Source organism: Streptomyces sp. NPDC006294, assembly GCF_042870895.1.
Taxonomy (GTDB): Bacteria; Actinomycetota; Actinomycetes; order Streptomycetales; family Streptomycetaceae; genus Streptomyces.
Window position 1 is genome coordinate 280,365 of sequence record NZ_JBIAHV010000006.1, and the last position, 57,671, is coordinate 338,035.

At 71.6% G+C, this 57,671-nt stretch carries 46 protein-coding genes and 4 pseudogenes (2 of these 50 cut by a window edge); 32 read left to right on the forward strand and 18 right to left on the reverse strand.

Annotated features, from left to right (window positions below):
* Both ACFYOP_RS12985 and ACFYOP_RS12990 read right to left on the reverse strand, forming a co-directional pair.
* On the reverse strand, positions 1–494 hold the 5' portion of the coding sequence (locus tag ACFYOP_RS12985) for a hypothetical protein (RefSeq protein ID WP_356896253.1). It extends 37 nt beyond the left edge of the window; the window shows 494 of its 531 coding nt (coding positions 1–494); it begins with the start codon at positions 492–494; its stop codon lies off the left edge, out of view.
* A 58-nt stretch (positions 495–552) separates the two neighbouring features.
* Entirely contained in the window at positions 553–1,047 is a 495-nt protein-coding gene (locus ACFYOP_RS12990) for a flavodoxin domain-containing protein (RefSeq protein ID WP_388451444.1), read from the reverse strand.
* A gap of 339 nt (positions 1,048–1,386) precedes the next feature.
* Here ACFYOP_RS12990 and ACFYOP_RS12995 point away from each other — a divergent pair, with 339 nt between their 5' ends.
* The 5 genes and pseudogenes from ACFYOP_RS12995 (at position 1,387) to ACFYOP_RS13015 (ending at position 3,919) form a co-directional block, all read left to right on the forward strand.
* The gene (locus ACFYOP_RS12995; RefSeq protein WP_356896257.1) at positions 1,387–2,238 is read left to right on the forward strand and encodes a universal stress protein; all 852 of its coding nucleotides are present in this window, start codon (positions 1,387–1,389) and stop codon (positions 2,236–2,238) included.
* Between the two features lie 338 nt (positions 2,239–2,576).
* Complete coding sequence (locus ACFYOP_RS13000; RefSeq protein WP_356896259.1) at positions 2,577–2,837, forward strand: SHOCT domain-containing protein; 261 nt, start codon at positions 2,577–2,579, stop codon at positions 2,835–2,837.
* Between the two features lie 110 nt (positions 2,838–2,947).
* A pseudogene (locus ACFYOP_RS13005) lies at positions 2,948–3,124 on the forward strand (universal stress protein); the annotation flags it as partial.
* A 126-nt stretch (positions 3,125–3,250) separates the two neighbouring features.
* Positions 3,251–3,532 (forward strand): annotated as a pseudogene (locus ACFYOP_RS13010) (YfcC family protein); the annotation flags it as partial.
* 192 nt (positions 3,533–3,724) lie between these two features.
* Positions 3,725–3,919 carry a hypothetical protein gene (locus ACFYOP_RS13015; RefSeq protein ID WP_356899611.1) on the forward strand — a complete coding sequence of 65 codons (195 nt, stop codon included), beginning with the start codon at positions 3,725–3,727 and terminating at the stop codon, positions 3,917–3,919.
* Positions 3,920–4,346: 427 nt separating this feature from the next.
* On the opposite strand, the gene ACFYOP_RS13020 is transcribed toward ACFYOP_RS13015, so the two are convergent.
* From ACFYOP_RS13020 to ACFYOP_RS13035, 4 genes are all read right to left on the reverse strand, one after another.
* Complete coding sequence (locus ACFYOP_RS13020) at positions 4,347–5,279, reverse strand: universal stress protein (RefSeq protein WP_356899612.1); 933 nt, start codon at positions 5,277–5,279, stop codon at positions 4,347–4,349.
* Positions 5,280–5,465: 186 nt separating this feature from the next.
* Positions 5,466–6,065: a sigma 54 modulation/S30EA ribosomal C-terminal domain-containing protein gene (locus ACFYOP_RS13025; RefSeq protein WP_356899613.1), complete on the reverse strand. Its 600-nt coding sequence runs from the start codon at positions 6,063–6,065 to the stop codon at positions 5,466–5,468.
* Positions 6,066–7,012: 947 nt separating this feature from the next.
* A complete protein-coding gene (locus ACFYOP_RS13030; protein WP_356899614.1) occupies positions 7,013–7,696 on the reverse strand; it encodes a CBS domain-containing protein in 684 nt (227 codons plus the stop codon).
* Positions 7,697–7,910: 214 nt separating this feature from the next.
* Positions 7,911–8,921 (reverse strand): zinc-dependent alcohol dehydrogenase, encoded by a 1,011-nt coding sequence (locus ACFYOP_RS13035; RefSeq protein WP_356899615.1) that lies wholly within the window; start codon positions 8,919–8,921, stop codon positions 7,911–7,913.
* A 233-nt stretch (positions 8,922–9,154) separates the two neighbouring features.
* Here ACFYOP_RS13035 and gap point away from each other — a divergent pair, with 233 nt between their 5' ends.
* The 4 genes from gap (at position 9,155) to ACFYOP_RS13055 (ending at position 15,379) form a co-directional block, all read left to right on the forward strand.
* Positions 9,155–10,183, forward strand: coding sequence for a type I glyceraldehyde-3-phosphate dehydrogenase (gap, locus tag ACFYOP_RS13040; protein WP_356899616.1), 1,029 nt, complete (start codon positions 9,155–9,157; stop codon positions 10,181–10,183).
* 35 nt (positions 10,184–10,218) lie between these two features.
* Entirely contained in the window at positions 10,219–10,779 is a 561-nt protein-coding gene (locus tag ACFYOP_RS13045; protein WP_356899617.1) for a hypothetical protein, read from the forward strand.
* Between the two features lie 140 nt (positions 10,780–10,919).
* A complete protein-coding gene (adhE, locus tag ACFYOP_RS13050) occupies positions 10,920–13,583 on the forward strand; it encodes a bifunctional acetaldehyde-CoA/alcohol dehydrogenase (protein WP_356899618.1) in 2,664 nt (887 codons plus the stop codon).
* A 68-nt stretch (positions 13,584–13,651) separates the two neighbouring features.
* Entirely contained in the window at positions 13,652–15,379 is a 1,728-nt protein-coding gene (locus ACFYOP_RS13055) for a GAF domain-containing protein (RefSeq protein ID WP_388451448.1), read from the forward strand.
* A 250-nt stretch (positions 15,380–15,629) separates the two neighbouring features.
* Here ACFYOP_RS13055 and ACFYOP_RS13060 read toward each other — a convergent pair whose 3' ends face one another.
* Complete coding sequence (locus ACFYOP_RS13060; RefSeq protein WP_388451399.1) at positions 15,630–16,094, reverse strand: pyridoxamine 5'-phosphate oxidase family protein; 465 nt, start codon at positions 16,092–16,094, stop codon at positions 15,630–15,632.
* A 153-nt stretch (positions 16,095–16,247) separates the two neighbouring features.
* Positions 16,248–16,568 carry an STAS domain-containing protein gene (locus ACFYOP_RS13065; protein WP_356899249.1) on the reverse strand — a complete coding sequence of 107 codons (321 nt, stop codon included), beginning with the start codon at positions 16,566–16,568 and terminating at the stop codon, positions 16,248–16,250.
* A 182-nt stretch (positions 16,569–16,750) separates the two neighbouring features.
* On the opposite strand from ACFYOP_RS13065, the gene ACFYOP_RS13070 reads away from it, so the two are divergent.
* From ACFYOP_RS13070 to ACFYOP_RS13090, 5 genes are all read left to right on the forward strand, one after another.
* Entirely contained in the window at positions 16,751–17,476 is a 726-nt protein-coding gene (locus tag ACFYOP_RS13070) for a response regulator transcription factor (RefSeq protein WP_356899250.1), read from the forward strand.
* Positions 17,477–17,996: 520 nt separating this feature from the next.
* Positions 17,997–20,264: a formate C-acetyltransferase gene (gene pflB / locus ACFYOP_RS13075; protein ID WP_356899251.1), complete on the forward strand. Its 2,268-nt coding sequence runs from the start codon at positions 17,997–17,999 to the stop codon at positions 20,262–20,264.
* A complete protein-coding gene (gene pflA, locus ACFYOP_RS13080) occupies positions 20,261–20,989 on the forward strand; it encodes a pyruvate formate-lyase-activating protein (protein ID WP_356899252.1) in 729 nt (242 codons plus the stop codon). Before pflB ends, pflA begins: the two co-directional genes overlap by 4 nt.
* 66 nt (positions 20,990–21,055) lie before the next feature.
* Positions 21,056–21,229, forward strand: coding sequence for a respiratory nitrate reductase subunit gamma (locus ACFYOP_RS13085; RefSeq protein WP_356899253.1), 174 nt, complete (start codon positions 21,056–21,058; stop codon positions 21,227–21,229).
* 327 nt (positions 21,230–21,556) lie between these two features.
* Positions 21,557–22,444, forward strand: coding sequence for a universal stress protein (locus ACFYOP_RS13090; RefSeq protein WP_356899254.1), 888 nt, complete (start codon positions 21,557–21,559; stop codon positions 22,442–22,444).
* Here ACFYOP_RS13090 and ACFYOP_RS13095 read toward each other — a convergent pair.
* Both ACFYOP_RS13095 and ACFYOP_RS13100 read right to left on the reverse strand, forming a co-directional pair.
* Entirely contained in the window at positions 22,438–23,634 is a 1,197-nt protein-coding gene (locus ACFYOP_RS13095; protein WP_356899255.1) for a cation:proton antiporter, read from the reverse strand. The genes ACFYOP_RS13090 and ACFYOP_RS13095 overlap by 7 nt on opposite strands.
* 3 nt (positions 23,635–23,637) lie before the next feature.
* Positions 23,638–24,144 carry a cation:proton antiporter regulatory subunit gene (locus tag ACFYOP_RS13100; RefSeq protein WP_356899256.1) on the reverse strand — a complete coding sequence of 169 codons (507 nt, stop codon included), beginning with the start codon at positions 24,142–24,144 and terminating at the stop codon, positions 23,638–23,640.
* A 262-nt stretch (positions 24,145–24,406) separates the two neighbouring features.
* On the opposite strand from ACFYOP_RS13100, the gene ACFYOP_RS13105 reads away from it, so the two are divergent.
* The 5 genes from ACFYOP_RS13105 (at position 24,407) to ACFYOP_RS13125 (ending at position 32,529) form a co-directional block, all read left to right on the forward strand.
* On the forward strand, positions 24,407–24,634 hold the full coding sequence (locus ACFYOP_RS13105; protein WP_388451453.1) for a hypothetical protein: 228 nt from the start codon (positions 24,407–24,409) through the stop codon (positions 24,632–24,634).
* Between the two features lie 2 nt (positions 24,635–24,636).
* Positions 24,637–27,375: an HAD-IC family P-type ATPase gene (locus tag ACFYOP_RS13110; RefSeq protein WP_356899257.1), complete on the forward strand. Its 2,739-nt coding sequence runs from the start codon at positions 24,637–24,639 to the stop codon at positions 27,373–27,375.
* Between the two features lie 52 nt (positions 27,376–27,427).
* A complete protein-coding gene (locus tag ACFYOP_RS13115; protein ID WP_356899258.1) occupies positions 27,428–28,366 on the forward strand; it encodes an oxygenase MpaB family protein in 939 nt (312 codons plus the stop codon).
* Complete coding sequence (locus tag ACFYOP_RS13120; RefSeq protein WP_356899259.1) at positions 28,348–30,594, forward strand: tetratricopeptide repeat protein; 2,247 nt, start codon at positions 28,348–28,350, stop codon at positions 30,592–30,594. Before ACFYOP_RS13115 ends, ACFYOP_RS13120 begins: the two co-directional genes overlap by 19 nt.
* 399 nt (positions 30,595–30,993) lie before the next feature.
* Entirely contained in the window at positions 30,994–32,529 is a 1,536-nt protein-coding gene (locus ACFYOP_RS13125) for an NAD(P)/FAD-dependent oxidoreductase (protein ID WP_356899260.1), read from the forward strand.
* A gap of 101 nt (positions 32,530–32,630) precedes the next feature.
* Here the strand turns inward: ACFYOP_RS13125 and ACFYOP_RS13130 are convergent, their stop codons facing one another.
* Positions 32,631–34,463: a serine hydrolase gene (locus ACFYOP_RS13130; protein WP_356899261.1), complete on the reverse strand. Its 1,833-nt coding sequence runs from the start codon at positions 34,461–34,463 to the stop codon at positions 32,631–32,633.
* A 160-nt stretch (positions 34,464–34,623) separates the two neighbouring features.
* Between ACFYOP_RS13130 and ACFYOP_RS13135 the strand changes: the two genes are divergently transcribed.
* The 3 genes and pseudogenes from ACFYOP_RS13135 to ACFYOP_RS13145 form a co-directional block, all read left to right on the forward strand.
* Positions 34,624–35,733 (forward strand): nitronate monooxygenase family protein, encoded by a 1,110-nt coding sequence (locus ACFYOP_RS13135; RefSeq protein ID WP_356899262.1) that lies wholly within the window; start codon positions 34,624–34,626, stop codon positions 35,731–35,733.
* On the forward strand, positions 35,730–37,301 hold the full coding sequence (locus tag ACFYOP_RS13140) for an acyl-CoA synthetase (protein ID WP_356899263.1): 1,572 nt from the start codon (positions 35,730–35,732) through the stop codon (positions 37,299–37,301). The genes ACFYOP_RS13135 and ACFYOP_RS13140 overlap by 4 nt, the downstream gene beginning before the upstream one ends.
* Positions 37,301–37,436 (forward strand): annotated as a pseudogene (locus ACFYOP_RS13145) (ionic transporter y4hA); the annotation flags it as partial. The gene ACFYOP_RS13140 and the pseudogene ACFYOP_RS13145, both read left to right, overlap by 1 nt.
* Before the next feature lie 43 nt (positions 37,437–37,479).
* Here ACFYOP_RS13145 and ACFYOP_RS13150 read toward each other — a convergent pair.
* Positions 37,480–39,917, reverse strand: a pseudogene (locus ACFYOP_RS13150) (penicillin acylase family protein).
* A 72-nt stretch (positions 39,918–39,989) separates the two neighbouring features.
* Between ACFYOP_RS13150 and ACFYOP_RS13155 the strand changes: the two are divergent.
* Positions 39,990–41,498 carry an acyl-CoA synthetase gene (locus ACFYOP_RS13155; protein ID WP_356899264.1) on the forward strand — a complete coding sequence of 503 codons (1,509 nt, stop codon included), beginning with the start codon at positions 39,990–39,992 and terminating at the stop codon, positions 41,496–41,498.
* A gap of 38 nt (positions 41,499–41,536) precedes the next feature.
* Here the strand turns inward: ACFYOP_RS13155 and ACFYOP_RS13160 are convergent, their stop codons facing one another.
* Positions 41,537–41,926 (reverse strand): VOC family protein, encoded by a 390-nt coding sequence (locus ACFYOP_RS13160; protein ID WP_356899265.1) that lies wholly within the window; start codon positions 41,924–41,926, stop codon positions 41,537–41,539.
* A 194-nt stretch (positions 41,927–42,120) separates the two neighbouring features.
* Between ACFYOP_RS13160 and ACFYOP_RS13165 the strand changes: the two genes are divergently transcribed.
* Positions 42,121–42,882 carry a GNAT family N-acetyltransferase gene (locus ACFYOP_RS13165; protein WP_356899266.1) on the forward strand — a complete coding sequence of 254 codons (762 nt, stop codon included), beginning with the start codon at positions 42,121–42,123 and terminating at the stop codon, positions 42,880–42,882.
* Between the two features lie 12 nt (positions 42,883–42,894).
* Here the strand turns inward: ACFYOP_RS13165 and paaK are convergent, their stop codons facing one another.
* The gene (gene paaK / locus ACFYOP_RS13170; RefSeq protein ID WP_356899267.1) at positions 42,895–44,181 is read right to left on the reverse strand and encodes a phenylacetate--CoA ligase PaaK; all 1,287 of its coding nucleotides are present in this window, start codon (positions 44,179–44,181) and stop codon (positions 42,895–42,897) included.
* Between the two features lie 339 nt (positions 44,182–44,520).
* Here paaK and ACFYOP_RS13175 point away from each other — a divergent pair, with 339 nt between their 5' ends.
* The gene (locus ACFYOP_RS13175; RefSeq protein WP_356899268.1) at positions 44,521–44,973 is read left to right on the forward strand and encodes an SRPBCC family protein; all 453 of its coding nucleotides are present in this window, start codon (positions 44,521–44,523) and stop codon (positions 44,971–44,973) included.
* 284 nt (positions 44,974–45,257) lie between these two features.
* The gene (locus tag ACFYOP_RS13180) at positions 45,258–45,695 is read left to right on the forward strand and encodes a hypothetical protein (RefSeq protein ID WP_356899269.1); all 438 of its coding nucleotides are present in this window, start codon (positions 45,258–45,260) and stop codon (positions 45,693–45,695) included.
* 276 nt (positions 45,696–45,971) lie between these two features.
* On the opposite strand, the gene ACFYOP_RS13185 is transcribed toward ACFYOP_RS13180, so the two are convergent.
* On the reverse strand, positions 45,972–47,672 hold the full coding sequence (locus ACFYOP_RS13185; protein WP_356899270.1) for an acyl-CoA synthetase: 1,701 nt from the start codon (positions 47,670–47,672) through the stop codon (positions 45,972–45,974).
* A 157-nt stretch (positions 47,673–47,829) separates the two neighbouring features.
* Here ACFYOP_RS13185 and ACFYOP_RS13190 point away from each other — a divergent pair, with 157 nt between their 5' ends.
* From ACFYOP_RS13190 to ACFYOP_RS13210, 5 genes are all read left to right on the forward strand, one after another.
* Positions 47,830–48,651 (forward strand): crotonase/enoyl-CoA hydratase family protein, encoded by an 822-nt coding sequence (locus tag ACFYOP_RS13190; protein ID WP_356899271.1) that lies wholly within the window; start codon positions 47,830–47,832, stop codon positions 48,649–48,651.
* Between the two features lie 10 nt (positions 48,652–48,661).
* Positions 48,662–49,618, forward strand: coding sequence for an OB-fold domain-containing protein (locus ACFYOP_RS13195; RefSeq protein ID WP_356899272.1), 957 nt, complete (start codon positions 48,662–48,664; stop codon positions 49,616–49,618).
* A complete protein-coding gene (locus tag ACFYOP_RS13200; RefSeq protein WP_356899273.1) occupies positions 49,615–50,715 on the forward strand; it encodes a thiolase domain-containing protein in 1,101 nt (366 codons plus the stop codon). Before ACFYOP_RS13195 ends, ACFYOP_RS13200 begins: the two co-directional genes overlap by 4 nt.
* Positions 50,705–51,871, forward strand: a complete 1,167-nt coding sequence (locus ACFYOP_RS13205) for a thiolase domain-containing protein (protein WP_356899274.1) — start codon at positions 50,705–50,707, stop codon at positions 51,869–51,871. Before ACFYOP_RS13200 ends, ACFYOP_RS13205 begins: the two co-directional genes overlap by 11 nt.
* 137 nt (positions 51,872–52,008) lie before the next feature.
* Positions 52,009–52,281: a DUF397 domain-containing protein gene (locus ACFYOP_RS13210; protein WP_388451461.1), complete on the forward strand. Its 273-nt coding sequence runs from the start codon at positions 52,009–52,011 to the stop codon at positions 52,279–52,281.
* A 55-nt stretch (positions 52,282–52,336) separates the two neighbouring features.
* Here ACFYOP_RS13210 and ACFYOP_RS13215 read toward each other — a convergent pair whose 3' ends face one another.
* Complete coding sequence (locus ACFYOP_RS13215) at positions 52,337–52,726, reverse strand: hypothetical protein (RefSeq protein ID WP_356899275.1); 390 nt, start codon at positions 52,724–52,726, stop codon at positions 52,337–52,339.
* 263 nt (positions 52,727–52,989) lie between these two features.
* On the opposite strand from ACFYOP_RS13215, the gene ACFYOP_RS13220 reads away from it, so the two are divergent.
* On the forward strand, positions 52,990–53,490 hold the full coding sequence (locus ACFYOP_RS13220; RefSeq protein ID WP_356899276.1) for a hypothetical protein: 501 nt from the start codon (positions 52,990–52,992) through the stop codon (positions 53,488–53,490).
* A 145-nt stretch (positions 53,491–53,635) separates the two neighbouring features.
* Here ACFYOP_RS13220 and ACFYOP_RS13225 read toward each other — a convergent pair whose 3' ends face one another.
* Complete coding sequence (locus ACFYOP_RS13225; RefSeq protein ID WP_356899277.1) at positions 53,636–55,834, reverse strand: terpene synthase family protein; 2,199 nt, start codon at positions 55,832–55,834, stop codon at positions 53,636–53,638.
* Positions 55,835–55,997: 163 nt separating this feature from the next.
* A protein-coding gene (locus tag ACFYOP_RS13230; RefSeq protein ID WP_388451463.1) for an N-acetylmuramoyl-L-alanine amidase crosses the window boundary here: on the reverse strand, positions 55,998–57,671 show its 3' portion. Its footprint extends 249 nt past the window's final position; the window shows 1,674 of its 1,923 coding nt (coding positions 250–1,923); the start codon falls outside the window, past its right edge; the stop codon is at positions 55,998–56,000.

The following is a 57,671-nucleotide window of genomic DNA, read 5'->3' on the forward strand; positions in this document are numbered from 1 at the left end:
CACTCGCGTTCCCAGTCGGCCGCGCGACGCCGGCTGCAGGTTTTGCGCACCGCCACTGCGGCGAGCCCTCCGGCGCTCGCGGTCAGGGTGACGCCGAACAGGCCGGCGGTCACAGCGCCGTTCCAGATGGCGCGGTCGTTCAGCGGGGCCGGCGCGACCCGTCCTTCCCGGTTCAGCCAGATCTCCGTGCGCTCCCCGCGGACGGTGCCCGGCGGCACCCGGATCGTGCCTTTGACCTCTTCGCCGTCCGCGCCTGTCCACCGAGCCTGTACGGGCAGTGTCACCGGGCGCGAGGCCTCGTCGGTCCGAGGCACGGGTTCGGGAGTGTCCGTCAGTACTTCCGCGCGTGCCGGCCGGAGGGAGGCCTCCTGTGCAGCGGCGACGGTCCGGCCGTGGTCGTAGGAGTACCAGCCGGCGGCCGTACCGACGGCCGGTGAGCCTGTCAGGACCAGGCCTGCCACGACCAGGAGTGCCCGCGCTTCGAGATCATCCACTCGCCGGCGCATGGGATGCGCGCGCCAGCTGCGGTTCCAGACTGCCGGGAGCATCGTTTCATGATCCTTCCGGGTCCTTGACCTCGGTCGCCACGCCGCGTGCCCACTTCGCGATGCGGTCCAGGTCGCGGAAATCGCCCCCGCGGCCCTCGTCGAGGATGGCCTTGGCCATGCGGCCCTTCGCCCCTGCCTCGAGCCGTCCGCCGAAAGTGACGTGGTCGCGCGCATGGGTGCGTCGCTGTGCCCGACGGGCGCCGGTAACAGCGGGAATGTCGCGCTCCGACGCCGAGGCGTCCAGCGGGCCGCTGCTGAACAGCCAGACCGGACGTTCGCGGAGGGCTCCGGCGTGCTGCCGGGCGAAGCGCCGGGCGTCCCGGTGCCAGCGGCCCATGTAGAGAGCGCCGCCGATGACCACCGCGTCGTAGGGGTGGACGTCCGTCACCTCCGACGGAGGCAGGACCTCCGTCTCCAGTCCCTCGTTCCGCAGAACGGAAGCGATGATGTCGGCGATCTCGGCGGTCGAACCGTTCTTCGTCCCATAGGTGATCAGCACACTGCGAGGCACTGTCCCCACCGCCCTTCTGGAATACGCCGGGAGGTGCGCTGAGTGCGTTGCCCGTCCGACGTGCGAGTGGTTCCGCTTCTGAGCGTGCGCCCTCGGCCCGGAGCGTTGAAGGGACTCTGAGGCAGAGGTCGGGGGCCGAACGGCCCTGTTCCCGCTCACGCAGGCGGCTGGGCGCCGTCGGCGCCCGGCCTTCGGGCCGGTCCTGGAACCCGAGGGGGCCGTACGTCCCTCCGCGCTGCCCCATCAGCCTCTCCTTCTGGCGCGAGTCCGGTGCGACGGTTGCCATGGGTAAGGATTCGGGGCACCGGCAAGAAGCGGGTGAAGACCATGTGGTTGCCCTTGGTTGTGGGAGTGGACGGTTCGGACTCCAGCATGCTCGCGCTCGACTGGGCCGCGCAGGAGGCAGCCCGACTCGCTCTGCCCCTGAAGATCCTGCATGCGACCGCGGAGGACGACTGCGCGACGAACCCGTTCGGGCAGGACACCGCCCGGCATGTGGTCGACGGGGCTGAGACACGGGCTCACGTGCGTGCCCCGGACGTCGAGGTGGCCACGGAAATCGTGCACGAAGACCCGGTGACGGCTCTGCTGAACGCCGACTGCAACGCCTCCGCACTCGTCACCGGGGCGCGCGGCCGTGGTGAGCTGAAGGACCTCCGGCTGGGGTCCGTCAGCCTGGTCGTAGCCGCTCGCGCACAGTGCCCCGTCGTAGTCGTCCGGGACGAGAACGGGCCGACCGCAGCACGGTATGAACAGATCATGATCGGCGTCCCGGACGCCACGTCCGGTTCGGCGGCCGTCCACTTCGCGTTCGAGATCGCGGCAGCACGCGGCCGCCCCCTCGATGCGGTGATGGCCTGGCACCGTCCCGCACGAACGTCCATCGGCAGGATGCTCGATCTCCCAAGCGGCGATGACGAGGACAGGCGCCGGGCGGAGGCCCTGCTCGACGAGGCCCTGACCGGATCCGCCGGCGAGTTCCCGTCAGTGGATGTCCACCGCGTCGTGGTCGAGGGGCCGGCGCGCGACGTGCTCCTCAAGCGCTCGGAGACCGCGGACCTGCTGGTCGTGGGAGCCCAGCGCAGGATCAATCGCGTCGGACTGCACCTCGGCAGGGTGAATTACGCGCTCCTGCACTATGCCGCCTGCCCTGTCGCAGTCGTACCGCAGTGGCGCTGATCTCCCGAGCGAACGTGGAGGCGTCCCGTGACGTACCAGCCTGTTCCCGGCACGTCGCCGACGATCAGCCCACGCCCACCTGACCCCCGAGGTGGTGCCCTGCGCGCTCTTCGCCCTCTCCGGCGGCGCCGTTCCTCCCCTTGACCATGCTCCAGATCAAAGCCTCGCCGACGCAGGGATCCCCTGTGGCAGCCGATGGAGGCCAACGGCCCCTCGTTCAGAGCCGTTCGGCCCCAGCCACGGGCATCCCGGCGAGGCACGATGCAAGTGAGGACAACAACTTCCGCCGGTGACGGACTTCCGTGTCGGCGGCCGACCGGCGAAGCAGGTGAGTGACGATGATGTTCTGGTACGACCATGACGTCAGTGGGTGGGCGTGGTTCGCCATGTCGGCGAGCATGATCCTTTTCTGGGTGTTGATCATCACCGCAGCGGTCATGCTGTTCCGTGCCCTGAACCGACCGCACGAGCATGTTCACACCCTCATGCCCACGCCGGAGCAGGTCCTCGAGACCCGACTGGCTCGTGGGGAGATCGACGAAGACGAGTACAGGCGTCTCCTGAATGTGCTGCACGTCAGTCCGCCCGGCGGACCATGACCCTTTGAGGCACAGGGGCGCCGTCCGTATCGAAAGCCGATCGATACGGACGGCGCCCCTGTGCCTTCTCCCCGAGTCGATCACCATGACGGTACGGCCGCGTCGTCAGGGTCGAGCCGAGTCCACCACTTTCCCTCGACCGGTCGACGCATCGCGGGGCGGGTCTGGTCGTCATCGGCCGCCGCGAGCGGCGATCACCGGTCAACGCCCATCCGGGTGCCGTCACGCACGCCGTGCTGCACCACTGTCTGTCACCTGTGGCCGTGGTGCCGCACGAAGACGCGTGAACGGCAGGTTCCCGGGTGTCCGTGTACGCGGTCCCCCGACGGCTGACCAGTGGGGCCGAAGGGCCCTGCGGACCGATGAACGGGCGGAACTCGCCGCCCTGTTCATCGTCGCGGCGGTCTTCGTCGGCCTTCTTCGTCCCTTCCTCGTCCGGGCACGCGGCCCTTGCGATGCCCATCCTCGCTCCCCTGGCCGACTTCACCGGGGTGAGCCGGGCCCTGGTGGTGACCGCGTACCAGTCGGCTTCCGGATGGGTGAGCCTCGTGACGCCCACGTCGGCCGTCGTCATGGGCGGCCTGGCCCTGGCCAAGGTCCGCTGCGACCAGTACCTGCGCTCCATGACCCCACTGGCGGGCGCCCTGTTGGTGGCCGTCGCCGGGTTCCTGGCAGTCGGTGCGGCCATGCACTGAGTCCGGTCGCGCTCAGTGGCCGACGGGCCGAGTAACTCGGTTCCGCCGGCCCGTTGCTGTGCCTGGAGCGACTCGGGCCTCATGGCGGTGCCGGACGGGACCAACAGGCCCGTGGGAGGGGCGCCGTTGACCAGCGACAGTGGGGATCGGCGGGGCAGGGTGCCCATGAGCCGCTCAAGGAAGGGGGGCCACGTGCCCGGATTGCTTGCCATCGGAGCCATCACGTCGATCGGTCTCGGTGCGATTCTGGTGTTTGCCGTCGACTGGCAGTGGGACGGAGCCGACCGGCCACTGGTAGGACTGATCATGATGGCGGTCGGGATGCTCGCTCTGGTCGCTGCCACGAGCATGTACGGCAACACGTCCCGCTCCGGCACGCGGTCGTGAGCCCAGCCGTCGTACGCGGGGCTGACGGTACCCGGAGACGGCATCCGCATCGACGCGGTCGCTGTCGCCGCTGCGAAGCTCGGTGAACCAGACGAAGGGAGCCGATCGCCGGGCTCGTCCGTCGGAGTCCCACAAGCGGCCGGCGGCCCGTCGACACTCCACGCCCACGTCCGCCGCAGGCGACGTGGGCGCTGGAGGAGTTGAGGGTGTGTCAAGAGGGGACCGGGCCGTCGCGACGGCACGGCGACGTGGGCTTTGTCGAGTGGGCCGCGCGTGAAGGCGGGGGCCGTTCCCTGGAGCAGCCGGCGTAATGCCCCGACGTCCGTTGCACGGAGCTGCCGGGGCCAGGCGCGAGCGCTTCGCATGGAAGCGGTCGCGCCTGGCCCCGGCGATCACGCGGTTCACGGCGGCCGTGCCGACCGTACGGTCAGAGGTGAGGGATAACCGCCACCGGGGCCGCGGCGTGGTGGAGCACCGCGTGCGTGACCGGGCCGATGTGCGTGCCGATCGCCGCGCGTCGTATACGCCGCCCGACGACCAGCAGCGAGGCGTCCTTGGAGGCGTCCACGAGGTGGTCCGCCGCCCGGCCGACGACGCACTGCTCCGTGACCTCGACACCCGGGAACTTGCCACGCCACGGCCGCAGCGCGTCCGTGAGCGCACTCGCTTCGCGAAGCCCCCTTGCGACACTGTGGCCGGGATCGGCGGCTGCCGGGTCGTATCCGAAGACGACGGGGGCGGTCCAGCCGTGGACGACCCGCAGTGTGGCCGATCGCGCAGCGGCGGCTTCGAAGGCGTACGCGATCAACTCGTCGCACGGCCGGGAGAGATCGAGGCCGACCACCACATCGAAGTACCCCCCCTTGCCGGCCACGCTGTCACCGGATCCGGATCGCTGCCCGTCCTCGGCCCGCTCGCCGGCCCGTACGACGACGACCGGGCGCTCGGCATGCGCGATGACGGGCATGGACACCGACCCGGCCATGAAACCACCGAGGGGACGGAGCCCTCGCGATCCCAGGACCAGGACCTCCGCCTTCTCGGCCGCGGAGAGCAACACCTGGGCGGGACGCCCGAAGACCTGCTCGACGCCGACGTTCAGTTCGGGATGGTCCTTCCGAAGCCGATCGGCCACTTCACGAGGGACGCGCTCTGCCCAGTGCCGGGTGACGGTCGTTCCGCCGGGGGTGGTGTCCGTGCCCAGGAACGGGGCGTGGGTGAAGGCCGGCGACCAGTCCTGCCAGGCGTGGAGGATGCGCAGGGGCAGTCCGCGCAGGCCGGCCTCGCGGGCGGCCCACTCCGCTGCGGCGAGCGACTCGGCCGAGCCGTCCACAGCGGCGATGACGGTACGTCGTGACATGGCTTTCTCCGAATGCTGGGTGGGGACGTCTGCTTGAGGGGCGGTGGAGGCACGGGAGCCGAGGGCGGGACCGGCGGTCCGCACGCGGTACTGGACGGCGGCGAACGGGCCGGTCCCAGCGAGCCGTCCGAGCGGCCGGGAATCCCGGGAGAGCCGGAAGCGGCCGGTATGGTCCCGGGGCGGGTCCTATCGGGCCGGGGTGATCAGTCCGTAGTGGCCGTCGTAGCGGTGGTAGAGCACGCTGCCCCGGCCAGTGCCGGTGTCGTGGAAGAAGACGAAGGGCAGGCCGGTCAGGTGCAGCCGCTGCACGGCCTCGTCAACACCGCTCGTGGGGACGGGAACCGTGCTGACGCTCAGTAGTCCCTCGATCTCACGTTCGGGACCCACGGACCCGAGGGAAGCCATGCGATGCCGACCGGTGCGAGGGTCCCGGTAGACGACGCTGTCGTACCCGGAGTCCAGGTCGGTGAAGACCCAGAAGTCGTAGTCCAGGGCTTCGAGGTCGATCAGGGCGTCCTCGGGCGTCTGCCGGGCCAGGCTGAACGACTTGTGTCGTACGATGCGGCGTTCCTCGGCCGGCATGTGATGGCGGTGGGGGCGGTGTTCGTGACCCGGGCTGTCCCACCACGCCCGGTCGTCCGGGCCGCTGCCGCGCAGTCCGCGCGTCTTGTACCGCGCGGCCCGGGCGAGCCGCGCCGTCAGACGCTCCCGCAGGAGGTCGACGGCCTCGACCATGGTGCTCGCGGCCACGTGGGCCCGTACCGGCCGGCCGTTGACGTCCACCACGGCCTGAGCCGTAGCCGGACGGACCGCCGAAGCACTGACGGCTTGCGTGAGCTTCACTCGGGCCGACAGCACCGGTTCGCTCACATGGTGATCGCCGCCAGCACCTTCTCCCGGGCATAGGCGTCCGCGCCCTTCGGCACCTGTCCTCGGTTCCGTACCTGGACGTCCAGTTCACTGCTGGTCTTCGGACCGCTCATGGGAACTCCTCCTTGATCGCTCCCAGCCTGTCCGCCGCCGGCCCGTCCCGGGCAGAGCCGACAGGGCCCGGGCCCAGCTGCCGCCCGTACCCGTATCACGCACGTACGCGGGGACTTCCGGACGTCTGCGAAGGCCGTTCGGCCCACAGCCACGAGCTGTGCCCGGAAATGACGGAGGACCGCGGCCTGTTCGCTCGGAATTCCGAAGAGAGGCACAGGGGTGACCCAACCGGCCTTCTCGCCGTCCTGCCGCCTGTGTCACGGTGCCGTGAGGCGGGCACCCCCACGACCGTGGAGTGCGTGCGTCGAAGAGCCGACAGACGGCGCCGGGGCCGCGGCGAGGCGTCTTTCGGTACGACCGCGCGGGGGCCCGCGCTCCGTGACGCCGCACCCCTTGGCAAGACGGAGCAGGCATGCGCAAGGACGAGGGTCCGGATGGCGTACCCCTCACCGGCGAAGAACTCGACGCTCTCGACGCGGACTGGCGGGCGGCCGACCACCTGTCGGTCCGCGGCAGCTCGGGCACCGGGGTACGCCCGGCGATGCCGGCCGCGATGGACCCGGCTGTCGACCGCATCGGGCACATCCGACAGAAGCACGGGCGGCGGGCAGACCGACCGGCCGCGCGGCCCGTGAGCGTCCTGCGGGACGGTCAGGTCCCGTACCAGCAGGCCGCCGTCGGCGTGCCGGGTGGTGTCCAGCCTCAAGAGCCTCGAGTCGTCCGCGTCCACCTGCCGCCGGCGTCTGCTCTCAGTCGGCGGCAGGCTCCAGCGCTGCCTCACTCTGCGGAGCGATGTCGGTTCCACGGCCGTCTGCCAGCCGGTTCACCACACCGACCACCCCGTCCACCCGCCACGCTGCTCGGATCAGGTCCGACGTATCCGCGTCGGGCCGGGACCGGCCCGCCAGGGTGACCACACCGTCGCGGACCTCGACATGCGTGTGGTCGGCGCCGTGCGCCGGCACGTGGACCGAGAGCGCGTCGCTGACGTCCGTCCGGATCTCCTCGTCGGTGCGCAGGAAGACGCGCAGGAGGTCGCGGCGCGTGGTGATGCCGATGAGGCGGTCCTCCTCGTCCACCACAGGCAGCCGATCGATGTGACGGCGTTCCATGATGCGCGCCGCGTCGACCACGCGCTGTTCGGGATGCACGGTGACCGCCGGACTGGTCATGAGCTCGCCGGCCGTCACGGCGGGGAGCCGCTCGGGGCGGGCGTGGGCCATCCGCCTCACCTCCCGCAGGACCCGGTGCCGGGCGGACCGGGGCCGGCCGCGAGCGGCCTGCCGCTCGGTGAGGTCGGTCTGGGACACAACGCCCACGACCTTGTCGTCGTGGTCCACCACCGGCAGGCCGCTGATCCGGTGGGAGGTGAGCAGCCGGGCCAACTCCACGAAGGGGGTGCCCGGCTGCGCCGACACCACCTCGCTGGTCATCACTTCTCCCACCGTCCGGTTCCTGACCACGGTTCTCATCTCCAGTCGTTGGCGCTGGTGTTACGGCGGTCCCCCATGGCGACCGTTCGGGCTGCGTTTCCCGAGTCGAGACGAAGGGCGGGGTTCGAGCCTCCCCGCCGGTGACGCCCTGCGGCCGAGTTCTCCGGTACAGCCGCTTCGGTGAGGCAGAACGCCGACGGGAAGCCCGAAGGGCTCACATCTCGAAGACGATGCGTGCCTTGACCTGCCCCCTGAGCACCTCGTCGACGCACTCGTTGACGGACGACAGCGGGCGGGTCTCGTAGACCACACGGGTGCGTCCGGCGGCGTGCAGCTGGAACACCTCGGCCAGGTCCTGGCGGGTACCGACGATCGAGCCGATGACGGATGTCCCGCCGAGCACGGTCGAGAAGACCGGTACCTGGACGATGCCGTCCGCGGGAAGGGCCACCATGACCAGCTTGCCGCCACGCCGCAGACCGGCCATGGCCGTCGCGAAGGTCTCCTCGTTCACCGCCAGCGCCAGGGCCGCATGCGCTCCTCCGTACCGCTGGAGCACCGTGGCCGGGTCCTCCTTGCGGGCGTTGATGAGGATGTCCGCGCCCAGCTCGGCGGCGAGCCGGAGCTTCTCGTCGGAGATGTCGATCGCGGCCACCGTCGCACCGGCGATCTTGGCGTATTGCACGGCCAGGTGCCCCAGCCCGCCGACACCGGAAATCGCCACGAGGTCCGCCGGTCCGACCCCCGCCACCTTCAGGGCCTTGTACGTGGTGACTCCCGCGCATGTCAGCGGTGCCGCCTCGCGCGGGTCGACGCCGTCAGGGACGGGCTGCGCGAAGTCCGCGTGGGCAAGCATCTTCTCGGCGTACCCGCCGTCGATGCCGTAACCCGTGTTGACCTGCTTCTCGCACAGCGTCTCCCAGCCGGAGAGGCAGTGCTCACAGCGCCCACAGGCCCAGCCCAGCCACGGGACCGCGACGCGCTGCCCGACCGAAGGACGAGTGACCCCGTCCCCGAGTTCCTCGACGATACCGACCGCCTCGTGTCCGGGAACGAAGGGAGGCGTGGGCTTGACTGGCCAGTCACCGTGCGCCGCGTGGATGTCCGTGTGGCACAGCCCGGACGCCTCGACACGAATGCGCACCTGGCCGGGGCCCGGCGCAGGGTCGGGGCGCTCCTCGATCAACAGCGGATGTCCCAGCGCTGTCACCACTGCTGCCTTCATGACCGCTCCTCGCGTTCGTCGTTGAGACCAGCGTGGAGCGAGCGGGCGGTGGGGGACAGAACCGGTCGGGACCCGTACCGCGGGCCGTTGGGCCCGTGACCGGCGGTCCGCCCGGCGCCCGGGCGGAGAGGGCCCTATGGCCCCGTGGCACCACCGTTCGACCCTGTCCGGAGCCCTCGCGGGACCGCACCCTGACACCACGTACATCGGCACCCATCAGAAGGGCGGCGGACATGACCGTACGCATTGCAGTCAATGGCTTCGGGCGCATAGGGCGCAACTACCTGCGCTGCGTCATGGAACGCGCACAGGCCGACAGCGACACCCGGGTGGAAGTGGTGGCCGTCAACGATCTCGCCTCCCCGGGAGTACTCGCCCACCTGCTCACCTACGACTCGACCTACGGCCGGTTGCGCCGCAGCGTCGAGCACGACGACGAGTCCATCACGGTCGACGGACACCGCATCGCCGTCACGTCCGAGCGTGACCCGGCCGACCTGCCCTGGGGGGCCCTCGCTGTCGACGTGGTCATCGAGGCCACCGGCCGCTTCCGCACCAGGGAGGACGCCGGCCGGCATCTGAAGGCGGGAGCACGCAAGGTACTGCTCTCGGTGCCGGGCAAGGGCGTCGACGCCACCGTCGTCATGGGTGTCAACGAACACACCTACGACTCGCGGCTCGACCACGTCGTCTCCAACGCGTCCTGCACCACCAACTGCGTGGCCCCGATGGTGAAGGTCCTCAACGAGCGCTTCGGGATCGTGAAAGGGCTGATGACCACCATCCACGGCTACACCAACGACCAGGTCGTGCTCGACGGCCCCCACAAGGATCTGCGCCGGGGCCGAACGGCCGCGGTGAACATCATCCCGACCAGTACCGGCGCCGCACGGGCCGTGGGGCTGGTTCTCCCCGAACTCGCGGGCACCCTGGACGGCATCGCCGTGAGGGTGCCGGTCGAGGACGGCTCCCTGACCGACCTCAGCCTCGTGCTGGAGCGGCCGGTGTCGGTCCAGGACGTCAACTACGCGTTCCGGGAAGCCGCGGAAGGACAGCTGCAGGGCATCCTGCGGGTGAGCGACGCCCCGATCGTCTCGCGTGACATCGTCGGCGACCCCGCCTCGTGCATCGTGGACGCCCCACTGACACAGGCGCACGGAAACCTGGTCAAGGTGTTCGGCTGGTACGACAACGAGTGGGGTTACACCAACCGTCTCGTCGACCTGAGCCAATACGTCGCCGCCCTGCTCGAGCCCCGATGAACCACGAGAACCCGGCAGGTGAGGAGGGGGAGACGGTGAGTACCAAGAGGGTGAGACTGTGGCGGTGGCGACGCAACGCGCTGCGCCGCCCCTCCCACGTGATCGAGGGCTGGATCATTCTGGCTCTGGTGGTGGCAGGGCTCGTCGGCGCACCCCTCGCGGGCGCGGTGGCAGGCAAGGCCGTGCTGGAGGCACGGTCGCAGCAACGGGTCGAGCACCGCCTCACCGATGCCGTGCTGGTGGAGAACGCCGCCCCGGTGGCCAGAGGCAGCACCCGCGCCAGGGCCACCGTGCGGTGGACCGGCCCGCAAGGCGCCGTGCACACCGGCCGGCTGCAGGTCCGGGGCGGCATGGAGCGCGGAGCGCATGTCTCGGTGTGGACCGACAAGGACGGGGCGATGACCTCCGCACCGCTCAGCCCGGCCGCCGCGCGGCTCAATGCCGCGGTGGCCGCGCTCGTCGTCACGGTGAGCGTCGGTTTCGCCGCGCTCGCCGTCCACCGGCTCGTCCGACGGGAGTTCGATCGACGCCGCAGCGCGCAGTGGGCTCTGGAGTGGGCACGAGTGGCCCAGGAGTGGGATCACCGGAATGTCTGAACTTCAGGAGCGGAGACCATCGGATGCTCGGCCGGGACCTTCGGGACCTTCGTCACGAGCCGCCGCGGCGCAAGGCTGCAGGAGACAGCGCGGGCGGCCGTCCCGGCGGCCGCCGCTCCACCCGTATCGAGGGAGTTCTCATGGCTCAGGTGACCATTGACCGGCGGGACGCCGCTTCCGGCGGCGAAGCTCCGTCCGACACGCGCGTCGCCGTGAACCTGCTCGTCGACAACGCCACGAAGGCGCTCGCCGACTTCGATTCCTTCACGCAGGAGCAGATCGACCACATCGTCGCCAAGGCCTCCGTCGCCGCCCTGGACGATCACACCACCCTGGCGCGGCTGGCGGTGGAGGAGACCGGTCGGGGCGTCTTCGAGGACAAGGCGGCGAAGAACATGTTCGCCTGCGAGCACGTCACCCACAGCATGTCCAGCACGAAGACGGTCGGTGTCATAGGCCGCGACGACATCGAGGGCATCATCGAGATCGCCGAACCGGTCGGCGTGCTGTGCGCCGTCACCCCGGTGACCAATCCGACGTCCACCACCGTCTTCAAGGCGCTGCTGGCGCTGAAGACGCGCAATCCGGTCGTGTTCGCCTTCCACCCCTCCGCCCAGGTGTGCAGCGCCGAAGCCGCTCGCATCGTTCGGGACGCCGCCGTCGCGGCCGGAGCTCCCGAGCACTGCGTGCAGTGGATCGAGGCCCCTTCCATCGAGGCCACCGGACTGCTCATGCGGCACCCGGACGTGGCTCTGATCCTCGCGACCGGCGGAAACAGCATGGTCAAGGCCGCCTACTCGGCGGGCAAGCCCGCCGTCGGCGTCGGCGCAGGCAACGTACCGGCGTATGTGCACCACAGCGCGGATCTGCGCCGGGCGGTCAACGACCTCGTCCTGTCCAAGTCCTTCGACAACGGCATGATCTGCGCGTCCGAGCAGGCGGTCATCCTCGACACCGATGTGTACGACGAAGCCCTGGCCGAGTTCCGGCGTCTGCACGCGTACGTCGCGACCGCCGCGGAGAAGCGGAAGCTGGAGACCTATCTGTTCCCGCCGGACCCGGCCGGCCGACAGGACCGTGTCAATCCGGCAGCCGTGGGGCAGAGTCCCGCCTGGATCGCCGAGCGGGCCGGGTTCGCCGTCCCCGCGGAGACATCGCTCATCCTGGCCGAGTCGAGCCTCGTCGGGCCGGACGAGCCCCTGACGCGGGAGAAGCTCTGCCCGGTCCTCACCGTGCTGCGGGCCCGCTCGACCGAGGAGGGCTTCGACCTCGCCGCCGACATGGTCGACTTCCACGGGCAGGGACACAGCGCGGTGATCCACACCGGCGACCCGGCCCTCGCCGAGCGCTACGGCCGCCGCATGAAGACCGTACGGATCATCGTCAACTCGCCGTCCTCGCAGGGAGCGATCGGCGGCATCTACAACGGGCTGCTTCCGTCCCTGACGCTGGGCTGCGGCTCCTGGGGCAGCACGTCCGTCTCCGACAACGTCTCCACCGCACAGCTGCTCAACATCAAGCGTGTAACGACCCGGCAGAACAACCTGCAGTGGTTCAAGGTGCCGCCGAAGATCTACTTCGAGCCGCAGGCCATCCGCTATCTGGCGGCCATGCCGGAGGTCCACCGAGTCACCGTGGTCACCGATGCCACCATGACCCGGCTCGGTTACGTCGACCGCGTCAGCCGTGTTCTGCAGCAGCGGGAACAGCCCGTGACCATCCAGGTCGTCGACGACGTCGAACCGGAGCCGAGCATCGACTCCGTACAGCGCGGCGCCGCCCTCATGCGTGACTTCCGGCCGGACACCATCATCGCCCTCGGCGGCGGGTCGCCGATGGACGCGGCGAAGGTGATGTGGCTGCTGTACGAACAGCCGGACATCGACTTCGCCGACATGCGGCAGAAGTTCTCCGACATTCGCAAGCGCGCCTTCCGCTTCCCGGTGCCCGGCAGGCTGGCCCGGCTGGTCTGCGTCCCCACCACCTCGGGCACCGGCGCCGAGGTCACCCCCTTCGCGGTGATCTCCGACCCGGCGACCGGCAAGAAGTACCCGCTGGCCGACTACGCTCTGACGCCCAGCGTCGCGATCGTCGACCCCGCGCTCACCGCAGACCTGCCCGCGTCGCTGGCCGCCGACAGCGGCTTCGACGCTCTCACGCACGCCACCGAGGCGTACGTCTCGGTCTACGCCAACGACTTCACCGACGGCCTGGCGCTGCATGCCGTCAAGCTGGTCTTCGAGAACCTGGAGACGGCTGTCACCGGCGGGAGCGCACGGCGAACCCTGGCGCGGGAGAAGATGCACAACGCGGGCACCATCGCCGGCATGGCCTTCGGCAACGCCTTCCTCGGTATCGTCCACGCGATGTCCCACACTCTGGGCGCCACCTTCCATGTCGCCCACGGGCGGACCAACGCGATCCTCCTGCCCCACGTGATCCGCTACAACGGCACCGTTCCCGCCAAGCTGACGGGCTGGCCCAAGTACGAGAGCTACCGAGCGCCCGAACGCTTCCAGGACATCGCCCGTGCCCTGGGGCTGCCGGCCTCCACCGCCGCCGAAGGCGTCGTCTCGTACGCCGCCGCCGTGGAGCGGCTGCGCGATGCCGTGGGCATCGAGCCGTCCTTCCGCGCCCTGGGCATCGAGGAGGCGGCCTTCATCAGTGCCCTGCCGCAGCAGGCACTGAACGCCTACGAGGACCAGTGCGCCCCCGCCAACCCGCGCATGCCGATGCTGGACGACATGGAGGACATCATGCGCACCGCCTACTACGCCGGATCCAGGCCACTGCCTCTCGCCTGACCGAAGAGCCACCCGCGCGGGCCGATAGGCTGTTCCTGAAGCGCGGGTGATCGAGGTCAGGAGGACCGGTGGGCGTGGAGGAGCCGTTGTCGCGGATGCCCCAGATGCGGCTCGACGAGTTGCTGGAGGAGCTGCAGGCGCGGATCAACGCGGCTCGGGGCACCAGGGACCGGGTGCACAGCCTGCTGGAGGCCGTCGTTTCGGTGGGCCGCGAGCTGGACCTCTCCCAGGTGCTGCGGCGCATCGTGGAGGCGGCCGCCCTCTTGGTGGACGCCCAGTACGGCGCCCTGGGGGTGATCGGCCCGGACGGCCGGACGCTGTCGCAGTTCCTCACGGTCGGGCTGGCGGATGACGAGATCGCGAAGATCGGGCACCTGCCAGAGGGGCACGGAATCCTGGGCGAACTCATCCGCCGCCCTGAGCCGCTGCGCCTGACGGATCTCGGCGCCCACGAGGCGTCGTACGGCTTCCCCGCCCATCATCCGCCGATGCGTACGTTCCTGGGCGTGCCCATCCGTGTGCGGGACGAGGTCTTCGGCAACCTCTACCTCACGGACAAGCGTGACGGCCAGGACTTCGACGCGGAGGACGAGGGGGTCATCTCCACCCTGTCCGTGGCCGCCGGTGTCGCCATCGACAACGCCCGGCTGTACGAGGCGTCGCAGCGCCAGCAGCGATGGTTGCAGGCCAGCGCGGAGATCACCAACAGCCTGCTTTCCGGGAGCCCGCGGCTGGAGGTCCTGGAGCTGATAGCGCGCCGGGCCCTGGAGATCACCGGCGCGGCGCTCGCAGACGTCTCCGTGCCGGTCGCCGGGACGGACGACCTCGTGGTCGAACTGGCCATCGGCGCCGACGGTGATACCCGCCGCGGCCTGGTCGTGCCGGTCGCGGGCACCCTTTCCGGCGCCGCCCACAAAGCCGGTGCGCCCGTGACCAGCGCGGGCCTCGCGGAGGACGACCGGTACACCGCCGGCCCCCGCCGCTTCGACGGTCTGGGCCCGGCGGTCGCCGTCCCCCTCGGCACCGCCGCCAAGGACACGCGAGGCGTCCTGTTGCTGGCCAGGCACCAGGGAGAGCCCGCCTTCACCGAAGCGGAGCTGGAGCCGTTGCTGGCCTTCGCCGGACAGGCCGCGCTCGCTCTCGAGCTGGCCGAACGCCGGAACGACGCCGAGCAGCTCGCGCTCCTGGAGGACCGCGACCGTATCGCTCGCGACCTGCACGATCTGGCCATCCAGCGGTTGTTCGCGACGGGTATGACCCTGCAGAGCGCCGCGCGGCTCGTGGAGCACGAGGGCGCCGCCGAACGTGTCTCGCGCGCGGTCGGCGATCTCGACGAGACCATCAAGATCATCCGGTCCACGATCTTCGGGCTGCGTGCCCGGGAGGAGGACACGGGACCGAGCCTGCGGGCACGCGTGGCCCGCGCGGTGGGCGAAACGGCGACGACGCTCGGGTTCCCGCCCCGCCTGAGCATGGAAGGCCTGCTCGACACGGACGTATCGCCGCAGGTGGCCGATCACGTCATGGCGGCCCTCACCGAAATGCTGAGCAACGCCGCCCGCCACGCGCAGGCCACGCGGGTCGAGGTCGCCCTGCAGGCCACCTCCGACGAGGTCGTTCTCACCGTCACGGACAACGGGAGGGGCATCCCCGCCGGCGGCAGGCGCAGCGGCCTGAGCAACCTCGAGGAACGGGCCCGCGACGTGGGCGGCACCCTGAGGATCGAGCGACCCGACGAAGGCGGCAGCCGGCTCGTGTGGCGAGCGCCGCTCACCACGGGCTTTGACGGCCCGTGAACGCCGTCTCAGGACGACGGTCATCACGCGTGCCCCCCGTATGGGGTCCACCCCGATCTGGTTCCGATCGCGGTGTCTCCGCGTAGCGTGGTACCGGAGCCGAGCGAAGGGGGGCGGGTGACGGGGCGTCGGCATGGAAGAGTGGCGACCGATGGGTCGGGCATACGCCGGCCAGGGATTCCTGAACTGCCCCTGTGGAACCGCCGGCCCACCGGCACGCTGTCGAAGGGGGCGGCTCCTGGTCGGCGCGCTACGTGGTGAGCTGCAGGCCGGTGACCAGGTCGGGCCGGATGCGCAGCGCGGCGTTCATGGCGGGGTGTTGCACCCATGGCCGCATGCGGGCGGCGTAGCGTGCGAGTTCGCCGTCGTCGGTGACCCGTCGGGCGTACCCGGTGACCACGACGCTCCAGCCGATGTGCGTCTCGGGGTCGATGACGTCCGCCTCGTAGGCGACGACGACGCCGGTGGCATCGGTGGGTGCCACGATGGAGGCGAGTGTCGCGCCGTCATGCAGTTGGACGATGACGTCGTCGCCGTCCATGAGGTGGTTGACGGGGCGGACGGCCGGCAGGGCGTGCTGGGTGAAGACGATGCGTCCCAGGGAGACGCTGGCGAGCAGCCGCAGCGCCTCGGCGCGGTCGAGCTGTGCCATACGCCGGGGCGCCACCGCTCCACGGCGGTCATCCACCGCGTGACGCGTCGCTTCGTCCTTCATCGCGCCCACCTTCTGCTCAGGCTTGGTCCGGGGGCACTGCGTCCCTTCCACCAGCGTCTCCTGCGGTCGATCGCCGGCAATAGGGCCGAACGGATCCTTCTCGCAGCACGGGATTCCGGCCGCCTTGCCGCCTGGCTCGGCTTTGATGAGTGGTCAGGCGAAGGAACAGGACAGGGTACGGTCCATGCCCGGCGCACGGATGACGCGAGCGGTAGGCCGCTGGATGCCGGACAGACTCCAGTGCGCGCCGGCCGCCAGGCAGTGCTGGTGCATGCGGAAGAAGAGCACGACGCCGGAGCTGTCGCAGAAGGTGACGTCCGTCAGGTCGAGCGTGGTTCCGCGCTCCGTGTCCTGGGCCAGGCGGGTCAGCGTCGGCTCGATGCCTGCGACGGTGTCGAGGCCGAGCTCCCCGGCCGGGGCGACGGACACCGAGCTTCGGCCCGATGGGGTCTCGGTCGGGCTGATGCTGGTCATCCGTCTGTACGGTTGCGGAGCCCCACGGATCGCATGGAACACGGTCGCCCCGGGCATCGGCACATGTGTGGGGTGCGGCCGCGTATGAGGGCCATCCGGCCCTGGCAGGTGGTCCCGCTCGCGGGGCACGATGCAGGTGGGTCCGCCTGTGGCGGAAGAACTCGGCGAACACGGAGTGTGCGATGACGGACAGCAGCGGCGGTCTCACCGAGAGGGAGCCGGTCAGGGTCTTCCTTCTCGATGACCACGAGGTGGTGCGCCGCGGTGTGCATGACCTGCTGGACGCCGAACCGGACCTGACCGTGGTGGGGGAGGCGGGCACCGCCGAACAGGCGCTCGTCCGTGTGCCCGCGCTGCGTCCGCAGGTCGCTGTTCTCGATGTGCGTCTGCCGGACGGGGACGGCGTGAGCGTCTGCCGGGAGCTGCGCTCGCGGATGCCCGGCCTGGCCTGCCTGATGCTGACGTCGTTCGACGACGAGGAGGCGCTGCTGGACGCGATCATGGCCGGCGCGTCCGGTTACGTCCTCAAGCAGATCACCGGTACCGACCTGGTCAACGCCGTCCGCACGGTCGCCTCGGGGCAGTCCATGCTCGATCCCGGCGCGACGGCACGGGTGATGGCCCGGCTGCGTGGCGGTCCCGTCCAGGAGGAGCAGGCGCAGGGCCTGCCCGGTCTGACGGAGCGGGAGCGGGAGATCCTCGCGCTGGTGGGGGAGGGGCTGACCAACCGGGAGATCGGCAAGCGGCTCTACCTGGCGGAGAAGACGGTCAAGAACAACATCTCCCGGCTGCTGGCCAAGCTGGGCGTCGAACGCCGTGTGCAGGCGGCTGTCATCGCCACCCAGGCCCTGGCCGCCCGGGACGATCAGCGCGGCTCGGCGGGGCGCGAAGGCCGACCGCGAGGCTGAACACGGATACGTGTTCGCGAACCGGCTGAGCATCTCGTCCTCGGCGTCCTCACCGGATGCCGAGGACGAGATGCTTCCGCCTGTTCTGCAGAGAGGCCGGCCGCGTCGTGTTCGTGTCGGATGTCGCCGCACCGGTGCACGCGAAGGAGCCGCTCCGCGTGGGGGACAGCCGGCGGTCCCCCACGCGGGTGGCCAGGCGTGCGGCACGACGGTCTACGGATCGGACATGGGGACGCTCTGCCACTGCCGACGAACGTGCCGCATCGCGCGGGAGGACAACCAACGCCGTCATGAGCCGCGGCCGAAGCAACCGGACCGGGGTGGGGTGACGCCGCGGGGAGGGTCTGAGGTCCCAGATGTGCGAGGACCCCAGGCCCTCCCCGTGCGGCTCACAAGGGCCAGCCGGCAGCCTGCACCTGCCTGTTCGGCTCTGCCCCCGCGGCACGGCCGACGACGACCATCAAAGGTGAGAAGGGGCGATCGCCCACCTCGCCTCCGTCCCGGCCCTGGAGATGACGACATGACTGTGACCGTCCAGCCCCCTGCCGACACCAGCCGCACCGGCACCTCATGGCGCGGTTTCACCGGTGAAGAGTGGCAGCGGGAGATCGACGTCCGTTCTTTCATCCAGGACAACTACGCGCCGTACGAGGGCGATGCCGCGTTCCTGGCCGGTCCCACCGACCGCACTCTCGCCGTATGGAACACCGTCGCCTCCCTCTTCCCCGAGGAGCGCCGCAAGGGCATCCTCGACGTCGACACGGCGACACCCTCCACCATCACCTCCCATGCGCCCGGCTACATCGACCGCGGCCGCGAGCTGATCGTCGGGTTGCAGACCGACGCCCCGCTGAAGCGGGCCATCATGCCGGGCGGCGGACTGCGCATGGTCGAGAACGGGCTGCGCGCGTACGGCTTCGAACCGGACCCGTTCGTCACCACGGTCTTCGGTACCTACCGCAAGACCCACAACGACGGTGTCTTCGACGCCTACACCGCCGAGATGCTGCGCGCCCGTAAGGCCGGCATCATCACGGGCCTGCCCGACGCCTACGGGCGCGGCCGGATCATCGGCGACTACCGCCGCGTCGCGCTGTACGGAACCTGCCGGCTGATCGAGGCCAAGCGCGCCGAGCGGGCGCGGCTGGACGAGATCCCGTCCGCGGCCGATGTCATCCGCGACCGCGAAGAGCTGGCCGAGCAGATAAGGGCGCTGGGAGAGCTGGAGCGCATGGCCGCTTCCTACGGCTGCGACGTCTCCCGGCCCGCCACCACCGCGCACGAGGCCGTCCAGTGGCTGTACCTGGGCTTCCTTGCCGCCGTGAAGGAGCAGAACGGCGCGGCGATGTCCCTGGGCCGCACCTCCACGTTCCTGGACGTCTACCTCCAGCGGGACCTCGACGAGGGAATCATCGACGAGAGCCGCGCCCAGGAGCTCGTCGACGACTTCGTGATCAAGCTGCGGATCGTGCGGTTCCTGCGTACTCCGGAGTACGACTCCCTCTTCTCCGGTGACCCGACTTGGGTCACCGAGTCCATCGGCGGCCTCGGAGAGGACGGCCGGCCCCTGGTCACCCGTACCTCCTTCCGCTTCCTTCAGACCCTGTACAACCTCGGACCCGCGCCGGAGCCCAACCTGACCGTGCTCTGGTCCCCCCGGCTGCCCGAGGGCTTCAAGCGCTTCTGCGCCCAGGTGTCCATCGACACCAGCTCCCTCCAGTACGAGTCCGACGACCTCCTCCGCCCCCGCACCGGCGACGACACGGCCATCGCCTGCTGCGTCTCAGCCATGGCCGTGGGCAAGCAGATGCAGTTCTTCGGCGCTCGCGTCAACCTCGCCAAGGCCCTGCTGTACGCCATCAACGGTGGCCGCGACGAGATGACCGGCGAGCAGATCGCCCCAGCGACGGCCCCGGTGAACGGCGAGTACCTCGAGTACACCGATGTGGTCAACGCGTACGACCGCATGCTGGACTGGCTCGCCGCGACGTATGTCAACGCGCTCAACGTGATCCACTACATGCACGACAAGTACGCCTACGAACGCATCGAGATGGCCCTGCACGACCACCCCGTCCACCGCACGATGGCCTGCGGCATCGCGGGCCTGTCCGTAGCCGCCGACAGCCTCTCGGCCGTCAGGCACGCCCGCGTGAAGGTCATCCGCGACTCCACCGGGCTCGCCGTCGACTACCGGATCGAGGGCGACTACCCGGCGTACGGAAACGACGACGACCGCGCGGACGGCATCGCCGTCGACCTGGTCCGCTCGTTCATGGCCAAGGTGCGCCGCCACCCGACCTACCGGGGAGCCGAGCACACCCAGTCGGTGCTGACCATCACCTCGAACGTCGTGTACGGCAAGCACACCGGCAACACCCCCGACGGCCGTCGCGCCGGTGCCCCCTTCGCCCCGGGCGCCAACCCGATGAACGGCCGCGACCACCACGGCATGGCCGCGTCCGCTCTGTCGGTCGCGAAGATTCCGTACGACCAGGCCCGCGACGGCATCTCCCTGACGTCCACCATCACCCCGGAGGGCCTGGGCCACGACCCGGCCGAACGCGCGGACCACCTGGTCGGAATCCTCGACGGCTACACCTCCGCGGGCGGCTTCCACATGAACGTCAATGTCCTCGACCGGGCCACACTGGAGGACGCGATGGAACACCCGGACAACTACCCGGACCTGACCATCCGTGTCTCCGGGTACGCCGTCAACTTCGTCCGGCTCACCCGCGAACAGCAACTGGACGTCATCAACCGCACGTTCCACGGTGCGCGATGACCACCGGCCGTATCCACTCCTGGGACCTGTCCACCGGCGTGGACGGGCCCGGGACCCGGTTCGTCCTCTTCCTCAACGGCTGCCCGCTGCGCTGCCTGTACTGCGCCAACCCCGACACCTGGCACCTGCGCGACGGGCAGCAGGCCACCGTGGACGACGTGGTGTCCCGCATCGAGCGGTACCGGCAGTTCACCGACCTGGCCGGTGGGGGAGTGACCCTCACCGGAGGCGAACCCCTGCTCCAGCCCGCCTTCACCGCCGAGGTACTGCACCGGTGCAAGGAGCTTGGCCTGCACACAGCCCTGGACACCTCCGGTGCCCTCGGCGCTCGGGCCGACGACGCCCTCCTGGCCGATACCGACCTCGTCCTGCTTGACATCAAGTCCTTCGATGCCGGCGTCTACCGGCGCCTGACCGGCGGCCACCTCGCGCCCACCCTCAACTTCGCCACCCGGCTGAACCGTCTCGGCGTCCCGGCCTGGATCCGTTACGTTCTGGTCCCCGGCTGGACCGACGACCCGGCCACCATCGACGGGCTGAGCCGCTTCCTGGCGGAACTGGACAACGTCGAGCGCGTCGACGTCCTTCCCTTCCACAAACTCGGTGCGCACAAGTACGACACGCTCGGCGTGCCCTTCCCACTCCGCGACAACCGCGTTCCCGACGCCGCACTGGTCGAGCGCGTCCGCGACCAGTTCCGGGCACACGGCGTGCGGGCGCACTGAACCGGCCGAGCGCGCGTGCATGCCTGCTGGGCCACTGGGGTCGAGGCGGTGTTGTCGACCACGCCGATGACCGGCGTTCCCCTGCTGTTCCGGCTTCCCGCGCTCAGTGCGCCGGCGGTGTTCGCCGTCTGGGCCTTCACCCGGCTCGTCCACATGCTCACCGCACCACTCGGCTACTCCATCCGCCCCTGCATCGAGCCGGTGTTGCGTCGGTCCGCGCGTCGGTCGTCCGGCCGATGAGGAGTTCGGCGCAGAAGGCGCCGGGGGATTCGAGGGCGTGGCGGCCTGTTGGCAGAGCGGGACCATATCGGTGGTGAGGTCTGCGCTGCGGCATTCGACGAGCCCGTCGGTGCAGTGCCTCCCAGGAGGGACGCCGGGAGCGCCGCCCGCCACGCCGGAAGCCGGCTGATCCCTCCCGGATCGCCACGGGAACCTCTGCCCGTATGCGTGGCCTGCGGTCCGGTCGGCCCCTTTCAGGGGCCACAGGGCCCATGGCCCCGGAGGCATACCCCGGGGTCGGATAGGAACCAGGAATCAAGGCGTCCGGAAGTAGAAGTAGGAGGCACGATGAGTGGTCTGGTGGTCGTGGGCGTGGACGGGTCGGCGTCAAGTCTCGCCGCGGTCGAGGCGGCGGCACGGGAGGCGCAGGCGCGAGGGGCGCGGTTGCGGGTGGTGCACGCGTTCATCTGGCCGGCGCTGCACGTCTCCCTGGCTCCGTCGCGGCTGGGCCCGCCGGACGGCGGGCTCCAGAAGACGGCGGACCGTCTGGTGGCCGAGGCGGTCGAGCGGGCTCGGACGGCTGTGCCTGACGTCGACGTCAGTGGTGCGTTGGTGACCGGTGAGCCGCTGACGGTCCTGGAGGCGCAGTCGCGAACGGCCGAACTGGTGGTCGTCGGATCCCGGGGCATGGGCGGATTCGTCGGACTGCTGGTCGGGTCGACCGCCGTACATCTGGCGGCGCACGGCCGGTGCCCCGTGCTGGTGGTGCGCGAGGAGCCCGGTACCGACGGCCCCGTCGTGCTGGGCGTCGACGGTTCCGCCGCGGGCGGGCGGGCGGTGGACTTCGCCTTCGCCGAGGCCGAGTCGAGGAAGGCACCGTTGGTGGCACTGCACGCCTGGACCACGTGGAACGCGCCGATGCCCGCACCGAGGGAGGCGTCGATGCCGTACGCGAACCCGCCGGGCGCCCTGGCCGAGGAGGAGGAGCGCCTGCTGTCCGAGGCGCTCGCCGGCTGTCGGGAGCGGTACCCGGACGTGGTGGTGAAGCACCGGGTGGTGCGCGGCGGGACGAGGGAGGCGCTGATCGAGGCGAGCCGCTCCGCCCAGCTGCTGGTGGTCGGCGCTCGCGGCCATGGCGGTTTCGCCGGGTTGCTGCTCGGCTCGGTCAGCCAGGCCTTGCTGCACCACGCCCGCTGCCCGGTAGCGGTGGTACGGGCAGCGGGCGCACATCAGTGACGGGGGCCTGGTGCAGGGCTTTCCGCCCGGCGGCGCGCTGCGACCGGGCGGGGAGCCGGCGACCTGGTGGGCGCGAAGCGAGTGAGGACGGGACCACAGATGGCGAGGAGCATCACATAGGTGGTGACCAGGGCCGCGAGGCGGCCATCCGCGGGGGCGGCCAGGCCGATGATGACCACGGAGAACTCCCCACGGGCGATGAGCGCGGTTCCGGCACGGAGCCGGCCGCGGCGCCCCGCGCCGTCGCGGCCGGCGGCGTACCAGCCGACGGCCAGCTTGGTGCCCGCCGTGACCACCGCCAGCGCCGTGGCGACGGGCAGCATCGGCGGCAGGTCACCCGGATCGACGGACAGGCCGAGCGCCAGGAAGAACACCGCGGCGAACAGGTCGCGCAGCGGGCTGAGCACGGTCCGGGCCCGGTCTGCGGCGGTCCCGGTCAGCGTGAGTCCGATCAGGAAGGCACCGACGGCGGCCGAGACGTGGATGCTCTCGGCCAACGCGGCGACGATCAGGGTGATGCCGAGGACCCGTAGCAGGACCTGCTCGGCGTCGGGGTGGGACATGATCCGGCCGACATGGTGGCCCCAGCGCCAGGACACGGTGATGGCAGCGGTGACGGCGGTCACGGCCGCCGCGACTGCGAGCAGGGCCTGCCACCAGGTCCCTCCGGAGGCGACGACGGCGAGCAGCGGCAGGTAGGCGGCCATCACGAAGTCCTCCACCACCAGCACGGACAGCACCGCCGGGGTCTCCCGGTTGCCCAAGCGGCGCAGGTCGCCGAGCAGGCGGGCGATGATGCCGGAGGACGAGACGTAGGTGGCGCCGGCGAGCGCGAGGATCCCGGTCGCGTCCAGGCCGAGCAGCCAGCCGGCTACGGCGCCGGGGGTGGCGTTGAGGACGATGTCGACGACGGCGGAGACGCGGTGGCGGCGGACGCTGGAGGTGAATTCCCGGACGGTGAAATCCAGGCCGAGGGTCAGCAGCAGCAGAACCACACCGATCGCGGCCCCCGTGTCGACGAACTCCCGGGCGGCCGGCACCGGTGCGATGCCGCCGTCGCCCAACGCCAGTCCGGCCACCAGGTACAGCGGCACGGGCGAGAGGGAGAAGCGCCGAGCGACCGTGCCGAGCAGGCTCAGCACGGTCAGGATGAGGCCCAGCTCCAGCAGCAGGGCGATGGGTGTCTGCACCGGTCAGCCCTGGATGATTCGCCGGACACCGGCGATGCCCTCCCGGGTGCCGATCACCACCAGGACGTCGCCGGCCCGCAACGTCTGACGGGGCCCCGGTGAAGCGATCACGTCCTCACCTCGGACGACGGCGACGATCGAGGCGCCGGTGCGGGTACGGGCCCGGGTGTCTCCCAGGGAACGGTCGGCGAACGGGCTGCCGGGGAGTACCTCCACCTGCCCCGCGCTCAGACCGGGTACCTCGCGGGTCAGGTCGGCGAATCGCTCCGCGATGCGCGGGGCGCCGAGGATCTCGGCGACGATGTCGGCCTCCTGACTCGTGAGCCGGAGGACCGACTGCGCCTCGTCGGAGTCGGGGTCGGCGCCCGGATAGACCACCAGCTCGAATTCGCCCGAGCGCTGCGCGACGATCCCGATCCGGTCGCCCTCGTGGTTGACGAACTCGTACCGCAGCCCCACGCCGGGCAGCAGCACCTCGTTGACGTCCATACGCATCTCCCCGTCCGCCATGAATTCCGCTTCTTCCGTATGGGCCCGCACCTTCGGCACCCGTGCTCAGATATTCGGCAGGCGCCGACGAGTACTCGAGCCCCCGCGCCGCAGTAGCCCCAGGTGCACGGGCTGAAGGCCAGTGTCGTCGGCCGACGGGGGTGCAGGGAGAAGCCGAGTGGCCCTACAGAGGGCCCGGTGGCCCCTGTCCGCAGCGGACGGACGCGCCGAGTCTGGAAGCCGGGGGCCGCACGTCGGCGGTGTTCCGGGACGGGAGAACGCGGTGAGCAATGCGGTGATCGTGGGTGTGGACGGTTCCGTCCCCGGCCTCGGAGCGGTCGGTGGCGCGGCCTGTGAGGCGCACCTGCGTGGCGCCCCGCTGCGGATCGTGCCCGCCTTCGGAGAGGCGTCCGGCAGGCTGCCGACCGTCGCACCACGGTGGAATCCGGCCGACCAGGCCCTGCTGCACCACGCCCACTGCCCCGTCACCGCCGTCCGCGGCAAGGAGTGACCATGCCTCAGGGAACCCCGGCAGCACCGCCGCTCGCCCCGCCTGCGCGCCCGACCCCGCAGCCGGTGGCGGACTCCCACCGGCGGGTTGCGGCCGAGGTGGCGGCCCTGCTCGGCGTGGTCCCGGCCACGGGCCTGACCACCGGGGAGGCCGAGCAGCGCGCCGGCGCCTGGGGAGCCAACGAACTGGCCGAACCGGCCCGCCGATCGCAGTGGCTGCGTCTGCTGGACCAGTTCCGCAGCTGGCTGATCGGCATCCTGCTCGCCGCCGCCGTCGTCGCCGGAATCATCGGGGACATCAAGGACGCCATCGTCATCGCCGTCGTCCTCCTCGTCAACGCCACCATCGGCTATCTGCAAGAACGCCGCGCCGAGCACAGCCTGGAAGCTCTGCGCCGGATGCTGGTCCCCACCGCGCGAGTGCGTCGCGACGGTCGGGTGAAGATGATCCCGGCCGGCACCCTGGTGCCCGGCGATGTCGTCCTTCTGGAAGCCGGCGACCGTGTCCCGGCCGACGGGCGCCTGGTGGTCGCACAATCGGTCGAGGCCGCCGAGGCCGCGCTGACCGGGGAGTCGCACCCCGTCGCGAAAACGACGGCACCCACCGCGGCCGACGGCGACGAGCCCGTGCCCGTCGCTGAGCGGACCGGCATGCTCTTCATGAACACCGCACTGACCCGCGGCCGCGCCGAGATGGTGGTCACGGCCACCGGCGACCGCACCGAGGTCGGCGCGATCGCCGAGGCGTTGCGCACCGGCGCGGAACCGCCCAGCCCGCTCCAGACCCAGATGGACAGCCTCGGCCGACGGCTGGTACTGGTCAGTGGCGTCGCCGTGGCCGCCTACGCACTCGTGTCCCTTCTCCGTGGCGAGGAACTGGGCGAACTCGCGCTGCGGGCGGTGGCCCTGGCGGTTGCCGCGATCCCCGAGGGGCTGCCCGCCGTCCTCGCGCTCACCCTGGCCCTGGGCGTCTACCGCATGGCCCGTCGCGGTGCCATCGTCAAACGCCTGGCCTCCGTGGAGGCACTCGGCTCGGCCACCGTGGTGTGCAGTGACAAGACCGGCACCCTGACGATGAACGAGATGACCACCCGCTCCCTCTGGGCCGCCGGGCGCACCTACGACGTGACCGGCGAAGGCTACGACACGGCCGGCATCGTGCGCCCCACCGACGGTGAGCGCGGGGCGCTCCCGCGCGACGCGGTACTGCCGTTCGCGTTGTGCAACGACGCCCGCCTCACTGCGGACAACGTCATCGGTGACCCGACCGAGGTCGCCCTGCTCGTGCTCGCAGCCAAATCAGGTCTCCACGCCGAGGTGCGCGCGCACATGCCGCGTACGGGCGAGGTGCCCTTCGATCCGGCCGCCAAGTACATGGCCACCTTCCACACCGGCGACGACGGCCGTATCCGCACGCACGCCAAGGGAGCCGTGGACATCCTGCTGGACCGCTGCACCCATGTCCTGACCGAACAGGGGCCCGTGCCCCTCGACGCCGAACGCCGCCGCGAGGTCACTGACGCCGCCCGGCGGATGGGCACCCAGGGCCTGCGTGTCCTCGGCGCGGCCACCGCCACCACCGACCAGCCCCGTCCGGAAGGGGTGACAGGACTGACCTTGACCGCCATCGCCGGGATCGCCGACCCGCCACGCTCCCAGGTCCGCGACGCGGTCGCTCTCGCCCGGGCCGCCGGGGTCACCGTCAAAATGATCACAGGGGACCATGCCGACACCGCTGCTGCCATCGCCCGCGAACTCGGTATCACCGGCGACGTCGTCACCGGCACCGAGCTGACCCGGATGAGCGAACAGGACCTCTCGGACCGTATCGAGGGCATCGCCGTCTTCGCCCGCGTCGCCCCGGAACACAAGGTGACCATCGTGCGCGCCCTCTCCCGGCGCGGCCACATCGTGGCCATGACCGGAGACGGAGTCAACGACGCCGCAGCCCTTCGCGCCGCCCACATCGGCGTCGCCATGGGCGTCACCGGCACCGACGTCGCCAAGGAAGCCGCCGACATGGTCCTGACCGACGACGACTTCTCGACCATCGTCCGCGCGATCCGCGAGGGCCGCTCCATCTACGACAACATCGTCACCTTCGTCCGCTTCCAGCTGTCGACCAACATCGGTGCCATCCTCACCCTTCTCGCCTCCGTGTCGGCCGGTCTGCCCGCCCCCCTGTCCGCGATCCAGCTGCTGTGGGTCAACATCATCATGGACGGACCGCCCGCCATGGCCCTGGGCATCGACCCCCCGCGGAGCAACGTGATGCACCGCCCACCCCGCCCGCCCGGCGAACGCATCCTCAGTGCCCGCCGGCTGACCGCCATCACCCGCTCCGGCGTCGTCATGGCCACTGGCACCATGGCCGTCTTCGCCGCCGCCCGTCAGCTCACGGACATGCCGACCGCCGCTACCATGGCCTTCACGACCTTCGTCCTCTTCCAACTGTTCAACGCCCTTGGCGCTCGCAGCGAGGACGGTCCTGTTCTCGGCCGCCACCAGCTGCACAACCGCACCCTGTGGATCTGCCTGGCCGCCGTTCTCACCCTCCAGGTCGTCGCAGTACAGGTACCCATCGCCCAGGGAGTCTTCGACACCGTCTCCCTGAACATCATGGAGTGGACGATCTGCCTTGCCACCGCATCCACCGTGCTGCTGATCGAGCACGCCTGGCGCGCCGTTCGGCGCCCGCGGCGTGAGTCTTCGCTCGGGCCTGCACGTGCAGGTGGCGTATGACGACGCCTCCGGGCAGGTTCTCGCCGGGGGCAACAACGGCCTGGAGTCACACATGAGCCCTGCGAACGACGACGCCGACCCCGGACTGTTCGGACCCGGCTCCGTGACCTGGCACGTCCACGGCGACCCCGTCATGTGGATCGCGGGCGTACGCGCCCTCTACCTCCAGGCGCTCCATCCGCGGGCCGTCCGCGGCGTCATGCAGAACTCGGACTTCCGCCAGGACGCCCGGGGCCGGCTGCTGCGCACCGCCGACTTCGTCGGCACCATCACGTACGGCACCACCGCGTCCGCCGAGAAGGCGGGCGCCCGGGTGCGCCGCATCCACTCCCGGCTGAAGGCCACCGACCCGGCCACCGGCGAAAGGTACGGCGTCGACGAGCCCGGACTGCTGCTGTGGGTGCACTGCGCCGAGGTCGCCTCCTACCTCGACGTGGCCCGCCGCTCCGGACTCCCGCTCGACGACGCACTCGCCGACCGCTACCTGGACGAACAGCGCGAGGCCGCCCGCCTGGTCGGCCTCGACCCGGCCACCGTGCCCGCCACCACCGGGCAACTGGCCGCCTACTTCGAGCGGGTCCGGCCCGAACTCGCCGCCGGCCCGGAAGCCCGCGACGTCGACGACTTCCTGCGCCGGCCCCCCGTCCGCCCGCTGCTGCTCCCCGCCCGCGCCCTGCTCTGGGGCCCGGTCGCCGCACTCGCGTACGACAGCCTGCCGCCGTACGCCCAGGCGCTGTACGGCAGAACCGCACCGCCCCCGGACCGGGTGACACGCCGGCTGACCGCCGCGGGCAGGCTGCTGCGCCGCGTACCCTCCCGTATACGCTGGCGGATGCCGCCCGGTCACATCCGGCGAGCGATCGCCCGGCTCGGGCCCGGATCAAGCCCGGCCCCGTACAAACTGCGCAGGCGGGCCGCCATACTGGACCGGCCGGGGAGGGCGCAGCACAGCGACGGGGGCGACAGCACGCGATGGCGGAAACCAGGCTGATCCAGGGCCGGTACCGACTGCTCGATCTCATCGGGCGCGGCGGTATGGGCGAGGTGTGGCGGGCCCGCGACGAATCCCTCGGCCGGCATGTGGCCGTCAAGTGCCTCAAGCCCGTCGGATCGCAGCCCGACCGGTCCTTCACCCGGGTCCTGCGGGAACGCTTCCGCCGCGAGGCCCGCGTCGCCGCCGGGCTCCAGCACCGGGGCGTGACCGTCGTGCACGACTTCGGCGAGCACGAGGGCGTGCTCTACCTCGTGATGGAGCTGCTCGAAGGCCGCAACCTCAGCCAGCTGCTCGAGGACAACAAGCAGCAGCCGCTGCCCGTCGCCGACGTCGTGGACATCGCCGACCAGATCGCCGACGCCCTCGACTACACCCACGAACAGGGCATCGTGCACCGCGACCTGAAGCCCGCGAACATCATGCGGCTCACCGCCGGCGCGGTGAAGATCTGCGACTTCGGCATAGCGCGCCTCGGCGAGGACATCGGTTTCACGTCCAAGCTCACCGGCACCGGCATCGCCATGGGCACCCCGCACTACATGTCGCCCGAACAGATCGGCGGCGGCGAGGTCGACCACCGCAGCGACCTGTACTCCCTGGGGTGCGTGCTCTACGAACTCGCCACCGGCGCACCGCCCTTCGACGTCGGCGACACCTGGTCCATCCTCGTCGGGCACCGGGACACGGCGCCCCGGCCGCTGCGCGAGCACCGTGACGAGATCCCCGAGTTCCTCGACCTGATGGTGCTCCACCTGCTCGCCAAGACGCCCGAGGAGAGACCCGGCGCGGCGGGCGACCTGAGGGACCGCATCCACGCCGCGGGTCATGCACGCCACCGGCCCGCCATGGTGCCGCTCCAGCGCGCGCCCGCCACGGACCCGGCCCGCGGGAACGCGCTGCCGTACTGGACACGTGGCATGACCGTCGGCCACCAGGCGACCGGCACCCTCGCCGGGCGGGTGCCGCCCGAGCCCGACCACACGGCGGCGCTGACCGGCCGGTGGACCACCCACCCCGCGGCGCCCCCGGGCGTGCCGGCGCCGGGCCGGGAGTCGGAGCGCACCACCCCGTCGCCCGAACTGCTCGACGTGCTCGCCACCCGGTACAACGCCGGCCTGAGCCTCGGACGCCTGGGCCGCTGGGAGGAGGCGGGCGAGGTGCACCGCGCGGTCGCCGCGGAACGCGGCACGCTGCTCGGCCCCGACCACCCCGACACGCTCTCCAGCCGCTACGAGGTCGCCTTCAGCCTCAGCCGCACCGGCCGCGCCGCCCAGGCGCTCGAGGAGTTCGGCCACGTCGCGGCCGGCCGGGAGCGCGCCCTCGGCCCCGACCATCCCGACACCCTCGCCGCCCGCCAGGAGACCGCCTACGTGCTCGGCGGCCTGGGCCGGTACGCGGACGCCGACCGGGTGTACACGGCCGTCCTCGCCTCCCGCGAGCGGACCATGGGTGCGGACCACCCCGACACCCTGCGCTGCCGCCACAACCTCGCCTTCAACCTGGGCCGGATGGGACGTGCCGAGGAGGCGCACCGGATCGCCGAGGATGTCGCACAGGCCCGCGCCCGGGTCCTCGGCCCGGACCACCCCGACACCCTCGTCACCCGCTACGAGGCGGCCCACGCGCTCGGGCTGACGGGCCACTGGGCGCAGGCCCTGACCGCCTATCAGGATGTGGCGGCGGCACGGGCGCGGACGCTGGGCCCCGACCACCCGGACACCCTCGCCGCCCGCTACGAGACCGGCATCTGTCTCGGCCGGCTCGGCCGCGGCGCGGAGGCCCTCGACGTCTACCGCGGCCTCGTCGCCGACCGCACCCGGGCGTCCGGCGGGGACGACCCGGAGACTCTGCGCGCTCGCCACGGCCTGGGCGTCAACCTCGGCCGGCTCGGCCGCTGGGACGAGGCGCTCGCGGAGGCGCGCGACGTGAGCGCGCTGCGCGAGCGCGTCCTCGGCCCCGACCACCCCGACACACTGATGAGCCGGCGGGAGGTGGCCGTGGCGCTCGGCTGGCTGGCCCGCTGGTCCGACGCGCTGGTCGTCTACGAGGAGGTGGCGCGGGCCCGCGAGCGGGTCCTCGGCCCCGACCACCCCGACACCCTGGCCAGCCGCAACGACGAGGCCCACTGCCTGGAACAGCTCGGGCGCCACGCCGAGGCCGTCGAGCTGTACCGGCAGGTCGCCGCGCTGCGCCGCACTGTGGCGGAGCAGGGATCCGGCGGTTAGGGTCTTTCGTTCGGATCGGGCCGGATCAGTGAGCGGGGTCTGGTGCCTGGGGAAACCCCAGGCCCGCCAGGGGCCAAGGCACGGGGTCTCCCCAGGGCCCCCAAGGGCGGAGGCATGGGGTCTCCCCAGGGCCCCCAAGGGCCGAGGCTTGGGGTCTCCCCAGGCCCCCCAGGGCCGAGGCTTGGGGTCTCCCCAGGCCCGCCAGGGCCAAGGGGACGCATCGCAAGGCGGAGGATGGGCCTCCCCCCGCCGAAGGCAGGGGGAGAGTCCACGCGGTGGGGGCACCTCCCGTGCCCGAAGGGCTACGGGGGAGTCGGCGACTGACGACAACGCGGCGAGGTGCGGTGCCAGGGCACGCGAGCCCGGCAAGATCCGAACGAGAGGCGCTAGGGTCCGGCCATGCCCGCACATGCCTCGTACGACGCCGTGATCGTGGGCGGCGGCCACAACGGTCTGGTCGCCGCCGCCTACCTGGCCCGCGCCGGCCGCTCCGTCCTGCTGCTGGAACGCCGGCGGGACACCGGGGGAGCGGCCGTCTCCTCGCGCCCGTTCCCCGGGGTCGACGCCCGGCTGTCCCGGTTCTCGTACCTGGTCTCCCTGCTGCCGGACAAGATCGTGCGGGACCTGGAGCTGGACTTCGCCGTACGCAAACGGACCGTCTCCTCCTACACCCCGAAGGGTGGCGGCGGCCTCCTGGTGGGTGCCGGCCGCACTCGCGAGTCGTTCGAGGCCCTCACCGGCGGCGACCGGGAGTACGCGGCGTGGCAGGAGTTCTACGGGATGACCGGCGAGGTCGCCCGCCGGGTCTTCCCGACGCTGACCGAGCCGTTGCCGACCCGCGAAGGGCTGCGGGCGCTGGTCGGCGACGAGCAGGCGTGGCGGACGCTCTTCGAGGAGCCGATCGGCGCCGCGATCGAACAGCGGTTCGCCCACGATCTGGTGCGCGGAGTGGTGCTCACGGACGCGCTGATCGGCACGTTCGCCGACGCCCACGATCCGTCGCTGGTCCAGAACCGGTGCTTCCTCTACCACGTCATCGGCGGCGGCACCGGCGACTGGGACGTGCCCGTCGGCGGGATGGGCGCGCTCACCGGCGCGCTGGCCGCCGCGGCTCGCAAGGCGGGGGCGGAGATCGCCGTCGAGCACGAGGTCACCGCCGTCGCCACCGACGGCGAGGGGGCCGAGGTCGCCTTCCGCACCCCCGCGGGCGAGGGCGTCGTCGCCGCCCGCCGGGTCCTGGCCAACGCGTCACCGGAGGAACTGGCCGCGCTCCTCGGCGAACCGGCGCCCGAGGCCGCGGAGGGCGCGCAGCTCAAGGTGAACATGCTGCTGCGCCGGCTGCCCCGGCTGCGGGACGCCTCCGTCGCCCCGCAGGACGCGTTCGCGGGCACCTTCCATGTCTCCGAGGGTTACGACCAACTGGCCACCGCCTACCGGGAGGCCGCCGCCGGCCGGCTGCCGAGCGCCCCGCCGTCCGAGATCTACTGCCACTCGCTGACCGACCCCTCCATCCTGTCGCCGGAACTCGCCGCCCAGGGCTGCCACACGCTGACGCTCTTCGGACTGCACACCCCGGCCCGGCTCTTCGCCGCCGACAACGACCGGGCGCGCGCCGAACTGCTCACGGCGACGCTCGCCGAACTCGACGCGTACCTGGGGGAGCCGATCGCCGACTGCCTCGCGCTCGACGCGAACGGCGACCCGTGCATCGAGGCCAGGACGCCGCTCGACCTGGAGCGCGAACTGCGGCTGCCCGGCGGCCACATCTTCCACCGCGACCTGTCCTGGCCGTACGCCACCGAGGCCGGCGGCGGCCGCTGGGGCGTGGAGACCGCGCACGCCAATGTGCTGCTGTGCGGGGCGGGCGCGGTGCGCGGCGGCGGGGTGAGCGGGGTGCCCGGCCACAACGCCGCGATGGCGGCGCTGGGGCGGTGATGTACGGGCGCGGGTGCGGGGCGGGGGCGCGTGCGGTGACGCCCGCGCCGGGCCCGGTTCGGTGACGCCCGCGCCGGCCCGCCCGGTGCTGTGACGGTGCGTCAGTCCCTGGACGCGCTCCAGCCCAGCGCCTCGATCCGGGCGGCGTCCGCGGGCACCGACTCGTCGAAGGCCGGCCGGCCGTGGCCGTCCTCGACGCGGATCGCGTCGACGTAGACCCCGCGGCCCACATAGAGCCGGTCGGTCGCGTACCGCCAGCGCAGCCGTACCGGTGCGCCGCGCCAGCCGGTCAGGTCCGCGGTGAGGCGGTGCCAGACGCGGCCGGACCAGCCGGTGGCCGAGCCGGCCGGGTGGGTCTGCTCGGGTTCGGTGTCCTGTGTCGTCGTGAAGGGGACCGGCTGCCAGGCGGCCCCGTCGTCCTGCGCGTCCCGCGTCGCCTCGAGGAACAGCGCGTCGGACCCGGGCTCGGTGTCCCACCACAGGGAGCAGCGCAGCCGCGGCGCGCCGGAGGCGAGGGTGAGCGCGGGCAGCGTGAGGGTCGCCTCGGTGGAGCCCGCCATGCCGGAGAACCAGGCGGTGCGGCCGTGGTCGGGGCGGACCGCGACGGCCCTCGCCATGTTGTTCGCGGCCGCCACCCGAGGAGCGCTGCCGGAGCGCCAACTGCGCACCGGGTGGACGGAGTTGCCCAGCACGATCAGGAACGAGTCGGTGGTCGGGTCGAGCACCATGCTGGTGCCGGTGAATCCGGTGTGGCCGGCGGTCCGCGGCGTGGCCATCGCGCCCATGTACCAGTGCTGGTACAGCTCGAAGCCGAGGCCGTGCTCGTCGCCGGGGAAGTCGGTGTTGAAGTCGGTGAACATCAGGTCGACGGAGGCCGGGGCCAGGATGCGGGAGCCGCCGTAGGCACCGCCGTTGAGGAGCGTACGGGCGAGGATCGCGAGGTCCCAGGCGCAGGAGAAGACCCCGGCGTGGCCGGCCACGCCGCCGAAGCTGTACGCGTTCTCGTCGTGGACCTCGCCCCACACCAACCCGCGGTCGAGACCGGACCAGGGGAGCCGGGCGTCCTCGGTGGCCGCGATCTTCGGCTTCCACGAGGCCGGCGGATTGAACCGCGTGCGGTGCATCCCGAGCGGAGCGGTGATCTCGTCGTGGACCAGTTGATCCAGTGAGCGACCGGTGATCTTCTCCAGGGCGAGTTGCAGGGAGATCAGATTCAGGTCGGAATAGCGGTACGCGGCGCCCGGCGGGCCGGCCAGGGTCTCGTTCCACAGCCGCTCCAGCCGGGCCTGATGGGTCGGCTCCCGGAAGAGCGGGATCCAGGCGCGGAAGCCCGAGGTGTGCGTCAGCAGCTGACGCACCGTGACGTCCTGCTTCCCGGCCCGTCCGAACTCCGGCAGAACGGAGGCGACCGGTGCCTCCAGCGCGAGCGCGCCCCGCTCGATCTGCTGCACCGCGAGGATCGACGTGAACAGCTTGGAGACCGAGGCCAGGTCGAAGACCGTGTCCTCGGCCATGGCGATCTGTTCCTCCGCCGGCAGCTCCACGGCGATGTCGGTCTTCTCGTCGTACGCGGAGTAGCGCAGCGCCTTGCCGATCGCCCGGTGCAGCGCGACCGTCCCGCCCCGCCCGGCGAGCAGCACCGCACCCGCGTACCAGGGGTGCTTGGGGGAGGGGGCGAGGAACCTCTCGGCGTCCACGACCAGTTGGTCGAGGTGCGCGGTCAGCAGCCCCGCCCGCCCCGGGCTGCCGCGCCGCAGCGTCGGCCGGTGTGCGGCGCCGCCGCCCGTACCCGCTCCCGAGCCGCCGGTGCCGTCCGGCATCCCGGCGGCCGCCGCGAAGGAGACCGGTGCGAGGGCGACCGCTCCGCCCATCGCCAGCATCCCGCCGCCCAGCCTCCGTCTGCTGATCCCTCTGTCCGCCGAGCCGTCGGTCATACGGAACCCTCTCTGCGCGTCTGTGAAAGTATCTTTCGGATCTTCCGCGACACGTGAAACTTTCTTGCGGACCCGGTGGTCTGTCAACCACTCCAAACAATCTGACACAGCATCAGAAAATGTCTTCCCTCGTCCCGCGCCCTGCGGCATCCTGCCGCCCATGGAGACGGAGCTGAGCAGACAACTGGGCATCGAGCACGCCATCTTCGGCTTCACACCGTTCCCCGCGGTGGCCGCGGCCATCAGTCGCGCCGGCGGTCTCGGCGTACTCGGTGCCGTCCGCTACACCGCGTCCGACGACCTGAGACGCGACCTCGACTGGATGCAGGACCACACCGACGGCAGACCCTACGGACTCGACGTCGTCATGCCCGCCAAGAAGGTCGAGGGCGTCACCGAGGCGGACGTCGAGGCGATGATCCCCGAGGAACACCGCACGTTCGTGACCGACACCCTCGCCGCCCACGGCGTCCCCGAACTCGCCGAGGGCGAGGCCTCCGGATGGCGCATCACCGGCTGGATGGAACAGGTCGCCCGCAACCAGCTCGACGTCGCCTTCGACTACCCGTTCGCACTCCTCGCAAGCGCCCTCGGCTCCCCGCCGCCGGACGTCGTCGCCCGCGCCCACGACCGCGGCGTCCTGGTCGCGGCCCTCGCCGGCAGCGCCAAGCACGCCCGCCGCCACGCGGAGGCCGGCATCGACGTCGTCGTCGCCCAGGGATACGAGGCCGGCGGACACACCGGCGAGATCGCGTCCATGGTGCTCACGCCGGAAGTCGTCGACGCGGTAGCCCCCGTACCGGTGCTCGCCGCCGGAGGCATCGGCAGCGGCGAACAGATCGCGGCCGGCCTCGCCCTCGGCGCCCAGGGCGTCTGGCTCGGCTCCCTGTGGCTCACCACCACGGAGGCGTCCCTCGGCTCCCGCGCCCTCACCCGGAAGCTGCTCGCCGCGGGCTCCGGCGACACCGTCCGCTCCCGCGCCCTCACCGGCAAGCCCGCCCGCCAGCTCCGCACCGCGTGGACCGACGCCTGGGACGACCCGGCGGGCCCCGGCACCCTGCCCATGCCGCTGCAGGGACTTCTCGTGGCGGAGGCCGTCTCCCGCATCCAGCGGTACGAGGTCGGCCCGCTGCTCGGCACCCCGGTCGGCCAGATCGTCGGCCGGATGAACGCGGAGCGCGGCGTGCGCGAGGTGTTCGACGACCTGACCCGCGGTTTCGAACGCGCCGTGGACCGCATCGACCGCATCGCCGGAAGGAGCGCGTCATGACCGCTGCCCCCGCACCCCCGAACGGCTTCTGGTCCCAGGCCGCCGCCGACCCCGGCCGTACCGTGCTGACCGACCCGGCGGGCGTACGGTGGACCGCCGCGGAGCTCCACGGCGCCGCGAACCGGCTGGTCCACGGGCTGCGGGCCGCGGGCCTCGAACGCGGGGAGTCGTTCGCCGCCGTCCTGCCCAACTGCGCCGAACTGGTCACCGCCTATCTCGCCGCCGCCCAGGCCGGGTTCTATCTGGTGCCCGTCAACCACCACCTCGTCGGCTCCGAGATCGCGTGGATCGTGTCCGACTCCGGCGCCAAGGTGCTCATCGCGCACGAGCGGTTCGCCGGCCCGGCGGGCGACGCGGCCGACGCGGCACGGCTGCCCCGCACCCACCGGTACGCGGTCGGAGCGGGCACCGGTGGCCTGGCCGGTTTTCGTCCGTACGACGCACTCCTCGACGGGCAGCCGGCGACCCCGCCCGAAGGGCGCACGCTCGGCTGGGTCATGAACTACACCTCCGGCACCACCGGCCGGCCGCGCGGCATCCGCCGGCCCCTGTCCGGCAGGCCGCCCGAGGAGACCCACCTCGGCGGCTTCCTCGGCATCTTCGGCATCCGGCCCCACGACGGCAACGTCCACCTCGTGTGCTCGCCGCTCTACCACACCGCCGTGCTGCAATTCGCGGCCGCCGCCCTGCACATCGGCCACCCGCTCGTCCTGATGGACAAGTGGACGCCCGAGGAGATGCTCCGCCTCATCGACGCCCACCGGTGCACGCACACCCATATGGTCCCCACCCAGTTCCACCGCCTGCTCGCCCTGCCCGACGAGGTGAAGAAGAGCTACGACGTGACCTCGATGCGGCACGCGATCCACGGTGCGGCCCCGTGCCCGGACCACGTGAAACGCGCCATGATCGACTGGTGGGGGAGCTGCGTGGAGGAGTACTACGCGGCCAGCGAGGGCGGCGGCGCCTTCGCGACCGCAGGCGAATGGCTGGAGAAGCCCGGCACGGTCGGCAGGGCCTGGCCCATCAGCGAACTCGCCGTCTTCGACGACGACGGCAACCGGCTCCCGGCGGGCGAGCTCGGCACCGTCTACATGAGGATGACGACCGGCGGATTCAGCTACCACAAGGACGAGACCAAGACCCGGAACAACCGCATCGGGGACTTCTTCACCGTCGGCGACCTCGGGTACCTCGACGAGGACGGCTACCTCTTCCTCCGCGACCGCAAAATAGACATGATCATCTCGGGCGGGGTCAACATCTACCCGGCCGAGATCGAGGCCGCGCTCCTCACCCACCCGGCCGTCGCCGACGCCGCGGCCTTCGGCATCCCGCACGCCGACTGGGGCGAAGAGGTCAAGGCGGTCGTGGAACCGGCAGACGGCCACACGGCCGGCGACGCCCTCGCCGCCGAGATCCTGGCCCACTGCGAACGGCGCCTGGCCGCCTACAAGCGCCCCAGGTCGGTGGAGTTCGTCGCCGCCATGCCGCGCGACCCCAACGGCAAGCTCTACAAGCGACGACTGCGCGCGCCCTACTGGGAGGGCCACGACCGGGCCGTATGACCCACATGGTGCTGCTCGCGCTCACCGTCGTCGTCGCCGCGCTGACGGTCGTGCCGGGGGCGGGCCACGCCGCTCCAGGGCGGGGTGCACCTGGCGATCCTCGCGACGTACATCTTCCTGGCGAGGAGCCCCTGAGCCCCTGAGCGCCCGCGCCGCGCGCCCCGCCTCCGGGCGGACGTCACCGCCGCTCGCGCACCCGCACCACCTCCAGCTCCGGTGACCGCATGATGTCCCGCTCGCAGAACCGCGACGTCACCCACCGCTCGTCCGAGTACAGCGCCGTCTGGTCCCGGTAGTGCGGTGAGGCCGGGTTCGACGACTGCGCGTACGTCAGCAGGGTGCGCGCCACCGGGCAGCGCCCGCCGTCCCAGCCGACCGCCTGGATGTGGCTCGAACCGTGGGCGAGCCGCCGCCGTCCGCGTTCCACACCGCCTCGATCTTGTTCCACACCCCGAGCGCCTCCGTGCCGCCGTGCACCGGGTGGCGCTCGCCGTTCCGTACGACGAACTGGTGCTCACCGAGCGGTGCGTCCAGCACGATCCCGGCCGCACGCAGCTCGGCCACCGCGCTCCTGAGCGCCTCGGCGACGGCCGGCGAGCCGGTGTTCAGCGTGTTCGGCGTGGCGACCGGGTCGGCCGCGGAGAACGGCACCTTCCACAGCTGCGCCGCCGGCACGGTCGCCGTCAGGCGCCGCCAGAACCGGTCGAACAGCAGCGCGCCGCGGCTGCCGGTGTCCATGGACCGGTCCCAGCGCTCCAGCACACCGCACGCCTCGGCCAGGCCGTCCCGCTCCGCGCACGCGCGCACCGCGTCGGCGACGGCGAGATCCGCCGCCGGCACCCGGTTCGCGAACTGCTGCCGCTGCAGGTCGCCGACCGTCAGCCGCCCCCGCTCCGCCATCGCCGCGACGTCCTCGATCGCGCCGCGCGTCCGCAGCGAACGCGGCGTCCCGACCGTGCCGAAGACCCGCTCGTATCCGGTCAGCGGTGCGTCGGCGTTGGTCAGCCAGGCGCTGTCGTTGGAGTTCTCCACGTACGCCGCGTCCTCGAGCACGGGCATCCGCGCCGGCCCGAAGATGCCCGGCTGCACCGCGTCGTCGTCCCGGCCGAGTCCGCAGTCGCCGCGCGAACCGTCCAGCACGGCCACACCCGAGGCCGGGTACGTCACCCGGCCCAGCGGGGTCGAACAGCGCTGCGCCAGATCGTCGGTGATGCGCGGCAGCACCTGCGACTGCGTGAAGAGGCTGTGCCCGGCCGAGTCCGCGGCGATCGTGTTGATCCACGGCAGCCCCTGGGTGCGCCGCAGCCCCTCGAGCATGTCCTGCGTGGAACGCGCCTTGCCGAACGCCAGGGCCGTGTCGGAGGCGCGCATGTTCGCCGCGTTGGGATCGTTCAGCGCGTACGCGGTGGTCGACGACCACGGCAGCGGCAGCGACGCACCGAGCGAGGTGACGACCGGGCCGTGCCGGGTCCAGTACTGCGTCCGGGTGACCGGGGGGCCGTCCTTCACCGGGACGCTGACGGTGCGTTCCCTCATCCGCTCGCGCCTGCCGTCCACCACATACACGGTCGGATCGTCCGCGTCGAGGGTCAGCTGGTGCAGGTTGAGCGGGACACCGGTCGCGACGGTGTGGCTCCAGGCCACCTTGTCGTTGAAGCCGATGCCGACCAGCGTCGTGCCGAGAAGTGAGGCTCCGGAGACGTTCAGCTCGCCCGGAATCGTCTGCTGTGACTGCCAGAAGCGCCGGCCGCCGTGCCAGGGGTAGTGCGGATTGCCGAGCAGCAGCCCACGCCCGTTCGCGGTCACGTCACCGCTGAACGCGACGGCGTTGGACCCCATGTCGGCGCTGTCCGCCGCGAACAGCTCGCGCGCCGCCTTCGCCGTCGCGTCCGCGTCGGGCCGGGCGACGGACGCCGCGGCGGGCGGCTGCGCCGCCGTGATGCCGTCGATGCCGCGGCCCTGGCCGCCGAGCACCGAGACGGCGAAACCGCGGCGGGCCACGTCCAGCGTCGTCACCGGCCCGAGCCAGCCGGCGCCCCGGCACGCCGGGTCGGTGACGCGGTTCTGCTTCAGCCACGCGTTGTAGCCGGCCGCCCAGCCGCGCATCAGCTCCTTCACCTCCCGGCCGGGACCGGCCGGTGCGGGCGTGGCGAGCAGCTTCTCGACCGTGCGCGCGTCACGGACGCCGCGGAAGTAGAGGTCGCTGGAGAGGTTCGTCCGCGCCGAGGAGAGCGAACCGTCGGGCGCGGCGTCCGGCCCGAAGTGGCGCGAACGCTCGCCGCGTACGGTCACGAAACCGTCGGCCAGCACGCACACCTGGTCGGCCGCCTGGGCCCAGCCGGTGCCGAAGCCGAGGTTCGCGTAGTCCTTCGCCACGATGTGCGGAATGCCGTGCTCGGTGTAGCGGATCACGGCGGACAGGCCGCCGCCGGAAGGGTGCCGGCCCGGGCCGTGGGCGGCCGCCGGGGGCGTCAGGGCGGTCGCGGCGGTCACCAGAGCGACACCGGCGAGTGCGAGCCGTCCGAAGCGGGTGCGGAGGTGCAACGTGCCTCCCAACAAGGCTGCGTTCCATACTGGTTGGTATATGCAGTCAGCCCGCGCCCCGGCTGTCAACATCCCGTTCGGTATCCGAGGTGAAGCGGTCACGGGGACTTGACCCCCGCGGCCACCGCCGCACAGGATCGCGTCATGACAGGCGCACACAGCAGCACCGTGGACTCCCTCGTACGCCGCAGTGCCCGGCGCACCCCCGGCCGCACCGCCGTCCGCTACGCCGACCGGTCCTGGACCTACGCCGAACTCGACGCCGCCGTCACCACCGGGGCCGCCGTCCTGGCCGGCCACGGGCTGCGCCACGGCGACCGGGTCGCCGCCTACGGCCACAACTCCGACGCCTACCTGATCGCGTTCCTCGCCTGCGCCCGCGCCGGACTCGTGCACGTGCCGGTCAACCAGAACCTGACCGGCGACGACCTCGCGTACATCCTCGACCAGTCGGGCAGCGCGCTGGTCCTCACCGACCCGGACCTCGCGCCGCGGCTGCCCGACGGCCGGCCGGTGCTGGCCCTGCGCGACACGGAGGACTCGCTTCTCGCTGAGCTGGCCGAACCGCGGCCGTTCACCCCCGAACGCGAGCCGGACGCCGAGGACCTGGTCCAGCTGCTCTACACCTCGGGCACCACCGCCCTGCCCAAGGGCGCGATGATGACCCACCGTGCGCTCGTCCACGAGTACGTCAGCGCCATCACCGCGCTCGATCTCGCGGCCGGCGACCGGCCCGTCCACTCGCTGCCGCTGTACCACTCGGCCCAGATGCATGTGTTCCTGCTGCCGTACCTCGCGGTCGGCGCGGAGAACACCATCATCGACGCGCCCGACCCGGCCCGGATCTTCGGCCTCGTCGAAGCGGGCCGCGCCGACAGCCTGTTCGCCCCGCCCACCGTGTGGATCGGTCTCTCCCAGCACCCGGAGTTCGCCACCCGCGACCTCGGGGGCCTGCGCAAGGCGTACTACGGGGCCTCGATCATGCCCGTGCCCGTACTGGAGCGACTGCGCGAACGGCTGCCCGCGCTGGGCTTCTACAACTGCTTCGGACAGTCGGAGATCGGCCCCCTCGCCACGGTCCTCCGACCCGAGGAGCACGAGGGCCGGATGGAGTCCTGCGGCCGTCCCGTCCTCTTCGTCGAGGCGAAGGTCGTCGACGAGGACGGCAAGGAGCTCCCGGACGGCACTCCCGGCGAGGTCGTCTACCGGTCGCCGCAGCTGTGCGAGGGCTACTGGGACAAGCCGGAGGAGACCGAAGAGGCCTTCCGCGACGGCTGGTTCCACTCCGGCGACCTCGCCGTCCGCGACGACGAGGGCTGCTTCACGGTCGTCGACCGGGTGAAGGACGTCATCAACTCCGGTGGCGTACTGGTCGCGTCACGCCAGGTCGAGGACGCCCTCTACACCCATCCGTCCGTCGCCGAGGCCGCCGTGATCGGCCTCCCCGACGACCGCTGGATCGAGGCCGTCACGGCGGTGGTCGTCACCCGCGAGGACGTGACGGAACCCGAACTGCTCGCCCACGCCCGGGAGAAGCTCCCCCACTTCAAGGCCCCCAAGCGGATCCTCTTCGTGGACACCCTCCCGCGCAACGCGAGCGGCAAGATCCTCAAACGCGAACTCCGCGACCGCTTCGGCGACAAGGAGCGTTGAGGGCCGCACCCCGCGCGGGGTGCGGCCCTGCGCAGGTGTTACGAGGGCCGGCCGCCGTACGGCACGGTGATGAGCTCGAAGTAGTGGCCCGCCGGGTCCTCGAAGTACACGCCGCGGCCGCCGTCGTTGTGGTTGACCGTGCCGGCCCGCCTGCGCTGGGGATCGGCGTAGTGCTCGATACCGCGCTGCCTGATCCGCGTGTACGCCGCGTCGAACTCCTCCTCGGAGATCAAGAAGGCGTAGTGCTGGGGCGTGATCTTGTCCGGGGGGATCGTGGCGAAGTCCAGTGTGACGCCGTTGCTCAGGGCGACCGCGATGAACGGGCCCCATTCGGCGGTGATCTCAAGGTTGAGCAGACTCGCGAAGAATTCCGCGGACTCCCGGTTGTCCCGGGCGTGGACGATCGTGTGGTTCAACTCGACTGACAAGGAATGCCTCCGAAGGCATGTCCCGACACCTCCATGCCTCACCCAGCCGGTGACCGACACGCGATGCCGCCGTAGATCATAGTCGATGACGCCCGCCAAGTCACTCGGGCAGTGGACGAGGGCGCGCCCGCAGCCTCCGGTTCGACGGGGTAATTCGTAGGCGGCCGCGGCCCATCGCTGCCTACGCTCCGCCCATGCCGAACACAGAACTCCTGCGGATCAACGCCTTCCTGGCGGCCTTCGCCCGCCGCCAGGCCGCGCGCGTCGTCGACGTCCCCGGCGGGTTCGCCGTATACGACGACGCCTTCGCGCATTCCCGGGCGAACAACCAGGTCGTCGTCGACACGGCCGTCGACCCCGAGGCGCTGCCCGCCCTCGCGGACGAGGCCCTGGGGCACCTGCCGCACCGACTGGTCTCCGTCCTCGACGACGAACTCGGAACGGCGTGCGCGGCGCCGATGATCCGGGCCGGGTACGTGCACTCCATCTGTCTGGTCATGCTGCACACCGGCCCGGTGCCGGCCGCCGGCCCCGCGGAGGAGGTGGATCTCGACGCGATCCGTGTCCCCCTCGCCCGGCGGTGGCGGGGCTTCCTCCCGGACGCCGACGACGAGGTCGTGCGCCACCTGGTCGACCGGCGCGAGGCCCGCCGCCGAGGGGCCGAGGCCGTGCACTTCATCGGCGCCCGTACGGAGGAGGGCGAGGTCGCCGCATGGGCCGACCTCTATCTGGACCCGGCGGCCGGCACGGCCCAGATCGAGGACCTGATCACCTCGGAGGCGCACCTCAGGCGCGGTCACGCCGATGCCGTCCTGGCCACGGCGCTGCGCCTGGCCGCCGACGGAGGATGCGGCACCCGCTTCCTGACCGCCGACGCGACGGACTGGCCGCGACACTGGTACGCGCGCCGCGGCTTTGAAGTCATCGGCCAATCACACTGCTTCGAACGCGGCTGATGGCGGGCCGGCCTACGGCTTCCGGAGATCGACGATCCGCTTGATCTTGCCCACCGACCGCTCCAGCGTCTCCGGGTCGACCACCTCCACGGCGACCGACACCCCGATGCCGTCCTTCACCGCCGCCGCGATCGCCTGCTCGGCGGCCGCCCGCTGCTCGCCGCTCGCCTCCGCACGCGCCTCCGCGCGCACGGTGAGTGCGTCGAGGCGGCCCTCGCGGGTGAGCCGGAGCTGGAAGTGCGGCGCGACATGCGGCGTACGCAGGACGATCTCCTCGATCTGGGTCGGGAAGAGATTCACCCCGCGCAGGATCACCATGTCGTCGCTGCGGCCCGTCACCTTCTCCATCCGCCGGAAGACCCGCGCCGTGCCGGGCAGCAGCCGCGTCAGATCCCTCGTCCGGTAGCGGATGACCGGCATGGCCTCCTTGGTGAGCGAGGTGAACACCAGCTCGCCCTCCTCGCCGTCCGGCAACACCTCGCCCGTGAACGGGTCGACGACCTCGGGGTAGAAATGGTCTTCCCAGATGTGGAGCCCGTCCTTGGTCTCCACGCACTCCTGCGCCACACCCGGACCCATCACCTCCGAGAGCCCGTATATGTCGACCGCGTCGATCGCGAACCGGTCCTCGATCTCGCGGCGCATCGCCTCCGTCCACGGCTCCGCGCCGAAGACGCCCACCTTGAGCGAGGTGCTCCGCGGATCGACGCCCTGGCGCTCGAACTCGTCGAGGAGGGTGAGCATGTACGAGGGGGTGACCATGATGATCTCGGGCCGGAAGTCGCAGATCAACTGGACCTGGCGGGCCGTCATGCCGCCGGACGCCGGAACGACCGTGCAGCCGAGCCGCTCGGCCCCGTAGTGCGCGCCCAGGCCGCCGGTGAACAGGCCGTAGCCGTACGCCACATGGACCATGTGTCCGGGTCGCGCACCGGCGGCGCGCAGGGAGCGGGCGACGACGTCGGCCCAGGTGTCCAGGTCCCGCTCGGTGTAGCCGACGACGGTGGGCCGGCCCGTCGTACCGCTGGAGGCGTGGATCCGGCGCACCCGGGACTGCTCGACCGCGAACATCCCGAAGGGGTAGTTGTCCCGTAGATCCGTCTTGGCGGTGAACGGGAAGCGGGCGAGGTCGGCGAGCGAACGGCAGTCCTCCGGGCGCAGCCCCGCCTTGTCGAAGGACTGGCGGTAGAAGGCGACACGGTCGTAGGCGTGGCGCAAGGTCGCCCGCAGCCGCTCCAGTTGGAGAGCTTCGAGCTCCTCGCGGCTGAGCCGCTCCGCCGCGTCCAGCAGGTCCGTCATCCGCGAAATCTCCCGTCCCGAAACCGGGCGACCGATCATTCGGTCGTGCTGCCGGGACCAGTTATTCAGCCCGCCCGGGGGCCCGTCAAGGCCGCACCCGCCGGCCCGCCACGGCGTGCGCCGGCCTGCGGCGGCGCTGGTTCGGACGGACGGTTCCCGCGTGGCCCGCGCCGCCTACCATCACCGCGCCGCGGACACGCGACGGGGTGACCCGCGCTAGTGGATAGTGGGGACCCCACTGGAAACACGCTGGTAGCAGCCCCGCACCCGTCCTGCTGGGGCGCGCTGCTGGGCATAGGATGAAGTCGCCACGGGCCCGGCGACCTGAAGGCGGTCATCATGGCAGAGCGTCACCTCAGAGTTCGGCGGCGAGCGGCCGCGTCGCCTGCTTCCGTATGGGCCGTATTCGCAGATTTTCCGAACTTGGCGGGCATCTGGAGTGGGCTCAGGGGCTCTCAGGCCATCGGCGATCAGACGCAAGGTGTGGGTGCTCGCCGCCAGGTTGATCTGAAGCCGGTTGGCTCGTTGGTCGAAACGGTGACCGCCTGGGAGGAGGGCCGTACGCTCGCCACCGAGAACCAGCCATCGGCCCTCGTGCCGATGAGGCAGGCCGCGGCCATGGTCACCCTTGTCCCCGACGGTGACGGGACAGCCATCACCTTCGACTACCGGTATGTGCCGAGGGGTGGCCCGATGGGAAACCTGACCGGTCCCGTGATCGACAGGATGCTGACGGGACAGTTCGAGAGCATGCTGGCCGCCGTCGACGAGGCCGCCCGCAAACCGGGCTGACAGAACGGGTCACCGCGTGTTTTGTGTAGGGTCCGGCTGACCTGCCGCCCGGCCCCGGCCCACTGGGTGACAGCTGGCATCGGCCTCGACGCGACGAGGATCAAGCCGCCTGCACCGATCCACAGGTCTTGACTATTCCTCGTACGCCCCGCGTCGAACTCCTCCTCGGAGATCAAGAAGGTGCGTGATGGCCGTCGGCCCCGCGCACACCCTGCATTGCGACCGGCCCGGCTGCCGCAGCCGGATGACGCTGCTGGGCACACGCAGCGCCCACGAGGCGCCAAGTGGCGCACCGCGAGCACGGCTGGCGCACCGATCGCCAAGACCTGTGCCCCAACGAGCCCGCGCCGGCACCGCTGGCGCGCGCCGCCGAGCGTCGACCGGCGCCAGCAGGGTGCCACCTCGCCGACCAGGGTAAAAGCGCCCGCACCATCGCCGCCCACATCGGAGTCAGCAAAGACACCGTGCGCCGCGACCTCGAGGCCGTGCGCGAGGAAGCGCCAGCCGATGCGACACCGGCGCGCGGCGATGCGCCGCCCGCGCCAGACCCGGCGCGCGAAGGTGCGCCACCCCGGTGCCCGGCGCACCCGATGGCGCGCACCTCGTTCCCGGTGCTTGAGGACGTACGTGTCCCGACCGGCTCGCGTGATCAAGAGGTCAACAGCGGGCTCTGCCGCAGCCTGCTCCATCGCCAACTGCTGAGCAGCGATATCGGTGCGTGATCCACAGGTCGCGCCCCTGATGCCGGCCCCGGGGAAGGTCCGGAAGCCTCCCTGGGGCGGGTCTGCTCCTTACTGTGTGCGGGGGCAACCCCCCGGAAACGCCGGAAGCCCCGCTCGGCTGGATTTCTCACCGAGCGGGGCGGCTTCTCTGTTGTCGGGGACACGCGCGCGACCCGAACGGCGTGCCGCTCGAGCTGTACCGGGAACGGCTCGGCGTCTTCAACGGTGAGCGGATCCTGTCCGGCGACGGGGCCTGATCACACCGACACGCCCGGCTCAGTCCGGGCCCCCGCCGCCCTCCATGCTGCCGCCCCCGCCGGCCTCCGGGTCCCGGCCCCCGCCCGCCGCCTCGGTCGCGACCGCCCTGGCCCAGCGGTAGTCCGCCTTGCCGCTCGGTGAGCGCCGGATCTCCCCGGTGATCACCAGCTGCCGGGGGATCTTGTAGCCCGCCAGCCGGCCGCGGCAGTGGGACCGGATCGCGTCCAGGCTCGGTACGGCGACCCCTTCGCGCAACTGCACGACGGCCGCCACCTGGTGGCCCCACCGGGGGTCCGGTACACCCGCGACCAGTGCGTCGTACACATCGGGGTGGGCCTTGAGCGCCTGCTCGACCTCCTCGGGGTACACCTTCTCCCCGCCGGTGTTGATGCACTGCGAGCCGCGGCCCAGGACCGTGACGATGCCGTCCTCGTCCACGGTGGCCATGTCACCGAGCAGCACCCACCGCTCGCCGTCGCGTTCGAAGAACGTCTCCGCCGACTTCGCCGGGTCCTTGTAGTAGCCGAGCGGCACGTGCCCGCGCTGCGCGACCCGGCCCGTCCCGCCCGGCTTCACCGGCTCGTACGTGGCCGGATCCACCACCGACGTACGGGAGTTGACCCGTAGCCGGAAGCCGGCCGCCGGGCCGCCGTCGTCCGTGGCGGTGCCGTTGAAGCCGGACTCGGAGGAGCCGAAGTTGTTCAGCAGCAGGACGTTCGGGGCCAGTGCGGCGAACTCGTCGCGCACCGAGTCGGACATGATCGCCCCGGAGCTGGAGACGCTGAACAGGCTGGACAGGTCGCATTCCGCCAGCGGTCCGTTCAGCGCGTCGATCAGTGGCCGCAGCATCGCGTCACCGACCAGCGAGACACTGGTGACCTTCTCCCGCTCGATGGTGCGCAGCACCTCGAGCGGCGCGAACCTGCGGTGCAGTACGACCCGCTGGCCGAAGTTGAAGCCGATGAACGCCGTGAGCGTCGAGGTCCCGTGCACCAGTGGGGGAGTGGGGAAGAAGGTGATCCCGTCGCCGCCCGCGGCGACCCGCTCGGCCAGTTCCTGCGGCCGTGAGACCGGCTCGCCCGTCGGCGCGCCGCCGCCGAGTCCGGCGAAGAACAGGTCCTCCTGGCGCCACACCACGCCCTTGGGCATGCCCGTGGTGCCGCCCGTGTAGATGATGAACCGGTCGTCCGCGGACCGCGGCGCGAAGCCGCGCTCCGGTGAACCGGCCGCCTCGGCGCCGGCGAAGTCGACCACGTCGAGCTGCGGCCCCCCGTCGAGGCGCGGCTGCTCACCTTCGGGAGGCGCCCCGACGCGCACCAGGTGCCGCAGCCTCTCCGTCCGGGGCAGCACCGCCGCCACCCGCCCCGTGAACTCCGCGTCGAAGACGAGCGCGGCGAGGTCGGCGTCCCGGTACAGATAGGCCAGCTCGTCCTCCACGTACCGGTAGTTGACGTTCACCGGCACGATGCGCGCCTTGAGGCAGCCGAGCGCGGTCTGCAGATACTCGATCCCGTTGTAGAGGTGCAGCCCCAGGTGCTCGCCGGGGCAGATGCCCGCGTCGAGCAGATGGTGGGCGATCCGGTTGGCGGCCGCGTCGAGTTCCGCGTAGTCCAGCCGGCGTTCCGCGCCCGTGCCGGGGCGGTCGATGAAGACGAGAGCCTCGCGGTCGGGCACCACATCGACCACGGATTCGAACAGGTCGGCAAGGTTGTACTCCACCGCTCCTCCTGACCCCGGCGAACCTGGCGGTCATTAGAGCGCCGGACGGCACAACTGGGAAGGGCGCCGGAGCAAGAAATCTGACTGGCTGTCAGAAAACTATTGAACTGGCCGCCCGGCTGCTGCAACCTGTTCCAGTCTGGGACGGAGGTTCCCCATGGACCATCGCAGCGACCACCGCACGGGCACCGAACACCTCACCGTGACACGCCAGGGCGCCACCCTGATCCTCACCCTGAACCGGCCGGAGGCCAGGAACGCCCTCTCCCTCGCCATGCTCGTCGGCCTCTACGACGCCTGGCTCGCGGCCGACGCCGACGACACCGTCCGCTCCGTCGTCCTCACCGGGGCGAGCGGCTCCTTCTGCGCCGGCATGGACCTCAAGGCGCTCGCCGGTGCCGGCATGGCGGGCGAGGCGTACCGGGAGCGGATGCGGGCCGACCCCGATCTGCACTGGAAGGCCATGCTCCGCCACCACCGCCCCAGGAAACCGGTGATCGCCGCCGTCGAGGGCTACTGCGTCGCCGGCGGCACGGAGATCCTCCAGGGCACCGACATCCGGGTCGCGGGCGAGAGCGCCACCTTCGGGCTGTTCGAGGTCCGCCGCGGCCTCTTCCCGATCGGCGGCTCGACCGTACGCCTGCCGCGCCAGATCCCGCGCACCCACGCCCTGGAGATGCTGCTCACCGGCCGCCCCTACGCCGCCGCGGAGGCCGAACGCATCGGTCTCGTCGGACGGGTCGTCCCCGACGGCACCGCCCTCGCAGCGGCCCTGGACATCGCGGAGCGGATCAACGCCTGCGGGCCGCTCGCCGTCGAGGCGGTCAAGGCGTCGGTGTACGAGGCGGCGGACATGACGGAGACCGACGGGCTCGCCGCCGAGCTGGAGCGGGGTTGGCCCGTCTTCGACACCGCCGACGCGAAGGAAGGCGCCCGCGCCTTCGCCGAGAAGCGCGACCCCGTCTACCGGCGCGGCTGAGGAGAAGCCCATGACCGAAGTGCTGCGTGCCCCGCTGGTCGTCGAGTTCCCCTTCACCCGCTCCCTCGGCCCCGTGCAGAGCGCGTTCCTGACCGGCCTGCGCGAGCGGACCGTACTCGGCGTGCGCACCACCGACGGCCGGGTCCTCGTACCGCCCGTCGAGTACGACCCCGCCACCGCGGAGGAGATCCGCGACCTCGTCGAAGTGCACGCCACCGGCACCGTCACCACCTGGGCCTGGAACCCCGACCCGCGCCCGCAGCAGCCGCTGGCCACCCCGTTCGCCTGGGTGCTCGTACGGCTCGACGGCGCGGACACCGCCCTCCTCCACGTCCTCGACGCGCCCGGCCCGGACGCCGTGCGCACCGGGATGCGGGTCCGGGTGCGCTGGGCGGCCGAGCGCACCGGCGCGATCACGGACATCGCCTGCTTCGAGCCGTACGGGGGGAGCGGGCCCGCCGCCCCGCCGCGCGCCCACAGCGGCGCCTTCCCCGAAGCCGCCGCCCCCGTGACCGGCATCGTCGCCCCGGCGAGGCTCGACTACACCTACACACCCGGCCGCGCCCAGAGCGCCCATCTCGCCGCGCTCGCCGAGCACCGGACCGTCGGCGAACGCTGCCCGTCCTGCCGCAAGGTCTACGTCCCGCCCCGCGGCGCCTGTCCCACCTGCGGGGTCGCCACCGGCGAACAGGTCGAGGTCGGCCCCCGCGGCACGGTCACCACCTTCTGCATCGTCAACATCAAGGCGAAGAATCTCGACATCGAGGTGCCCTACGTCTACGCCCACATCGCCCTGGACGGCGCGGGCCTCGCACTCCACGGACGCATCGGCGGCATCCCGTACGACCGGGTGCGCCTGGGCCTGCGCGTCGAGCCGGTGTGGCGGGAGGGGGCCCTGCACCCCGACCACTACCGGCCCACCGGCGAACCGGACGCCGACTACGAGACCTACAAGGAGCTGCTGTGACGCGGCACGACGCTTCGGACGGGAGCGCCGGCGGCACCCCGTACGGCAGGGACATCGCCGTCGTCGCCTTCGCCCAGACCCGCCACCGGCGCCGCACGGACGACCTGTCCGAGGTCGAGATGCTGATGCCGGTGCTCCACCAGGTGCTCGGCGCGACCGGTCTGAAGACCGGCGACATCGGCTTCACCTGCTCCGGATCCAGCGACTACCTCGCCGGCCGGGCGTTCTCCTTCACCATGGCGCTCGACGGGGTCGGCGCCTGGCCCCCGATCAGCGAGTCCCACGTCGAGACGGACGGCGCCTGGGCGTTGTACGAGGCGTGGGTGAAGCTGCTGACCGGCCAGGCCGACACCGCGCTCGTCTACGCGTACGGCAAGTCGTCGCCCGGTGAGCTCCGCGACGTCCTCACCCGGCAGCTCGACCCGTACTACGCGGCGCCGCTGTGGCCCGACTCGGTCGCCCTCGCCGCCCTGCAGGCGCAGGCGCTGATCGACGCGGGCGAGGCCGGGGAGCCGGAGCTCGCCGCAATCGCGGCCCGCAGCCGCCGCGACGCCTCGGCCAACCCGCACGCTCAGCTCCAGGGAGAGGTTCCGCGCGGCGACCACCTTGTCCGGCCCTTGAGGGTCTCCGACTGCCCGCCCGTCGGCGACGGCGCGGCCGCCGTGGTCCTGGCCGCCGGCGACCGGGCGCGCGAGCTGTGCGACCGGCCCGCGTGGATCCGCGGCATGGACCACCGCATCGAGGCGCACGCGCTCGGCGTACGCGACCTCACCCGATCGCCCTCCACCCGGCTCGCGGCCGAGCGGGCCGGAGCCTTCGAGCGCCCCGTCGACACGGCGGAGCTGCACGCGCCCTTCACCTCGCAGGAGCTCGTCCTGCGCCGCAGTCTCGACCTCGACGACAGGGTGAGGGTCAACCCGTCCGGTGGAGCGCTCGCCGCCAACCCGATGATGGCCGCCGGCCTGATCAGGATCGGCGAGGCCGCGGCCGGCATCCACCGCGGCGAGTCGGACCGGGCCCTCGCCCACGCCACCTCCGGCCCCTGCCTCCAGCAGAACCTGGTCGCCGTCCTCGAAGGAGAGGCCCATGCCCGCTGAGCCCGTGGCCGTCGTCGGCATCGGCCAGACCAGGCACGTCGCCGCCCGCCGGGACGTCTCCCTCGCCGGACTGGTCCGCGAGGCCGCCCTGCGAGCCCTCGACGACGCCCAGCTGACCTGGGCCGACATCGACGCCGTCGTCCTCGGCAAGGCCCCGGACTTCTTCGAGGGCGTGATGATGCCGGAGCTGTATCTGGCCGACGCCCTCGGAGCGGTCGGCAAACCGATGCTCCGCGTCCACACCGCGGGCTCCGTCGGCGGCTCCACCGCCCTCGTCGCCGCGAACCTGGTGGCGGCGCGCGTGCACCGGACCGTGCTCACCCTGGCCTTCGAGAAACAGTCCGAGTCCAACGCCATGTGGGGCCTGTCCCTGCCGGTCCCCTTCCAGCAGCCGCTGCTCGCCGGCGCGGGCGGCTTCTTCGCCCCGCACGTACGCGCCTACATGCGCCGCACCGGCGCGCCGGACACGGTCGGCTCCCTCGTCGCGTACAAGGACCGGCGCAACGCGCTGAAGAACCCGTACGCCCACCTCCACGAGCACGGCATCACCCTCGAGCAGGTGCAGGCGTCGCCGATGCTCTGGGACCCGATCCGCTACTCGGAGACCTGTCCCTCCTCCGACGGGGCGTGCGCCATGGTCCTCACCGGCCGGGCCGGCGCCGCCCGTTCGCCCCATCGGCCCGCCTGGGTGCACGGCGGGGCGATGCGCAGCGAGCCGACCATGTTCGCGGGCAAGGACTTCGTGTCGCCGCAGGCGGGCAAGGACTGCGCCGCCGACGTCTACCGGCAGGCCGGCATCACCGACCCGCGGCGCGAGATCGACGCGGTGGAGATGTATGTGCCGTTCTCCTGGTACGAGCCGATGTGGCTGGAGAACCTGGGCTTCGCCGCCGAGGGCGAGGGCTGGAAGCTCACCGAGTCCGGCGTGACCGGGCTCGACGGCGAGCTGCCCGTCAACCCCTCCGGCGGGGTGCTGTCGGCCAACCCCATCGGGGCGTCCGGCATGATCCGCTTCGCCGAGGCCGCGCTCCAGGTGCGCGGGCAGGCGGGCGAGCACCAGGTGGACGGAGCGCGCAGGGCGCTCGGCCACGCCTACGGCGGCGGGGCGCAGTTCTTCGCCATGTGGCTCGTCGGCGCCGAGCCGCCCGCCACCTGACCGCCGCACCACCTGATCGCCCGGTCACCCGACCACCGCGCCACCGTCATATGCGCCACCGTCACCTGCCGCACCCTGTCCGTGACCGCCCGTCGTCGCTACGCTGACCCGGGAGACGACGCGGGAGGAGCAGGGACGTGGCCGAAAGCACCACCACCACAACCACGCACATGTTTTCCGGGTGGGAGAAGCCGGACCAGAAACCGGACCCGCGGCCGGACCTCGACCTGAGCGGCGCGGACTGGCGTTCGGGCACTCAGGGCGCCGGGGACGTGCAGATCGCGTTCGTCGAAGGATTCATCGCGATGCGCAACGGCGGCCGCCCCGAGAACCCGTCGCTGATCTTCACTCCGGCGGAGTGGCGCGCCTTCGTGCTGAACGCGCGGGACGGCGAGTTCGACCTCACCTGACGCACCCGGCCCGCCGGGCCCCCTCCCGTCGGTGGGAGGGGGAGAACCGGCCTGCTCAGGCGGACGTGTGCGTCATGTCCCGGCCGGGCCCCGCCGTGCCGTTGATCTTCTCGATGGCCTGCCGGGCGGAGTCGGCGGGACTGCGCGCGGTCAGCGAGGAGACCGACGTCGCGGGCGGCAGATGCTGACCGCCGGCCGAGGCGGCCGCCGCCGTGGTGGTCGTCGTCGTGGTTGCCGTCGCCGGTTTCGCGTGGCCGCCGGAGCGGCTGCGCAGCCGGTGGCTCGCGGCCTCGTCGAGACCCACCGGCCGCTGCATCTGGGCGGCCAGCCGGCCGGCCTCCTGCCCGAGCGCGGCGACGTCCTCCCAGTGGAGGCGGACCACGAGTCGCAGTTCCGCCTCGCCGTCGGGCAGGGCTTGCAGGGGAGGAGTGGTGCGGTCGTTCATGGGCTGATCCTCACGTCGGTACGGAAACGCGGCGGGATTCGGCGGGGCTCGGGGAATTCGTCGGGGGCTCGGGGGACTCGGGGGCTCGGGGGGCTCGGCGGGAAACACTCCTCCTCACGGGTCGTCGTTCGCACGCGCCGCCCGCGCGGCGTGGTACGCGCGGGCATCCGTGCGTACAGGGATACGACAGCGGCGGCCGCTGCGTTCAACAGGCCCCCGGCCCCGGCTCGGCCGAGTCCGCCCGTACCCGTACCATTGCGGTTATGTCCTTCCTCCGCCGCCGCAGCGCCGCCACACCCGCGGGTCCGGACTTCGACGTCCTGGCCATGGACCCGGGGGACTGGCCCGGAAATCTCGGCGCCGGACTGCTGCCCGCCCCGGACGGAACCTGCCAGGGCGTCTTCCTGCGCTACGACCTGTTCGGCGGCCGGGGCCCCGCGATGATCATCGGCAATCTTCCGGAGGGCTCGCCCGCCCGCGAGGTGGCGGAGGACGAGATCCCCTTCGAGGTCGGCCAGCTGCTCGTCGCGCTGGAGAACGAGGAGCCGGTCCATGTCACCGGCGTCGAGGACACACCGGTCATGCAGGGTGACAATCTGCTGATCGTGCGCCGGCTGAAGCTCTCGGAAAGCCGTATCTCCTGCGTCCAGTTCGACCGCAGCGACAATGTGCTCGTCACGATCGCCAGCTGGGACCGGCCCATCACCGACGATCTCTACGCGCTGCTCAAGCCGCTGCCCGCGGAGCTGTTCCAGCAGGGCTGAGCCCCCCACCCCTTCCGCTGACCCGAACCACTGACCGAAGCCACTGCCCGGGGCGCGCCCCGGGCAGTTTTGTTGTGCATCCTGTCAAAACGGCCGGGACGACCCGCCACGCGGCGTACCGCACCGGCCGTCGCGCCCGGCGGGCCTACACCCTGACCGCCGACCGCCGAGCCGCCAGTGACAGCCGTGCCGCCGACGTGCCGAGCCCCGTCGGCACGGCCGGCCGCCACGGCGACGCGCCGCCCCGCAGGTCCTCCTCCTTGTAACGCCGCACCTTCCGGTGCCAGTTGAGGATGCCCGCGATCCAGTCCTCGAGCTCCCTCACATAGGTGCCGAGAGCCGCCCTCCCCTTCTCGTCCAGACCGAACTCCTCGCACACCACCGGCAGTCCGTGCTCCTTGGTGTGCAGGAACTGCTCCAGCCGGGACCGCATCAGGGCGTCCGTCATCGCGGCGGCCGTGCCGCGGTCGCAGCCGAAGAACGTCTGCACCACCAGCAACGCGTTGTGAACCTCGCCCTCGTACTCGATCTCCTTCTGGTACGAGAAGAAGTCGTTGAGGAGACAGGCGTAGTCTATGGCCGCGTTCTCCAGGCCCTTCACGGGCCCGCTCGCGTACAGCTCCGGCGGCAGTTCGCCCTCGTGCCGCAGTCGGCACAGACTCATGGTCATGTCCGAGCCGAAGGTGAGCCGGCGCATCTCGATGTAGTCGACCGGATCGGGGACCCGGTGCTGAGCCTGGTTGTGGAGCTCCCACAGCCAGCTGTCCAGCATCACGTCGACCGCGCTCCGCAGCGACCGCCGGGCCTGTGGGGACATCGGCCCCGCGGTACGCGCCCACAGATCGGCGAGGCCGCGCTCCATGGGAGAGAGTGCCAGGGCGGCGCCGGCCGCCGGCTCCTCCACCGGCATACAGGCTTTGAGCCGCTCGTTGCAGAGCCGGGCGGCCTCGAGCTCGCGGGACCGTCCGAAGACCACCGGGTAGTAGTCGTCGCCGTACGTCCCCCAGGTCAGCCACTCGGCGCTGAGCTCCAGCTCCTCCGGCGTGGCGTCCGGGTCGAGTCCCGCGGAGCACAGCGCGAGGTCGAAGCCGGCCACCTTCGTCTCGTCCCAGATGTCGCCGAGCAGGCCCATCCGGCCCGCCCAGGCGATGGACGCGGCACGGGCGTGCTCCAGGTGAGGGCTGAGCGTGAGCGGGAACGGCGGATCGAACTCCGGCAACCACGAAGGCCCCACCTGCTGCGGCCGGTGGGTCAGCGTCCGCAGCCGTGCCGCGGCGGGACGGCCGAACAGTGTCCGGATGTCCAGCGCCGACGTGCCCAGCACCCCCTCGAACGGTGAACGCCCGCTCTCCACACCCTTGTTCATGTAACGGCTGGAGCGCATGTGCCACTCGTGGCCGCCGGACTGCCAGTCCTGCAGTCCCTTGGTGTAGGCGGCGATCGCCGCGCAGTCCGCCGGGGTCAGACCCTCGTGGAGGCACAGTGCGGGGACCTCGGTGAGCGCGGTGTTCTCGAACTGCTGGACCCGTGAGGTCAGCAGGTCGTTCACCACCTCCGCCGCCTCCTGCGTGGAGCAGCCGAGGAACCGCTCCAGCACCAGCACGCCGTTGCTGTTCTCGCCCTCGTCCTCGACCTCCCGCTGGTACGAGAAGAGGTCGTTGCGCAGATGCACCGCGTCGGAGAACGAGTCGCGCAGCACCCGCAGCGGACGGGAGCCGGCGACCGATTCCGGCACCTCGGCCCGCGCCGCGTACTCCACCAGGCCGGCGGACCAGGGCGCGCCGCCGACCTTCCGGCGCATCTCGATGTACTCCACCGGATTGGCGATCCGGCCGGCGTCGATGTTGACGAGCTCCCACATCGACTCGTTGAGTAGATGCTCCGTGGCCTCGGCGAACCGGGCCCGCCACGCCTGGGACATGCTCGGCACCGTGCGCCGCCACAGATCGGCGAGCCCGGCCTCGACCGGATTGACCGGCTCCGGGGTCCCCTGCGCCAGGTCCATCGGCATGAAGGCGGGCAGCCGGTCCAGATACTCCTTGCCGCCCGCCAGGTCCTGGCTGCGCTTGAAGACCTCCAGGAAGTGGTCGTCGAAGAAGAAGACCCACACGTACCAGTCGGTGACGAGGCCGAGGACCTCCGCGTCGCAGTCGGGGTGGGTGTACGCGCACAGCAGGGCGTAGTCGTGTGCGTCGAGGTCGCTCTCCTCCCAGATGCCGGAGCCCTCCAGCATCCCCGTCGCGCGCGCCCACTTCTTGGCGTGCCGCCGTGCCTCCTCGACATGCGGGTTGAGGCGGGCCGGATACGGAACATAGAAGTCCGGCAGTACGAAGGGCTGTGCCATCTGTGCCAGGGCCTTTCGGGAGCAGCCGCGCACAAGGCGCGGACCGGTCATGACGGCTCAGCCCTACCCTTCGCCCATACGGCCCACGCATTCCGGCGATTAGTCGGACAATCGGGCTGGTTGGGGGCGCCACCGACCCCCCGGACCGGTGGCGCCCCGCGGTCTACCGGAGCACCCGCACATCGGCCTCCTTCACGAAGGCCACCCGGTGCCCGAACTGGATCGCGTAGTACATCTCCTGGCCCCGCACCACCCGGTGGCCCGCAGTGTCGTACGTGGTCGCGTACAGATACTCGCCCGGCACCCGGTCGCCGACCACGTACTTCTGCCCGGCGAGCAGCTTGTAGGGCAGCGGCGACTGGGCCTGCACCGGAATGCCCGCCGGATACGCCGACGCCTCCGGGTACGCCCTCCCGTACACCGGCGCCTCCGTGAGACCGTCCCGCGGCGTCAGCACCGCCTCGCGCGCGCCGACCGCCGTCGGCTGCGTGCGCGGATTGTGGAACCAGGCCTTCTGACCCAGGTACCAGATCGCCGTCCACTCGCCCCGGCGCTCCGCCACCGCGTACTGCTGGCCCGTCGACGCGCGCGCCCCCGTGTCGTTCACCCCGGCCGTCGAGTCCTGGCCGCCCGGGCGCAGGCCGATGTCCTTGACGAGCGGAGTACTCTCGCTCGGCCCGGTGTGCAGCCGTACCGCGCCCGAACCGTGCGGCGCGCACGCCTCCCCGGCCTTGAGACAGCCCGTGTAGAGCGGCTGGTGTTCCGTGTACTCGGGACGGATGGTGACCACCGCGCTGTCCGGCCCCGCCTGCGGCGTGAACGGCCTGCCCAGCAACTGGAAGTAGTGCGCCCAGTCCCAGTACGGCCCCGGGTCGGTGTGCATCCCGCGGATCGTCGCCGCCGTCGTGCCCGGCACGTTGTCGTGGCCCAGGATGTGCTGCCGGTCCAGCGGGATGTCGTACCGCTTGGCCAGGTACCTCACCAGCCGCGCCGAAGCCCGGTACATCGCCTCGGTGTACCAGGCGTCCGGAGACACCAGGAAGCCCTCGTGCTCGAGACCCACCGACTTGGCGTTCACGAACCAGTTGCCGGCGTGCCAGGCGACGTCCTCGAGCGGAACGTGCTGTGCGACGTGCCCGTCCGACGAGCGCAACGAGTACTGCCACGACACGTACCTCGGGTTCTGCACCAGCTTCAGGGTGGTCTCCCAGGTGGCCTCCGTGTCATGGACGATGATGTAGTCCACCGACTGCGACGCGGGCCGGTTCCCCTGGTCGTGGTTGCCGTAGTCGCCGTCGCCGAACTCCTCGTACGGAGCCGGGATCCACTCGCACGCCACCGTCCGCGGGCACTCGGTCCTGCCCGCGTCGGCGGTGCGCAGGCCCAGTCGCCGCACCTGCGTCCGCTCGGGTTCCACCGCCGGCTGCGGGGCGAGGGTCACCCGCTGACCGCTGTCGGGGGTCCGGGACTGGCCGGTGCGGATCACGTCGAAGACGTCGTCCGCGTACGCCGTGGCGGTCGCCACATCGTCCGCACCGGAGTACCTGGCCACGGCGCCGTACCAGTCCGCCGGGTCCTGGCCCGCCGGCCCGCCCAGCTCGCGCTGCGCCTCGGCGAGCAGCGCGGCACCGCCCCGGACGTTGGCCGCCGCGCTGTCCCGCAGCTGCTCCGGGCCGATGCCCGACACCTCGGCCGCACGTTCCAGCGTACGCAGCCGGGGCGGCAGTTCACCCGGCTCCGGCGGCGCCGTCTCTGCGACGGAGCGGGCCGGCCGCGCGTCGTCCCCGCGGGCGTCCTCCGCGCCGTGCGAATGATGCGGTGCCTCGGCCAGCGCCGT

Excerpts from the sequence above, each read along its gene's own strand:
- ACFYOP_RS12995 (WP_356896257.1), top strand. The coding sequence starts at position 1,387 with ATGTGGTTGCCCTTGGTTGTGGGAGTGGACGGTTCGGACTCCAGCATG.
- ACFYOP_RS13000 (WP_356896259.1), top strand. The coding sequence starts at position 2,577 with ATGATGTTCTGGTACGACCATGACGTCAGTGGGTGGGCGTGGTTCGCC.
- ACFYOP_RS13020 (WP_356899612.1), bottom strand. The coding sequence starts at position 5,279 with ATGTCACGACGTACCGTCATCGCCGCTGTGGACGGCTCGGCCGAGTCG.
- ACFYOP_RS13030 (WP_356899614.1), bottom strand. The coding sequence starts at position 7,696 with ATGACCAGCGAGGTGGTGTCGGCGCAGCCGGGCACCCCCTTCGTGGAG.
- ACFYOP_RS13035 (WP_356899615.1), bottom strand. The coding sequence starts at position 8,921 with ATGAAGGCAGCAGTGGTGACAGCGCTGGGACATCCGCTGTTGATCGAG.
- gap (WP_356899616.1), top strand. The coding sequence starts at position 9,155 with ATGACCGTACGCATTGCAGTCAATGGCTTCGGGCGCATAGGGCGCAAC.
- adhE (WP_356899618.1), top strand. The coding sequence starts at position 10,920 with ATGGCTCAGGTGACCATTGACCGGCGGGACGCCGCTTCCGGCGGCGAA.
- ACFYOP_RS13060 (WP_388451399.1), bottom strand. The coding sequence starts at position 16,094 with ATGAAGGACGAAGCGACGCGTCACGCGGTGGATGACCGCCGTGGAGCG.
- ACFYOP_RS13065 (WP_356899249.1), bottom strand. The coding sequence starts at position 16,568 with ATGACCAGCATCAGCCCGACCGAGACCCCATCGGGCCGAAGCTCGGTG.
- ACFYOP_RS13070 (WP_356899250.1), top strand. The coding sequence starts at position 16,751 with ATGACGGACAGCAGCGGCGGTCTCACCGAGAGGGAGCCGGTCAGGGTC.
- pflB (WP_356899251.1), top strand. The coding sequence starts at position 17,997 with ATGACTGTGACCGTCCAGCCCCCTGCCGACACCAGCCGCACCGGCACC.
- pflA (WP_356899252.1), top strand. The coding sequence starts at position 20,261 with ATGACCACCGGCCGTATCCACTCCTGGGACCTGTCCACCGGCGTGGAC.
- ACFYOP_RS13085 (WP_356899253.1), top strand. The coding sequence starts at position 21,056 with ATGACCGGCGTTCCCCTGCTGTTCCGGCTTCCCGCGCTCAGTGCGCCG.
- ACFYOP_RS13090 (WP_356899254.1), top strand. The coding sequence starts at position 21,557 with ATGAGTGGTCTGGTGGTCGTGGGCGTGGACGGGTCGGCGTCAAGTCTC.
- ACFYOP_RS13100 (WP_356899256.1), bottom strand. The coding sequence starts at position 24,144 with ATGGCGGACGGGGAGATGCGTATGGACGTCAACGAGGTGCTGCTGCCC.
- ACFYOP_RS13110 (WP_356899257.1), top strand. The coding sequence starts at position 24,637 with ATGCCTCAGGGAACCCCGGCAGCACCGCCGCTCGCCCCGCCTGCGCGC.
- ACFYOP_RS13115 (WP_356899258.1), top strand. The coding sequence starts at position 27,428 with ATGAGCCCTGCGAACGACGACGCCGACCCCGGACTGTTCGGACCCGGC.
- ACFYOP_RS13120 (WP_356899259.1), top strand. The coding sequence starts at position 28,348 with ATGGCGGAAACCAGGCTGATCCAGGGCCGGTACCGACTGCTCGATCTC.
- ACFYOP_RS13125 (WP_356899260.1), top strand. The coding sequence starts at position 30,994 with ATGCCCGCACATGCCTCGTACGACGCCGTGATCGTGGGCGGCGGCCAC.
- ACFYOP_RS13130 (WP_356899261.1), bottom strand. The coding sequence starts at position 34,463 with ATGACCGACGGCTCGGCGGACAGAGGGATCAGCAGACGGAGGCTGGGC.
- ACFYOP_RS13135 (WP_356899262.1), top strand. The coding sequence starts at position 34,624 with ATGGAGACGGAGCTGAGCAGACAACTGGGCATCGAGCACGCCATCTTC.
- ACFYOP_RS13140 (WP_356899263.1), top strand. The coding sequence starts at position 35,730 with ATGACCGCTGCCCCCGCACCCCCGAACGGCTTCTGGTCCCAGGCCGCC.
- ACFYOP_RS13155 (WP_356899264.1), top strand. The coding sequence starts at position 39,990 with ATGACAGGCGCACACAGCAGCACCGTGGACTCCCTCGTACGCCGCAGT.
- ACFYOP_RS13165 (WP_356899266.1), top strand. The coding sequence starts at position 42,121 with ATGCCGAACACAGAACTCCTGCGGATCAACGCCTTCCTGGCGGCCTTC.
- paaK (WP_356899267.1), bottom strand. The coding sequence starts at position 44,181 with ATGACGGACCTGCTGGACGCGGCGGAGCGGCTCAGCCGCGAGGAGCTC.
- ACFYOP_RS13175 (WP_356899268.1), top strand. The coding sequence starts at position 44,521 with ATGGCAGAGCGTCACCTCAGAGTTCGGCGGCGAGCGGCCGCGTCGCCT.
- ACFYOP_RS13190 (WP_356899271.1), top strand. The coding sequence starts at position 47,830 with ATGGACCATCGCAGCGACCACCGCACGGGCACCGAACACCTCACCGTG.
- ACFYOP_RS13195 (WP_356899272.1), top strand. The coding sequence starts at position 48,662 with ATGACCGAAGTGCTGCGTGCCCCGCTGGTCGTCGAGTTCCCCTTCACC.
- ACFYOP_RS13205 (WP_356899274.1), top strand. The coding sequence starts at position 50,705 with ATGCCCGCTGAGCCCGTGGCCGTCGTCGGCATCGGCCAGACCAGGCAC.
- ACFYOP_RS13215 (WP_356899275.1), bottom strand. The coding sequence starts at position 52,726 with ATGAACGACCGCACCACTCCTCCCCTGCAAGCCCTGCCCGACGGCGAG.
- ACFYOP_RS13220 (WP_356899276.1), top strand. The coding sequence starts at position 52,990 with ATGTCCTTCCTCCGCCGCCGCAGCGCCGCCACACCCGCGGGTCCGGAC.
- ACFYOP_RS13225 (WP_356899277.1), bottom strand. The coding sequence starts at position 55,834 with ATGGCACAGCCCTTCGTACTGCCGGACTTCTATGTTCCGTATCCGGCC.